Origin of the sequence: Phytopseudomonas dryadis (genome assembly GCF_004327355.1) — a bacterium.
GTDB classification, from domain to species: domain Bacteria; phylum Pseudomonadota; class Gammaproteobacteria; order Pseudomonadales; family Pseudomonadaceae; genus Aquipseudomonas; species Aquipseudomonas dryadis.
This window is the reverse complement of record NZ_QJUM01000005.1, coordinates 113,606-171,276: the sequence shown is the minus strand read 5'-3', so window position 1 is coordinate 171,276 and position 57,671 is coordinate 113,606. Positions and strand designations below refer to the sequence as shown.

Annotated in this window: 52 protein-coding genes (1 of these 52 cut by a window edge); 9 read left to right on the top strand and 43 right to left on the bottom strand. The window is 59.9% G+C overall.

The genetic code is table 11. The features are described from left to right. The 3 genes from DNK34_RS06130 to aroC all read right to left on the bottom strand — a co-directional run. Nucleotides 1-83: the beginning of an acireductone dioxygenase gene (locus DNK34_RS06130; RefSeq protein WP_131173470.1), read on the bottom strand. Its footprint begins 463 nt before the window's first position; the window shows 83 of its 546 coding nt (coding positions 1-83); it begins with the start codon at nucleotides 81-83; the stop codon falls past the left edge of the window. Nucleotides 84-154: 71 nt separating this feature from the next. After that, nucleotides 155-1,309: an MFS transporter gene (locus DNK34_RS06125; RefSeq protein WP_131173471.1), complete on the bottom strand. Its 1,155-nt coding sequence runs from the start codon at nucleotides 1,307-1,309 to the stop codon at nucleotides 155-157. Nucleotides 1,310-1,406: 97 nt separating this feature from the next. After that, on the bottom strand, nucleotides 1,407-2,498 hold the full coding sequence (aroC, locus tag DNK34_RS06120) for a chorismate synthase (protein ID WP_131173472.1): 1,092 nt from the start codon (nucleotides 2,496-2,498) through the stop codon (nucleotides 1,407-1,409). 179 nt (nucleotides 2,499-2,677) lie between these two features. On the opposite strand from aroC, the gene DNK34_RS06115 reads away from it, so the two are divergent. Then, nucleotides 2,678-3,658 carry an alpha/beta hydrolase gene (locus tag DNK34_RS06115; protein WP_131173473.1) on the top strand — a complete coding sequence of 327 codons (981 nt, stop codon included), beginning with the start codon at nucleotides 2,678-2,680 and terminating at the stop codon, nucleotides 3,656-3,658. Between the two features lie 47 nt (nucleotides 3,659-3,705). Further along, nucleotides 3,706-4,488 carry a hypothetical protein gene (locus tag DNK34_RS06110; RefSeq protein WP_131173474.1) on the top strand — a complete coding sequence of 261 codons (783 nt, stop codon included), beginning with the start codon at nucleotides 3,706-3,708 and terminating at the stop codon, nucleotides 4,486-4,488. A 259-nt stretch (nucleotides 4,489-4,747) separates the two neighbouring features. On the opposite strand, the gene prmB is transcribed toward DNK34_RS06110, so the two are convergent. Then, nucleotides 4,748-5,674 carry a 50S ribosomal protein L3 N(5)-glutamine methyltransferase gene (prmB, locus tag DNK34_RS06105; RefSeq protein WP_131173475.1) on the bottom strand — a complete coding sequence of 309 codons (927 nt, stop codon included), beginning with the start codon at nucleotides 5,672-5,674 and terminating at the stop codon, nucleotides 4,748-4,750. 173 nt (nucleotides 5,675-5,847) lie between these two features. Between prmB and DNK34_RS06100 the strand changes: the two genes are divergently transcribed. The 4 genes from DNK34_RS06100 (at nucleotide 5,848) to folE (ending at nucleotide 8,087) form a co-directional block, all read left to right on the top strand. Beyond that, nucleotides 5,848-6,444, top strand: coding sequence for a cysteine hydrolase family protein (locus tag DNK34_RS06100; RefSeq protein ID WP_131173476.1), 597 nt, complete (start codon nucleotides 5,848-5,850; stop codon nucleotides 6,442-6,444). 79 nt (nucleotides 6,445-6,523) lie between these two features. Then, a complete protein-coding gene (locus DNK34_RS06095; protein ID WP_131173477.1) occupies nucleotides 6,524-6,844 on the top strand; it encodes a hypothetical protein in 321 nt (106 codons plus the stop codon). Nucleotides 6,845-6,901: 57 nt separating this feature from the next. Beyond that, nucleotides 6,902-7,459: a Smr/MutS family protein gene (locus DNK34_RS06090; protein WP_131173478.1), complete on the top strand. Its 558-nt coding sequence runs from the start codon at nucleotides 6,902-6,904 to the stop codon at nucleotides 7,457-7,459. A gap of 79 nt (nucleotides 7,460-7,538) precedes the next feature. Continuing rightward, entirely contained in the window at nucleotides 7,539-8,087 is a 549-nt protein-coding gene (folE, locus tag DNK34_RS06085; RefSeq protein WP_131173479.1) for a GTP cyclohydrolase I FolE, read from the top strand. 42 nt (nucleotides 8,088-8,129) lie between these two features. Here the strand turns inward: folE and DNK34_RS06080 are convergent, their stop codons facing one another. After that, complete coding sequence (locus tag DNK34_RS06080; protein ID WP_131173480.1) at nucleotides 8,130-9,896, bottom strand: ABC transporter transmembrane domain-containing protein; 1,767 nt, start codon at nucleotides 9,894-9,896, stop codon at nucleotides 8,130-8,132. Between the two features lie 244 nt (nucleotides 9,897-10,140). Here DNK34_RS06080 and DNK34_RS06075 point away from each other — a divergent pair, with 244 nt between their 5' ends. Further along, a complete protein-coding gene (locus tag DNK34_RS06075) occupies nucleotides 10,141-11,862 on the top strand; it encodes an FAD-dependent oxidoreductase (RefSeq protein WP_131173481.1) in 1,722 nt (573 codons plus the stop codon). A 40-nt stretch (nucleotides 11,863-11,902) separates the two neighbouring features. Then, nucleotides 11,903-12,736: an aldo/keto reductase gene (locus DNK34_RS06070; protein WP_131173482.1), complete on the top strand. Its 834-nt coding sequence runs from the start codon at nucleotides 11,903-11,905 to the stop codon at nucleotides 12,734-12,736. Between the two features lie 510 nt (nucleotides 12,737-13,246). On the opposite strand, the gene pcaC is transcribed toward DNK34_RS06070, so the two are convergent. From pcaC to DNK34_RS06010, 11 genes are all read right to left on the bottom strand, one after another. Then, the gene (gene pcaC, locus DNK34_RS06065; protein WP_131173483.1) at nucleotides 13,247-13,645 is read right to left on the bottom strand and encodes a 4-carboxymuconolactone decarboxylase; all 399 of its coding nucleotides are present in this window, start codon (nucleotides 13,643-13,645) and stop codon (nucleotides 13,247-13,249) included. A gap of 93 nt (nucleotides 13,646-13,738) precedes the next feature. Beyond that, complete coding sequence (pcaD, locus tag DNK34_RS06060) at nucleotides 13,739-14,527, bottom strand: 3-oxoadipate enol-lactonase (protein ID WP_131173484.1); 789 nt, start codon at nucleotides 14,525-14,527, stop codon at nucleotides 13,739-13,741. Between the two features lie 9 nt (nucleotides 14,528-14,536). Continuing rightward, on the bottom strand, nucleotides 14,537-15,916 hold the full coding sequence (locus tag DNK34_RS06055) for a 3-carboxy-cis,cis-muconate cycloisomerase (protein WP_131173485.1): 1,380 nt from the start codon (nucleotides 15,914-15,916) through the stop codon (nucleotides 14,537-14,539). Nucleotides 15,917-15,934: 18 nt separating this feature from the next. Further along, nucleotides 15,935-17,248 (bottom strand): MFS family transporter, encoded by a 1,314-nt coding sequence (locus DNK34_RS06050; RefSeq protein ID WP_131173630.1) that lies wholly within the window; start codon nucleotides 17,246-17,248, stop codon nucleotides 15,935-15,937. A gap of 433 nt (nucleotides 17,249-17,681) precedes the next feature. After that, a complete protein-coding gene (gene pcaF, locus DNK34_RS06045; protein ID WP_131173486.1) occupies nucleotides 17,682-18,887 on the bottom strand; it encodes a 3-oxoadipyl-CoA thiolase in 1,206 nt (401 codons plus the stop codon). After that, the gene (locus tag DNK34_RS06040; RefSeq protein ID WP_084303172.1) at nucleotides 18,884-19,666 is read right to left on the bottom strand and encodes a CoA-transferase subunit beta; all 783 of its coding nucleotides are present in this window, start codon (nucleotides 19,664-19,666) and stop codon (nucleotides 18,884-18,886) included. Before DNK34_RS06040 ends, pcaF begins: the two co-directional genes overlap by 4 nt. Next, a complete protein-coding gene (locus tag DNK34_RS06035) occupies nucleotides 19,666-20,517 on the bottom strand; it encodes a CoA transferase subunit A (protein ID WP_131173487.1) in 852 nt (283 codons plus the stop codon). Before DNK34_RS06035 ends, DNK34_RS06040 begins: the two co-directional genes overlap by 1 nt. Before the next feature lie 487 nt (nucleotides 20,518-21,004). Further along, nucleotides 21,005-23,419 carry a membrane-bound PQQ-dependent dehydrogenase, glucose/quinate/shikimate family gene (locus DNK34_RS06025; protein ID WP_131173489.1) on the bottom strand — a complete coding sequence of 805 codons (2,415 nt, stop codon included), beginning with the start codon at nucleotides 23,417-23,419 and terminating at the stop codon, nucleotides 21,005-21,007. A 132-nt stretch (nucleotides 23,420-23,551) separates the two neighbouring features. Then, a complete protein-coding gene (gene catA / locus DNK34_RS06020; protein ID WP_131173490.1) occupies nucleotides 23,552-24,481 on the bottom strand; it encodes a catechol 1,2-dioxygenase in 930 nt (309 codons plus the stop codon). Nucleotides 24,482-24,529: 48 nt separating this feature from the next. Beyond that, nucleotides 24,530-24,820 carry a muconolactone Delta-isomerase gene (catC, locus tag DNK34_RS06015; protein ID WP_131173491.1) on the bottom strand — a complete coding sequence of 97 codons (291 nt, stop codon included), beginning with the start codon at nucleotides 24,818-24,820 and terminating at the stop codon, nucleotides 24,530-24,532. Between the two features lie 24 nt (nucleotides 24,821-24,844). Then, nucleotides 24,845-25,966 (bottom strand): muconate cycloisomerase family protein, encoded by a 1,122-nt coding sequence (locus DNK34_RS06010; RefSeq protein WP_131173492.1) that lies wholly within the window; start codon nucleotides 25,964-25,966, stop codon nucleotides 24,845-24,847. Nucleotides 25,967-26,195: 229 nt separating this feature from the next. Between DNK34_RS06010 and DNK34_RS06005 the strand changes: the two genes are divergently transcribed. Beyond that, nucleotides 26,196-27,074, top strand: a complete 879-nt coding sequence (locus tag DNK34_RS06005) for a LysR family transcriptional regulator (protein ID WP_131173493.1) — start codon at nucleotides 26,196-26,198, stop codon at nucleotides 27,072-27,074. A 419-nt stretch (nucleotides 27,075-27,493) separates the two neighbouring features. Here DNK34_RS06005 and DNK34_RS06000 read toward each other — a convergent pair whose 3' ends face one another. From DNK34_RS06000 to hisC, 27 genes are all read right to left on the bottom strand, one after another. Continuing rightward, the gene (locus DNK34_RS06000; RefSeq protein WP_131173494.1) at nucleotides 27,494-29,506 is read right to left on the bottom strand and encodes a polysaccharide biosynthesis protein; all 2,013 of its coding nucleotides are present in this window, start codon (nucleotides 29,504-29,506) and stop codon (nucleotides 27,494-27,496) included. 47 nt (nucleotides 29,507-29,553) lie between these two features. Next, nucleotides 29,554-30,015: a hypothetical protein gene (locus tag DNK34_RS05995; RefSeq protein ID WP_131173495.1), complete on the bottom strand. Its 462-nt coding sequence runs from the start codon at nucleotides 30,013-30,015 to the stop codon at nucleotides 29,554-29,556. Between the two features lie 112 nt (nucleotides 30,016-30,127). After that, nucleotides 30,128-30,679, bottom strand: coding sequence for a sugar transferase (locus tag DNK34_RS05990; protein WP_131173496.1), 552 nt, complete (start codon nucleotides 30,677-30,679; stop codon nucleotides 30,128-30,130). Between the two features lie 3 nt (nucleotides 30,680-30,682). Continuing rightward, nucleotides 30,683-31,660, bottom strand: a complete 978-nt coding sequence (locus DNK34_RS05985; protein ID WP_131173497.1) for a UDP-glucose 4-epimerase family protein — start codon at nucleotides 31,658-31,660, stop codon at nucleotides 30,683-30,685. Beyond that, nucleotides 31,629-32,765: a glycosyltransferase family 4 protein gene (locus DNK34_RS05980; RefSeq protein ID WP_207401573.1), complete on the bottom strand. Its 1,137-nt coding sequence runs from the start codon at nucleotides 32,763-32,765 to the stop codon at nucleotides 31,629-31,631. The genes DNK34_RS05985 and DNK34_RS05980 overlap by 32 nt, the downstream gene beginning before the upstream one ends. Before the next feature lie 45 nt (nucleotides 32,766-32,810). Beyond that, nucleotides 32,811-33,842 carry an NAD-dependent epimerase/dehydratase family protein gene (locus DNK34_RS05975; RefSeq protein WP_131173498.1) on the bottom strand — a complete coding sequence of 344 codons (1,032 nt, stop codon included), beginning with the start codon at nucleotides 33,840-33,842 and terminating at the stop codon, nucleotides 32,811-32,813. A gap of 2 nt (nucleotides 33,843-33,844) precedes the next feature. Then, entirely contained in the window at nucleotides 33,845-35,110 is a 1,266-nt protein-coding gene (tviB, locus tag DNK34_RS05970) for a Vi polysaccharide biosynthesis UDP-N-acetylglucosamine C-6 dehydrogenase TviB (protein ID WP_131173499.1), read from the bottom strand. 29 nt (nucleotides 35,111-35,139) lie between these two features. Next, nucleotides 35,140-36,222 (bottom strand): glycosyltransferase, encoded by a 1,083-nt coding sequence (locus tag DNK34_RS05965; RefSeq protein WP_131173500.1) that lies wholly within the window; start codon nucleotides 36,220-36,222, stop codon nucleotides 35,140-35,142. 10 nt (nucleotides 36,223-36,232) lie between these two features. Next, on the bottom strand, nucleotides 36,233-37,180 hold the full coding sequence (locus DNK34_RS05960; RefSeq protein WP_131173501.1) for a hypothetical protein: 948 nt from the start codon (nucleotides 37,178-37,180) through the stop codon (nucleotides 36,233-36,235). Nucleotides 37,181-37,344: 164 nt separating this feature from the next. Next, on the bottom strand, nucleotides 37,345-38,235 hold the full coding sequence (locus DNK34_RS05955; protein WP_165497282.1) for a glycosyltransferase family 2 protein: 891 nt from the start codon (nucleotides 38,233-38,235) through the stop codon (nucleotides 37,345-37,347). A 96-nt stretch (nucleotides 38,236-38,331) separates the two neighbouring features. Further along, nucleotides 38,332-38,946, bottom strand: a complete 615-nt coding sequence (locus DNK34_RS05950) for an acyltransferase (protein WP_242675297.1) — start codon at nucleotides 38,944-38,946, stop codon at nucleotides 38,332-38,334. A 1-nt stretch (nucleotide 38,947) separates the two neighbouring features. After that, on the bottom strand, nucleotides 38,948-40,195 hold the full coding sequence (locus tag DNK34_RS05945) for an O-antigen translocase (protein WP_131173503.1): 1,248 nt from the start codon (nucleotides 40,193-40,195) through the stop codon (nucleotides 38,948-38,950). A 3-nt stretch (nucleotides 40,196-40,198) separates the two neighbouring features. Next, nucleotides 40,199-41,320, bottom strand: a complete 1,122-nt coding sequence (locus DNK34_RS05940) for a DegT/DnrJ/EryC1/StrS family aminotransferase (RefSeq protein WP_131173504.1) — start codon at nucleotides 41,318-41,320, stop codon at nucleotides 40,199-40,201. Then, on the bottom strand, nucleotides 41,317-41,778 hold the full coding sequence (locus tag DNK34_RS05935) for an acyltransferase (protein ID WP_131173505.1): 462 nt from the start codon (nucleotides 41,776-41,778) through the stop codon (nucleotides 41,317-41,319). The genes DNK34_RS05940 and DNK34_RS05935 overlap by 4 nt, the downstream gene beginning before the upstream one ends. Continuing rightward, nucleotides 41,778-42,176, bottom strand: coding sequence for a sugar 3,4-ketoisomerase (locus DNK34_RS05930; RefSeq protein WP_131173506.1), 399 nt, complete (start codon nucleotides 42,174-42,176; stop codon nucleotides 41,778-41,780). Before DNK34_RS05930 ends, DNK34_RS05935 begins: the two co-directional genes overlap by 1 nt. Then, nucleotides 42,173-43,054 carry a glucose-1-phosphate thymidylyltransferase RfbA gene (gene rfbA / locus DNK34_RS05925; protein WP_131173507.1) on the bottom strand — a complete coding sequence of 294 codons (882 nt, stop codon included), beginning with the start codon at nucleotides 43,052-43,054 and terminating at the stop codon, nucleotides 42,173-42,175. Before rfbA ends, DNK34_RS05930 begins: the two co-directional genes overlap by 4 nt. Before the next feature lie 57 nt (nucleotides 43,055-43,111). Beyond that, nucleotides 43,112-44,170, bottom strand: a complete 1,059-nt coding sequence (gene rfbB / locus DNK34_RS05920; protein WP_131173508.1) for a dTDP-glucose 4,6-dehydratase — start codon at nucleotides 44,168-44,170, stop codon at nucleotides 43,112-43,114. Between the two features lie 69 nt (nucleotides 44,171-44,239). Next, on the bottom strand, nucleotides 44,240-44,668 hold the full coding sequence (locus DNK34_RS05915; RefSeq protein WP_131173509.1) for a hypothetical protein: 429 nt from the start codon (nucleotides 44,666-44,668) through the stop codon (nucleotides 44,240-44,242). A 50-nt stretch (nucleotides 44,669-44,718) separates the two neighbouring features. After that, nucleotides 44,719-45,993, bottom strand: a complete 1,275-nt coding sequence (locus tag DNK34_RS05910; RefSeq protein ID WP_131173510.1) for a Wzz/FepE/Etk N-terminal domain-containing protein — start codon at nucleotides 45,991-45,993, stop codon at nucleotides 44,719-44,721. Nucleotides 45,994-46,733: 740 nt separating this feature from the next. Beyond that, entirely contained in the window at nucleotides 46,734-47,867 is a 1,134-nt protein-coding gene (locus DNK34_RS05905) for a hypothetical protein (RefSeq protein ID WP_131173511.1), read from the bottom strand. A gap of 109 nt (nucleotides 47,868-47,976) precedes the next feature. Beyond that, entirely contained in the window at nucleotides 47,977-49,491 is a 1,515-nt protein-coding gene (locus DNK34_RS05900; protein ID WP_131173512.1) for an MBL fold metallo-hydrolase RNA specificity domain-containing protein, read from the bottom strand. A gap of 130 nt (nucleotides 49,492-49,621) precedes the next feature. After that, nucleotides 49,622-49,906 (bottom strand): integration host factor subunit beta, encoded by a 285-nt coding sequence (ihfB, locus tag DNK34_RS05895; RefSeq protein ID WP_131173513.1) that lies wholly within the window; start codon nucleotides 49,904-49,906, stop codon nucleotides 49,622-49,624. 184 nt (nucleotides 49,907-50,090) lie between these two features. Then, on the bottom strand, nucleotides 50,091-50,987 hold the full coding sequence (locus DNK34_RS05890) for a DUF4351 domain-containing protein (protein WP_131173514.1): 897 nt from the start codon (nucleotides 50,985-50,987) through the stop codon (nucleotides 50,091-50,093). Between the two features lie 463 nt (nucleotides 50,988-51,450). Beyond that, nucleotides 51,451-53,130 (bottom strand): 30S ribosomal protein S1, encoded by a 1,680-nt coding sequence (gene rpsA, locus DNK34_RS05885; protein ID WP_131173515.1) that lies wholly within the window; start codon nucleotides 53,128-53,130, stop codon nucleotides 51,451-51,453. Between the two features lie 137 nt (nucleotides 53,131-53,267). Next, the gene (cmk, locus tag DNK34_RS05880) at nucleotides 53,268-53,957 is read right to left on the bottom strand and encodes a (d)CMP kinase (protein WP_131173516.1); all 690 of its coding nucleotides are present in this window, start codon (nucleotides 53,955-53,957) and stop codon (nucleotides 53,268-53,270) included. Then, nucleotides 53,954-56,161, bottom strand: a complete 2,208-nt coding sequence (locus tag DNK34_RS05875) for a bifunctional prephenate dehydrogenase/3-phosphoshikimate 1-carboxyvinyltransferase (protein ID WP_242675298.1) — start codon at nucleotides 56,159-56,161, stop codon at nucleotides 53,954-53,956. Before DNK34_RS05875 ends, cmk begins: the two co-directional genes overlap by 4 nt. A gap of 32 nt (nucleotides 56,162-56,193) precedes the next feature. Further along, entirely contained in the window at nucleotides 56,194-57,303 is a 1,110-nt protein-coding gene (hisC, locus tag DNK34_RS05870; protein ID WP_131173517.1) for a histidinol-phosphate transaminase, read from the bottom strand. Between the last annotated feature and the right edge of the window lie 368 nt (nucleotides 57,304-57,671).

Genomic DNA, 57,671 nt, shown 5'->3' with positions numbered 1-57,671 from the left:
GTACTGGCGATGTCCTCGGCGTGCCCCAGTACCTTGTTGGGGATATCGGGACTGGACTGATGATGGACGCTCAGGCGGCTCATGGAAGAAATCCCTTATGTAAGTACTCGCCGCCCCGCGGGCAGCTTGATTTGACCCGTAACTCAGGCAGCGCTCATGGTCGCGCCGGATCGGCCGTGCGTCTGGCCATGATAACCGCTGCGCCCAGGGCGGCCAGACCGGCCAGGGCGAAGGTCCACTGCGGGCCCAGGCTGTTCCAGCTGTAGCCGGCATACAGCGCGCCCAGGGCACCGCCGATACCGGCCAGGGAGGCGTACAACGCCTGGCCCTGGCCCTGCTGGCGGGCACCGAAGCTGCGCTGCACGAAGCTGATCGAGGCGGCATGGAAACTGCCGAAGGTGGCGGCGTGCAGAACCTGGGCGAACAGCAGCAGCGCCAGGTGCTCGGCCTCGAAGCCCATCAGCAGCCAGCGCACGGCGGCGACCAGAAAGCTGGCGACCAGCACCTGGCGCAGGCTGAAATGCCTGAGCAGGCGCGCCATGCCCATGAACATCAGCACCTCGGCCACCACCCCCAGCGCCCAGAGCATGCCGATCAGCCCGCGACTGTAGCCGAGCTGTTCCAGGTGGATGCTGAGGAAGGTGTAGTACGGCCCGTGGGACAGCTGCATCAGCGCCACGCATAGGTAAAAGGCCAGCACGCCGGGTTGTTTCAGTTGCTGCACGAAGCCGCCGCGGTTTACCGATTGCGAAGACGCCAGCGGCTGGGCGTCCGGCACCCAGAAGCTGCTCAGGGCGATGCCGGTGATAATCAGCAGCAGGGCCCAGGGATAGATATCCAGGCTGAACCAGTCGAAGGCCTTGCCCAGGCCGACCACACTGAGAATGAAGCCGATGGAGCCCCACAGGCGGATCTGCGCATAACGGGTCGACTGCTCGCGCAGATGCGCCAGGGTGATGACCTCGAACTGCGGCAGCACCGCGTGCCAGAAGAAGGCGTGCAAGGCCATCACCATGGCCAGCCAGGCGTAACTCTGGCTGACGAAGATCAGGCTCAGGCTGAGCAGCGTGCACAAGGCACCAAGGCGCACGATCAACAAGCGCCTGCCGCTGTAATCGCCCAGCCAGCCCCACAGATTCGGCGCGATGCAACGCATCAGCATCGGGATGGCCACCAGCTCGCCGATACGCGCCGGCGAGAACCCCAGATGCGCGAAATACAAACCCAGGAACGGCGCGGTGGCACCGAGCAGCGCGAAGTAGAACAGGTAGAAGCCGGACAGGCGCCAGTAAGGCAAGGCCGAACTCATGACGTAGCCTGGGTTGAGCGCAGCGATACCCGGGAGGTTCCGCGTTGGGTATCGCTTCGCTCAGCACGAAGCGCTCCGCCCAACCCCACAGGAGCGATCACAGTTGCGGCAGCACCGGCGTACTCACGCGCACATCGGCGTTCTGCGCGCGATGGCGCAGCAGGTGGTCCATCAGCACGATGGCCATCATCGCCTCGGCGATGGGCGTCGCCCGGATGCCCACGCAGGGATCGTGGCGGCCCTTGGTGATCACCTGCGCCGGTGCGCCATGGATATCGATGGAGCGTCCGGGCGTGGTGATGCTCGAGGTCGGCTTGAGGGCCAGGTGGGCGACGATCGGCTGACCGCTGGAAATGCCGCCGAGAATGCCGCCGGCATGGTTGCCAACGAAGCCCTCGGGCGTCAGCTCGTCGCGGTGTTCGCTGCCGCGCTGGGCGACCGAGGCGAAACCGGCGCCGATTTCCACGCCCTTGACCGCGTTGATGCTCATCAGCGCGTGGGCCAGTTCGGCGTCCAGGCGGTCGAAGATCGGCTCGCCCAGGCCCGGCATCACGCCTTCGGCGACCACGCTGATCTTCGCCCCGACCGAATCCTGATCGCGGCGCAGCTGATCCATGTAGGCCTCCAGCTCCGGCACCTTGTCCGGGTCGGGGCTGAAGAAGGCGTTCTGCTCCACCGCGTCCCAGCTCTTGAACGGAATTTCGATGGGCCCGAGCTGGCTCATGTAGCCACGGATGACGATACCCTGGCTGGCCAGGTACTTCTTGGCGATGGCGCCGGCGGCCACGCGCATGGCGGTTTCCCGCGCCGAACTGCGACCGCCGCCACGGTAGTCGCGGATGCCGTACTTGTGGTGGTAGGTGTAATCGGCGTGGGCCGGGCGGAACAGATCCTTGATCGCCGAGTAGTCCTTGGACTTCTGGTCGGTGTTGCGGATCAGCAGGCCGATGGAACAGCCCGTGGTCTTGCCTTCGAACACCCCGGAGAGGATTTCCACCTCGTCGGCTTCCTGGCGCTGGGTGGTGTGCCGGCTGGTGCCGGGCTTGCGCCGATCGAGATCACGCTGCAGATCGTCCAGGGAAATATCCAGCCCCGGCGGGCAGCCGTCGACAATGGCGACCAGCGCCGGGCCATGGCTCTCGCCTGCCGTGGTGACGGTGAACAGCTTGCCGAAGGTATTGCCGGACATAGCACGGGCTCCGAGACGATTCGATCAACGGCCCGCGACGCAACGACAGGCCCATCAGATAAGCCGGTTAGTATACCCTCAGGCGTACACCGGGATCACCCTTTGCGGCCAATGGCGAACGGGCGAACCTTAACCCGCGCTCAGCGTCCAACTGACTCCGCCATCACCGTGCAATCACCATGCTGCGAGCCCTGCTGTTGACCCTTTCCCTGTTCACCGGCCTGACCCAGGCCGCACCGATTCTGCGCAACCCGATCAGCCTGGATACCGGCCAGGGTGTCCTGCAGGGTTCACTGATGCTGCCGCAGCGTTCCCATGCGCTCCCCGTGGCGCTGCTGATCGCCGGTTCCGGCCCCACCGACCGCAACGGCAACAACCCCGGCGGCGGTCATAACGACAGCCTGCGTCGCCTGGCCCAGGTGCTGGCCCAGCACGGCATCGCCAGCGTGCGCTACGACAAGCGCGGTATCGCCGCCAGCCACGCGGCCACCCCCCATGAGCGCGACCTCAGCGTCGAGCGCTATGTCGCCGACGCGGTGGCCTGGGGCAGGAAGCTGCAGCAGGACAAACGGTTCAACCGGCTGATCCTGATCGGCCACAGCGAAGGCGCCCTGATCGCCAGCCTGGCCGCCCCCGAGGCCGGTGCCGATGCGCTGATCGCCATCGCTGGCAGCGCCCGCCCCATCGACCAGTTGCTGCAAGCGCAACTGCGCGACCGCCTGCCACCCAGGCTGCGCGGCGAGAGCGACGCCCTGCTCGCGGCGTTGCGCGAAGGCCGCCAGGTGCCCGAGGTAACGGACGAACTGACCGTGCTGTTCCGCCCCAGCGTGCAGCCCTACCTGATCTCCCTGTTCCGCCAGGACCCTGCCGCCGCCTTCGCCCGGGTGCGGGTGCCGGCGCTGATCCTCCAGGGCGATCACGACATCCAGGTCAGCGTGCAGGACGCCAAGGCCCTGCAGGCGGCCAAGCCCGACGCGCAGTTGCAGATCGTCGGCGGCATGAACCATGTGATGCGCATCGTGCCACTGGAGCTGAAGGCGCAACTGGCCTCCTACGACAACCCCGATCTGCCCTTGGCGCGCGCCCTGACCGAGGGTATCGTCCGTTTCATCGAAACACTGCCCCCTGCAGAAAACGGCATCGCTGCCGATAGCTACTGAGCCAACGCACCGAACGCGGTGGCCCCCTGTGCACAGGATCGCCGCCCATGACCGATAGCCAAACGCCCGCCACCGCCGACGAAGCCGAGAAGGTCGAGCCGGCTCACCCGTGGGCACAGCTGGCGCCCGAGCACTTTCGTCTGCTGCGCCTGGCGCCCTTGCCCATCGACCGCCATACCGGTGCCCGCCCGCTGCGTTTCGTGCAACTGGGCCGGGTCGAGCGTCACAGCAAGGAGCACAGCCTGCTGCGCCTGAGCATTCAACTGCCGGGACAGAAGGTGCGCAAGGAACAGAACGTGCTGGAGCTCTGGCTCGACCACCGCAACAAGGAAGCGCGTTTCGGGCCGGACAGCGGCCTCAACCTGGAACCGCAGAACCGTGGCCTCGGGCGTTTTCTCCTGGCCCAGGCCGCGGCCTGGGCCAAGCAGCATTGCGCCCATTACACTGTCGAGAGCGGCGCCCTGCCCGCCCGCGATGCCCTGGCCGAGGACGCCCGGGCGCGCCGGGATCACTGTCTCAAGGCGCAAGGCTTCGCCGTGGAATACCAGGATGCGCTGCAACTCAAGGCGCACTACTCGGCCTCGCGCATCAGCGCGTTGCACAGCGACTGGCAGGCGGAAAAAGTGCAGTTCGTCGAGCAGCTCGACGCCGCGCAGATGCTGCAACAGGCGGATCAGAACCTGCGTGAACAGGATGTGCAGATCCGCAAACAGAATGAGCAGATCGAGCAACTCAAACGCGAAGATGGCGGGCTGCGCTTCACCATCACCTGCCTGGTCGCTTTCTGCCTGTTCCAGGCCGGATTGCTGATCTGGATCGCCACCCGCTGAGCCAGCGCCGCAGGCTGGAAGATACCATCCCGCTCAACGCTCTCCTGCGCATGATCACCAGACGAATCCCGCCGCACCAACGGGTGTAGGAGCCCCGACCTCGGGGCGATGCGACCTCGGCGGCCCCGCACAATCCGCATCACGGCCAGCATTCGCGGCGAGGTCGCCGCTCCTACAACGAATTCCGGCACGCGTAGGGTGGAAGACGCTGTTTTCTTCCACCACCCCAACGCCTTCTCTCAGCGCTGGAAAAGAGCGCCTAGCAGCGCTGGCGGAACAGCTCCCGATGCGCACGGCACTGCTCGGCGGACAGCATGAACACGCCATGGCCGCCCTGGGCGAAGGTCAGCCAGGTGAAGTCCACTTCCGGGTACAACGCCTCGACATGCACCTGGCTGTTGCCCACCTCGACGATCAGCAGCCCCCTGTCGTTCAGGTGGTCGGCCGCCTCGGCCAGCATGCGCCGCACCAGATCCAGGCCGTCGTCGCCACAGGCCAGGCCCATGGCCGGCTCGTGCTGGTACTCGGCGGGCATGTCGGCGAAATCCTCGGCATCGACATAGGGCGGGTTGGACACGATCAGATCGAAGCGTTGCCCGGGCAGACCGGCGAAGCCATCGCCCTGCACCGTGTACACGCGCTCCTCGAGGCCATGCCGTTCGATATTGCGGTTGGCCACCTCCAGCGCCTCGAAGGACAGGTCGCCCAGCACCACTTCGGCCTCGAGGAACTCGTAGGCACAGGCGATGCCGATGCAACCGGAGCCAGTGCACAAGTCGAGGATCCGCGCCGGCTCGCCCGGCAGCCAGGGGCTGAAGCGCTGCTCGATCAGTTCGCCAATGGGCGAGCGCGGCACCAGCACACGCTCATCGACGATAAAGGGCAAGCCACAGAACCAGGCCTCGCCGAGCAGATAGGCGGTCGGCACGCGTTCCTCGATACGCCGCCGCAGCAAGGCATGCAGGTGGCGCTGCTCGTCTTCCTCCAGACGGCAGTCGAGGTAGCTGTCGGCGATTTCCCAGGGCAGGTGCAAGGCGCCGAGCACCAGTTGCCGGGCCTCGTCCCAGGCATTGTCGGTACCGTGCCCGAAGAACAGTTCCTCGCCCTGGAACCGGCTCACGGCCCAACGGATGTAATCGCGTAGCGTACGCAGGCGGGTGTTCAGGGCTGGGCTGGTATCGGTCACGAAACGGCTCCGGGCAAAAGCCGGAAGTTTAGCAGGCGTGTCCGGCTTTGCATGCCCGGCCCGCTGAAACGATTCATCCGGCCGCCGGGGCAATACCACCAACAGAGAGGTTCACAGCAGCCTCGGACAGGCGGACAATGCGCATTGTCATCCGCGCCAGCAAGGAGTCGTTCATGTCCCACCCGCAAACGTTCTATCAGCTCACCGGCCGCGGTCATGCGCCTGCCAGCCTGAGCAATGCGACTCTACTGGTCATCGACGCACAGGAAGAATACCGCAGCGGCGTCGTGCAGTTGCCGGGGCTGGACGCCGCTCTCGCGGAAATCGCCAAGTTGCTGGACGCGGCGCGGCGCCTGGGCGGCTCCATCGTTCACGTCAAGCACCTGGGCATCCCCGGCGGCCTGCTCGATCCCCGCGGCCCGCGCGGCGCGCACCTGCCCGAGGTCGCCCCGCTGCCCGGCGAGATCGTCGTCGAGAAGCGCATGCCCAATGCCTTTTCCGGTACCGACCTGCACGAGAAGCTGCAATCCCTCGGCCATCTGGATCTGGTGGTGTGCGGGTTCATGACCCACTCCAGCATCAGCACCACCATCCGCGCCACCAAGGATTACGGCTACCGCTGCACCGTGGTCGACGCCGCCTGCGCCACCCGCGACCTGCCGACACCCGACGGCCAGGTCATCAGCGCCGCCGAGATGCACCGTTTCGAGATGATCGCCCTGGCCGACAATTTCGCCGCCTGGGTGCCCGAGGCCAGCGCCCTGATCTGAACCGCTGAAACCGCAGCGCGTGAACCCCGTTCGATCCTGCCGGTCATAGGCCGATAACCCAGCGAGGAAATGCGAACCCATGAAGCTATCCGACGGTTTCGACGCCCGCCGCCTTCGCCCGCGTGAGCCGGGCCACTGGCGTCTGCGCGTCGCCGCCGCGCTGGCCGTGCTGTTCGCCACCTTCGGCGTGTTGTTGGCGATGGCCGGCACCGCCACCCTGCTGGGCCGCCCGCCGGCCCTCGGCAGCCTCAACGACTCCCCAACCGATGCCACGGTGCTGCTGGTCGTCGGCCTGCTCCTGCTCTGGGGCGGCGTGGCCGGCTGGCGCCGATGTCGCCGGCGCATGCGCCGTACCTCCGACCTGGCCATGTCGCCGCACCTGATGAAAAAACGCGACTGACGCCTGCAGCGCTCCCCGATCAGGCTGGGTACACTAGCGGCCTCAGTGGAGGCCCCGATGCAAGACGACGATTTTTCCCTGTTCAAAGCCGAGCTGCGTGGCGTCAAGCCGATCAAGCACGATCGCGCCGACACCGGCAAGCCCAAGCGTGACCGGGCCCGCCTGGCCACCCTGCGCCAGGCCGCCACGGTGCGTACCGATACGCTCAAGGTCGATGGCCTGTCGGACCAGTTCGTCATCGACGTCGGCGCCGAAGATCCCCTCGACTGGGCGGGCAACGGCGTGCAGGAAGGCCAGATGCGCAAGCTCAAGCTCGGCCAGATCCCCTTCGACGGCAGCCTCGACCTGCACGGCATGACCGTCGAGAAGGCCCGCGACACGCTCTGGGAATTCCTCGCCGAGGCCAGCAAGCTGGAGGTGCGCTGCGTGCGCGTGACCCACGGCAAGGCCGTACGCATGGACGGCCGCAAGCCGATGATCAAGAGCCACGTCAACACCTGGCTGCGTCAGCACCCGCAGGTGCTGGGCTTCACTTCCTGCCTGGCCAGGCACGGCGGCACGGGCGCGGTCTACGTGATGCTGCGCCGCACCATGCTGGATGGCCGCGACGACTAGCTTCGGCTTGCCGACCGCAGCCAGTTCCCCTACCCTGCGCGCCAGCTTTTACCTCACCGAATACCCCACAGGTGGATCCATGTCTCTGGAACAGCACTACACCGCGATTCTCGGCCAGCTCGGCGAGGACGTTTCCCGCGAAGGCCTGCTCGATACGCCCAAGCGCGCGGCCAAGGCCATGCAGTACCTCTGCCGCGGCTACCAGCAGACCCTCGAAGAGGTCACCAACGGCGCGCTGTTCAGTTCCGACGCCAGCGAAATGGTGCTGGTCAAGAACATCGAGCTATATTCGCTGTGCGAGCACCACCTGCTGCCCTTCATCGGCAAGGCCCATGTGGCCTACATCCCCAGCGGCAAGGTACTGGGGCTGTCGAAGGTGGCGCGCATCGTCGACATGTACGCCCGCCGCCTGCAGATCCAGGAGAACCTCAGCCGGCAGATCGCCGAGGCCGTGCAACGGGTCACCGGCGCCATGGGCGTGGCCGTGGTCATCGAAGCGCAGCACATGTGCATGATGATGCGCGGGGTGGAGAAGCAGAACTCCTCCATGGTCACCTCGGTGATGCTCGGCGAGTTCCGCGAGAACGCCGCCACCCGCAGCGAATTCCTCAGCCTGATCAATCCGTAGGATGGGTGCCAACCCATCGCAATTGATGGGTTGGCACCCATCCTACGACCGCTCGCCGAACTGCAACTGCGCCAGACGCGCATACAGCGGGTTGCTGCCGACCAGCTCGGCATGCCGGCCCACGGCGACCAGGCGACCGTGATCGAGGACGGCGATGCGGTCGGCGCTCTTCACCGTGGCCAGGCGGTGGGCGATCACCAAAGTCGTGCGCCCGCGCATCAGGCCCGGCAGAGCCTGTTGGATCAGGTGTTCGCTTTCCGCATCCAGCGCGCTGGTGGCTTCATCCAGCAGCAGGATCGGCGCATCCACCAATAGCGCCCGGGCAATCGCCAGGCGCTGGCGCTGACCGCCGGAAAGCCCCAGGCCGGCATCGCCCAGATGGGTCTGATAGCCCTCGGGCAGCTTCATGATGAAGTCATGGGCATGGGCGGCCCGTGCGGCGGCCTCGACCTCGGCCGCGCTGGCGTCGAGCCGTCCGTAGCGGATGTTGTCCTCCACGCTGCCGAAGAACAGCGCCGGATTCTGCGACACCAGGGCGAAGCTGCGGCGCAACTCATGGGGATCGAGGCGCTCGATGGGCTGCCCGTCGATGAGGATGCGCCCCTGCTGCGGGTCGAAGAAGCGCAGCAGCAGGTCGAACAGGGTGGACTTGCCTGCCCCCGACGGGCCGACGATGGCCAGGGTCTCGCCCGGCGCGATGCTCAGATCGATGGCGTCGATGGCCCGGCTATCCGGGCGCGACGGGTAGGCGAAGACCACTTGCTGCAGCGCTATGCGCCCCTGCACCGGCTGCGCCAGCGGCAGTGCCGATTCGGCCGGGGCGACTATCTCGTTGCGCGCCTGCAACAGCTCGGCGATGCGCTCGGCGGCCCCGGCGGCGCGCTGCAACTCGCCGATGACCTCGCTGAGGGTGCCGAACGAGGAGCCGACGATCAGGCTGTAGAACACGAACGCCGCCAGTTCGCCGCCGCTGATGCGCCCGGCGATCACATCCATGCCGCCGACCCAGAGCATCACCCCGACCGCACCGAGCACCAGCACGATCACCACGGTGATCAGCCAGGCACGCTGGGCGATGCGTTTGCGCGCGGTGTCGAACGCCGCCTCGGCGGACAGGCCGAAACGACGCTGATCCTCGGCCTGGTGGTTGTAGGCCTGCACCGTCTTGATCTGCCCCAGCACCTCGCCGACATAGCTGCCGACATCGGCCACGCGATCCTGGCTGAGCCGCGACAGCTCGCGCACCCGACGGCCGAAAATGAGTATCGGCGCCACCACCAGCGGCAGTGCCAGCAGCACGATGCCGCTGAGCTTGGGATTGGTGACGATGAGCAGCGCCATGCCGCCGACGAGCATGATCAGGTTGCGCAGCGCCATCGACAGCGAGGAGCCGATCACCGATTGCAGCAGGGTGGTGTCCGCGGTCAGGCGCGACTGGATTTCCGAGCTGCGGTTGCGCTCGTAGAAGCCTGGGTGCAGGCCGATCAGGTGGTTGAACACGCGCTTGCGGATGTCGGCGACGAAACGTTCACCGACCCACGACACCAGGTAGAAACGGGTATAGGTACCGATCGCCAGGGCGATGACCAGCACGAAGAACAACAGGATGGAATGGCGCAGCGCCTCCGGCGACTGGGTGGCCAGGCCCTGGTCGACCAGCAGTTTGATGCCCTGGCCCATGGACAGGGTGATGGCCGCGGTGAACAGCAGCGCCAGCAGCGCACCGGCCACTCGCCAGCGATAGGGTGCGATAAACGCCCACGCCATGCGCAGGGCGCCGCGCTGGCGGGAAGACAGAATGGCTGGCATGGATGGGCTCGAGGGCTGATGGCAGAAGGGGTCTGGGCCACTAGATGGGGGCGCTGGCGGGTAACATCAAGCGCCCCGGCCACGATAAGGCTCGACGCAGGCGAACCTTGGCGACGGCCCAGTCGCGCATCTAGAATATGGAACAAGATTCCAAAAACAATTCCATCACCCAGAGCCTTTCACGACTTCGCGAGCCAAGGCTGGTGCTCGACAGATCGTGAACCGCTTGCCAGGAGCCATCTCGATGCCTGCCGCCATTGCCGATCATCCTCCACTCGAATGCGACCTGCTGGTCGTCGGCTCCGGCGCCGCCGGCCTGGCCGCTGCCGTGACCGCCGCCTGGCATGGGCAGAAGGTCATCCTGGTGGAGAAGGACAGCGTACTCGGCGGGGCGACGGCCTGGTCGGGCGGCTGGGCCTGGGTGCCGCGCAATCCCCTGGCGCGCCGCGCCGGCATCGTCGAAGACATCGAACAGCCACGCACCTACCTGCGTCACGAGTTGGGCGAGCACTACGACAGCGAACGCGTCGACGCCTTTCTCGAAGCCTGCCCACACATGGTCGCCTTCTTCGAGCAACACACCGCCCTGCAATTCGCCGATGGCAACGCCATTCCCGACATGCACGGCGATACGCCCGGTGCTGCGACGGGCGGCCATCAGCTCATCGCCGCGCCCTACGATGCCCGCCAGGTGCTGGATCTGTTGCCACGGCTGCGCAAGACCCTGCGCGAGACCTCGTTCATGGGCATGCCGATCATGGCCGGCGCGGACCTGGCCGCCTTTCTCAACATGACCCGCTCGCCCAAGGCGCTGGGGCATGTGATCCGCCGCTTCGCGACCCATCTCTACCACCTGGCGCGCTATGGCCGGGCCATGCACCTGGTCAATGGCGTGGCGCTGGTGGCCCGCCTGGCGCGCTCCGCCGCCGACCTGGGCGTGCAACTGATCGAGTCGGCGCCGGTGGTGCGCCTGCTGCAAGAGGATGGTCGCGTGACCGGTGCGGTGGTGAAACGCGCGGAGGGCGAACGGCCTATCCAGGCCCGCGCGGTGATTCTCGCCGCCGGCGGCTTTCCCAACGATAACCTTCGCCGCCAGCAACTGTTCCCCGGCGAGACCAGCGGCCACGACAACCTGGCGCTGCCACCGCTGTCCTGCTCGGGCGACGGCCTGCGTCTGGGCGAAGCGGTCGGCGGCCGGGTGGCCACCGACCTGAAGTCGCCGGTGGCCTGGGCGCCGGTGTCCAGGGTGCCCTATCGCGACGGCAGCGTCGGCCACTTCCCGCACATCATCGAACGCGGCAAACCGGGTATCATCGGCGTACTGGCCAATGGCAAGCGCTTCGTCAACGAGGCCCACGGTTACTATGACTACGTGGCGGCGATGGTCGCCGCCACCGAGGAGGGTCAGCCACCCTGTTCCTGGCTGATCTGCGATCACCGCTTCCAGCGCCGCTACGGCCTGGGCTTCGCCCGCCCCGCCCCGGTGCCGCTGTGGCCGCTGCTGCGCAGCGGCTACCTGAAACGCGCCGCCACGCTGGAGCAACTGGCATCGCAGTGCGGCATCGATCCGGTCGCGCTCGCCACCACCGTGGCCCGCTTCAACCAGCATGCGCGCCAGGGCGAGGACCCCGAGTTCGGCCGTGGCAGCACGGCCTTCAACCGCAAACAGGGCGATCCCCTGTATCCGGGGCCCAACCCCTGCGTCGCGCCGATCGAACACGGCCCCTTCTACGCAGTCAAAGTACAGCCAGGCTGCTTCGGCACCTTCGCCGGTCTGAAAACCGACGCCTCGGCACGGGTACTCGATATCCAGGATCAGCCGATTGCCGGCCTCTACGCCGCCGGCAGCGATATGGCCAGCGTGTTCGGTGGTCACTACCCGTCCGGAGGCATCAACCTCGGGCCGGCCCTGACCTTCGGCTATATCGCGGCCCGCCATGCCGCCGGTGTCAGCCGCTACGAATAGCCAATAGCCGGCACACCGTCCCTCGACAGGAGAGAGTTCCATGCAGGCCATCCGCAACCGCTACCAACTGAACATGCCGAAACTGGGCCTGGGCACCTGGCCCATGAAGGACGAGGAATGCACCCGCGCCGTACGCCAGGCGCTGGAACTGGGCTACCGGCATATCGACACGGCCGCGGCCTACGAAAACGAAGCGGCAGTGGGCAAGGCGCTGGCCGAGACCCAGGTCGAACGCGAGAAGATTCACGTCACCACCAAGGTCTGGTGGGACAAGCTGCAGCCGGCCGACATGCGCGCCTCGCTCAGCGACAGCCTGCAGGCATTGCGCAGCGACTATGTCGACCTGTTCCTGATCCACTGGCCGGGCAATGCCGGCAGCCTGGCCGGCGACGACTTGCGCCGCAGCCTGGAAACCCTGGCGGCCCTGCGCGACGAAGGCAAGGCGCTGAATATCGGGGTGGCCAACTTCCCCTTGCCGCTGCTGCGCCAGAGCATCGAGGAATTCGCCGCGCCCATCGCCGCGATCCAGGTGGAGTACCACGTGCTGCTCGACCAGCAACCGCTGCTCGACTACGCCCGCGAACACAACCTCGCCTTCACCGCCTACAGCCCGCTGGCCCGTGGCGAGGCCGCGAAATTGCCGGAAATCCGTCAGATCGCCGCCAAGCACGGCGTGTTTCCCAGCCAGGTGGTGCTGCAGTGGTTGCTGGCCCAGGACCACGTCGCGGCCATCCCCAAGGCCAGCGGCATAGACAACCAGCGCGCCAACCTGGCCGCCCTGGATATCCGCCTGGACGACGAGGATCGCGCCCTGATCGCCAGCCTGCCGAAGGATCGCCGCCTGGTGAACCCGGATTTCGCGCCGAAGTGGTAAGCGCCTGAGGTAAAAGCCCCGCCCCGCGCGGGCGTGCAGCGCCTACAGAAAACCACGGCGCCCTGTAGGAGCACCGCCCCCGGCGCGAAACGATTGCGGCCACCCCGCAGAATCCGTGGCGTGGCCACCATTCGCTGCGAGGGCGCAGCTCCTACAGTATTGCGACAAACCACCGACCGTGTAGGAGCGCCGCCCCCGGCGCGAAACGATGGCGGCCATCCCGCAGAATCCGTGGCGTGGCCACCATTCGCTGCGAGGTCGCAGTGCCTACAGTCAATCGCGGCAAACCACCGATCGTGTAGGAGCGTCGCCCCGGCGCGAAACGATGGCGGCCATCCCGCAGAATCTGGAGCGTGACCGCCATTCGCTGCGAGGGCGCAGCGCCTACACGAACGCGGCGAACAACAAAACCGTAGCCCGGGTGGAGCGAAGCGATACCCGGGAATGCATCGATGAATATGCATCGGTGCAGCGGTGGAAGAAAACAGCGTCTTCCACCCTACTGTGCGATCACGCCTTGTCGAGGGATTCCACGCCGACTTCGTCCCACAGCTCTTCGGCGAGGTGGAAGGTGGCGTTGGCGGCGGGAATACCGCAATAGATCGCGCTCTGCATCAGCACTTCCTTGATCTCGTCGCGGGTCACGCCGTTGTTCTTCGCGGCACGCAGGTGCAGCTTCAGCTCACCCTCGCGGTTCATGCCGATCAGCATGGCGATGGTGATCAGGCTGCGGGTATGCCGCGGCAATCCCGGACGCGTCCAGATATCGCCCCAGGCATGACGGGTGATCATTTCCTGGAACTCTTCATTGAACGGTGTCAGTTTCTCCAGGCTGCGGTCGACGTGAGCGTCGCCCAACACGGCGCGGCGCACCTGCATGCCGGCTTCATAGCGTTGTTTTTCGTCCATCCGATGCTCCACTTCTATTCAGGAAATAATGAGGCTGTGGGAAGGGCTTTGGCCGCGACGGACCCGGCTCGCGGCTCGCCCGTCTTGAGCTGGTCAGGCTTGCAGGAAGCTCAGCACGCGCCGGGTGAACAGCTCGCCAGCCTGGACGTTGGACAGGTGCGCGGCGTCGAACTCGACCAGCTGCGCACCGGCGATACGCGCCTGCATGAAGCGGCCGTGCTCGGGAGTGGTCACCGCGTCGCCAGTGCCGCAGACGATCAGGGTCGGCGCACCGATCGCGGCGATCTGCTCGCGGAAATCGGCATCGCGCACCGCGGCGCAGTTGGCCGCATAACCCTGGGGCGAGGTCTGCGCCAGCATGCTGACGATGGCCTCGACCTGCTGCGGATGCCCAGCGGCGAACGACGGGGTGAACCAGCGCTCGATCGAGGCATCGCGCAGGTCGCGCATGGCCTTCTCGCCGCCCTTGAGCACGGTGTCGATGCGCGTGTTCCACACCTCGTCCGTGCCGATCTTGGCGCCGGTGTTGCACAGCACCAGACGCTGCAGGCGCTCGGCCGCGTTGATACCGAACCACTGGCCGATCAGACCGCCCATGGACAGGCCGCAGAAATGCACCTTGTCGATATCCAGTGCATCGAGCAGTGCCAATACGTCGTGACCGTTCTGCTCGATGCTGTAAAAGCCCGGGCTGACCAGTGACTGGCCATGGCCACGCGTGTCGTAACGCAACACGCGAAAATGCTCGGTGAACGCCGGAATCTGCGCGTCCCACATATGCAGGTTGGTGCCCAGGGAATTGGACAGCACCAGTACCGGCGCATCCGCCGGGCCTTCGAGTTGGTAGTTCAGGTCGCCATCGGCGAGGGATACCACAGGCATGACAATCTCCTAACGAGAAGCGTTTTTTTGTTCCAGTTGACGGCTCTGCGCCACGGCACGCTCGACCCAGCGGCGAGCCTGGCCCAGGTAATGGGCGGGATCGAGCAGGCGATCCAGCTCTTCTGCGGATAGCTGGGCAGCGACCTCGGCATTGCCGCTCAGCACCTCACGCAGATGAGCGCCCTCCTTCACCGCCTGCTTGCAGCACTGTTCGACGAGGTGGTGGGCGGCATCGCGGCCGATGCGCTGCGCCAGGGCGATGCTCACCGCCTCGGCCAGCACCAGGCCACGGGTCAGGTCGAGGTTGCGGCCCATGCGCCCGGCATCCACTTCCAGCCCCGGCACCACCAGCAGCGCCTGCTGCAGCGCACCGGACACCAGGCAGCAGAGTTCCGGCAGGGTCTCCCACTCGGCGTGCCACAAGCCGAGGCTGCGCTCGTGCTCCTGGGGCATGGCCGCCAGCATGGTCGCCACCAGGCCGGGGGCGCGGGTGGCGGCGCCGATCAGCACCGCGGCGCTGACCGGATTGCGTTTGTGCGGCATGGTAGAGGAGCCGCCCTTGCCCGGCGCGGATGGCTCGAACAGCTCGCCGGCCTCGGTCTGCATCAGCAGGCTGAGGTCGCGGCCGAGTTTGCCCAGGCTGCCGGCGATCAGGCCGAGCAGGCTGGCGAACTCGACCAGGCGATCACGCTGGGTGTGCCAGGGTTGCTCCGGCAGTTGCAGCGCCAGCTCAGCGGCCAGGGCCTCGGCCACCGGCCAGGCCTTGTCGCCCAGCGCCGCCAGGCTGCCAGAGGCGCCGCCGAACTGCAGGCACAGCAAACGCGGCTTGAGTTCGTCGAGGCGCTGGCGATGACGGTCGACCGCGCCCAGCCAACCGGCGATCTTCATGCCCAGGGTCACCGGTGTGGCGTGCTGCAGCCAGGTGCGCCCGGCCATGGGGGTTTCGGCATGGCGCTCGGCCTGTTCGGCCAACGCTTCGCTCAGCGCGGCCAGATCCCTCTCCAGCAGCGCGATGGCGGCGCGCAGTTGCAGCACCAGGCCGGTGTCCATGGCGTCCTGGCTGGTGGCGCCCAGGTGCACGTAGCGCTCGGCCTCTTCGCTCTGCGCGGCGATGCGCTTGCCCAGGGCCTTGACCAGCGGAATCGCCGAGTTGCCGGCACTGCCGATGGCCACCGCCAGGGCGTCGAAATCATAGAGTTCGGCCCGGCAGGCGGCTTCGATATCCGCCACCACCGTCGATGGAATCACCCCCACCGAGGCCTCGGCCCTGGCCAGCGCCGCTTCGAAGTCGAGCATGCCCTGCACGCGGCCATGGTCGCTGAACACCTGGCGCATCGGCGCGCTGGTGAAATAGGCATCGAACAACTGGCTGCTGGGCCTCGAACTCATACTGCGCTAACTCCGTGGTCAATGATCATGGTGTAGATAACTGGCCTGACGCGGCAGACGCAAGCTGACCAGGAAGGCCAGCACCATCATGCCCGAGACGTACCAGTAGAAGGTCTGTTCCAGGCCGATGGACTTCAGCCCCAGGGCCACGTACTCGGCGGAACCGCCGAACAGCGCGTTGGCCACCGCATAGGCCAGGCCGACACCGAGCGCGCGCACCTCGGGCGGGAACATCTCGGCCTTCACCAGGCCGCTGATGGAGGTATACAGACTGACGATGGCCAGGGCCACAATGATCAGCAGGAAGGCCAGCACCGGGCTCTGTACCGTGTGCAGCAGCGCCAGGATCGGCCAGGTGAAGATCGCCCCCAGGGCGCCGAACCAGAGCATCGAGGTACGCCGGCCGATACGGTCGGACAAGGCGCCGAACAGCGGCTGCATGATCATGAACAGGAACAGCGCGCCGGTCATGATGCCGCTGGCGGTCTTGGCGCTCATGCCCGCCGAGTTGACCAGGTACTTCTGCATGTAGGTGGTGAAGGTGTAGAAGATCAGCGAGCCGCCGGCGGTGTAGCCGAGCACGGTGAAGAAGGCCGCCTTGTGGTGCTTGAACAGGTGCACGATGCTGCCCGACTCCTGGCTGCCGAGCTGATCGTCCTTGGCGGTCTCGTCCAGCGAGCGACGCAGGTAGAAGGCCACTACCGCGGCCAGGGCACCGATGACGAAGGGGATGCGCCAGCCCCAGGCACGCAGCTCGTCCTCGCTGAGCAGTTGCTGCAGGATCACCACCACCAATACCGCCAGCAGTTGCCCGCCGATCAGGGTGACGTACTGGAACGAGGCGAAGAAGCCGCGCTGGCCCTTGAGCGCCACCTCGCTCATGTAGGTGGCCGTGGTGCCGTACTCGCCGCCCACCGACAGGCCCTGGAACAGACGGGCCAGCAACAGCAGCAGCGGCGCCAGGGTGCCGATGCTGTCGTAGGTCGGCATGAAGGCGATGGCCAGCGAGCCCAGGCACATCATCAGCACCGAGATCATCATCGACACCTTGCGCCCGTACTTGTCGGCGATGCGACCGAACACCCAGCCACCGATCGGCCGCATCAGAAAGCCGGCGGCGAACACACCGGCAGTGTTGAGCAGTTGCACGGTGGGGTCGTCGGAGGGAAAGAAGGCCGGGGCGAAATAGATCGCGCAGAAGGCGTAGACGTAGAAGTCGAACCACTCGACCAGGTTGCCGGACGAAGCGCCGACGATGGCGAAGATACGCTTGCGCCGTTCTTCGGCGCTGTAGTGGGGTGCTTGATACACCGTGCTGGCATCAGAACTCATCATGGATACTCACTGGTAAGGGACGGAACCTTCCCCTACTCCGACTTACATGTAACCAAATGATTCGAGCATTATCGCCCTGGGCGATCGCGTGCAAGGGTACCGGACATGGCTGCGTGGAACCCTGCCCGATACCGAAGCAAGCAAATGCTTGGTACCTGTCAACGATCTCGCCGGCCAGGCAATTGGCCAGGACAAGGCGCAAGCGGACGTAGGATGGGTGCAACCCATCGGTATATTGATGGGTTGCACCCATCCTACGAGCTCAAGCTTCAAGTTAAAGGCAAGAGCAGCCATTGAGCTGCAAGCCGCAAGCTTCAAGCTGCAAGACAGAAGCAAGAGCGATAGAGCGCTCCGGGCCGCTTTTAACTTGCCGCTTGAAGCTTGCAGCTTGTGGCTGCTATCGCCTTTTTGCGGCCGTATATACAGGCTTCTAGACGCGCTCGATGGCCAGCGCCAGGCCCTGGCCGACGCCCACGCACATGGTCGCCAACCCGAGCTTGCCGCCGGTCTTTTCCAGGTGATGGACGGCGGTCAGCACCAGGCGGTTGCCGCTCATGCCCAGCGGATGGCCGAGGGCGATGGCGCCACCATTGGGGTTGACCCTGGGGCTGTCATCGGCCAGGCCGAGGTCGCGGGTAACCGCCAGGCCCTGGGCGGCGAACGCCTCGTTCAACTCGATCACATCGAAGGCCTCGATATCCAGGTTCAGGCGCGCCAGCAGCTTGCGCACCGCCGGCACCGGGCCGACGCCCATGATCCGCGGCGCCACCCCGCCGCTGGCCATGCCGAGCACCTTGGCGCGAGCCTTGAGGCCGTATTTGCGCACCGCGTCGGCAGACGCCAGGATCATCGCCGAGGCGCCGTCATTGAGGCCCGAGGCGTTGCCCGCAGTGACCGTCTTGTCCGCGCCATTGACCGGCTTGAGCTTGGCCAGGCCCTCGGCGCTGGTATCGGCACGCGGGTGCTCGTCGCTGTCGACGACGGTCTCGCCCTTCCTGGTCTTGATCACCACCGGCACGATCTCCTCGGCGTAGTAGCCGCTTTCCCGGGCCGCCGCGGCACGCTGCTGGCTGCGCAGGGCGAAGGTATCCTGGTCGGCGCGGCTGACGCCGTAGTCCTCGGCGACGTTGTCGCCGGTGACCGGCATCGGATCGACGCCGTAGCGCTCCTTCATCGCCGGGTTGACGAAGCGCCAGCCCAGGGTGGTGTCTTCCAGCTTCTGGCCACGACCGAAGGCGCTGTCGGCCTTGCCCATCACGTAGGGCGCGCGGGTCATCGACTCGACGCCGGCAGCGATGGCCAGTTCCATTTCGCCGGAAGCGATGGCTCGGAAGGCAGCGCCCACCGCTTCCATGCCCGAGGCGCAGAGGCGGTTGAGGGTCACGCCCGGCACCGTCTCCGGCAGGCCAGCGAGCAGCAGCGCCATGCGGGCGACGTTGCGGTTGTCCTCGCCGGACTGATTGGCGCAGCCCATGAACACTTCATCGACCGCCGACCAGTCGACCTGCGGGTTACGTTCGATCAACGCTTTCAGCGGAATCGCCGCCAGGTCGTCGGCGCGTACCGCGGACAGGCCGCCATTGAGCCGACCGATCGGCGTACGCACCGCATCGCAAATGAATACGTCGCGAGTCATTCGTCACTCCCCTTCTGCCCATGGGCAGCGGCGGTGCGTGCTTCCAGATCACGCAGCGCAGCCAGTTCTTCGGCCTTCGGCGCTTCGGTGGTGGTCACCTTGTCGGCGAAACGGATCTGCCAGCCGGTGTTCTCGACCACCTGTTCGCGGGTCACGCCCGGATGCAGGGAGGTGACGATGAATTCGTTGCTGCCGGCTTCCGGCTCCATGATGCACAGGTCGGTGATGATCGCTACCGGGCCATCACCTGGCAGGCCGAGACGCTTGCGGTGATCGCCACCTTCGCCATGGCCCACCGAGGTGATGAACGCCAGCTTGTCGACGAAGGTGCGATGCCCCTGCTTGAGGATGATCAGCACCTTCTTGGCGCTGCCAGCGATCTCCGGCGCGCCACCGGCACCCGGCAGACGCACTTTCGGCGCATGGTAATCACCGATCACCGTGGTGTTGATGTTGCCGAACTTGTCGACCTGGGCGGCACCGAGGAAGCCGACATCGATACGCCCGCCCTGCAACCAGTAGCGAAAGATCTCGCCGGTCGGCACCACGGTATCGGCAGTCTCGGCCAGCTCGCCGTCACCGATGGACAGCGGCAGCACGGTGGGCTTGGCGCCGATCGGGCCGGATTCGTAGATCAGTACCACTTCCGGGGCATGGGTCAGGCGCGCCAGGTTGGCCGCCTTGGAGGGCAAACCGATGCCGACGAAGCACACGCTGCCATTACCGAGGCGGCGAGCGGCGGCCACGGTCATCATTTCATTGGTGTTGAAGTCGCTCATCACTTGGCCTCCCCGTTAATTTTCGCCTGGTACTGCGCAAAATCCTCGGTGCCGCGGATGTATTCGTCGATCCAGGCGGTGAAGGTTTCGCGGTCGCGGGCGATGGGGTCCCAGGCCTGGTAGAAACGGTTGTCGCGCTCGTAATAGCCATGGGCATAGGATGGATGAGCACCGCCCGGCACCACGCAGACCGCGGTCAGTGCCCAGCTCGGCAGTACGCAGGCGTTCATCGGCGCCTGCAGGTCGTCGACGATTTCCTCGACGGTGACGATGCAGCGCTTGGCAGCCAGGGCGGCCTCCTTCTGCACACCGAGAATGCCCTGGATCAGCACGTTGCCCTTGCGGTCGGCCTTCTGCGCGTGGATGACGGTGACGTCAGGACGCACGCTCGGCACGGTAGCCAGGCTCTCGCCGGTGTACGGGCAGTCGATGAATTTGATTTCCGGGTTGACCTTGACCAGGTCCGAGCCCTGATAACCGCGCAGCACGGCGAACGGCAGGTTGGATGCGCCAGCGACATAGGCGTTGGCCATGGCGGCATGGCTGTGTTCGCTGATTTCCAGCTTGTGCGGCCAGTGTTTCTCCACCGCGTCGCGCAGACGGTGCAGCGAGCCGACCCCGGGGTTGCCACCCCAGGAGAAGATCAGCCGTTTGGCACAGCCGGCACCGATCAGCAGGTCATAGACCAGGTCCGGCGTCATGCGTACCAGGGTCAGGTCTTTCTTGCCCTGACGAATCAGCTCGTGGGACGCCGCCGTGGGAATCAGGTGGGTGAAGCCTTCGAGGGCGATGGTGTCGCCATCGTGGACGAAGCGTTCGACCGCTTCGCGCAGGGAGAGGATTTCAGCCATGGTCGATCTCGTTTCTTGTCAGGACGCGGGGGTGGCGCCGGGTGAATCAACAGTAGAGGGCGAGCGCCTGGCAAACAATCCGATAATCGCCATAGAGTTCGATAATCGAACAATTCTCTAGCCGGATATGAGGGTGCCTCTTCCAGAAACGTCGGCCTCGGCGCGGAAACGCGACTACATGAGTGTGCCCACCACCGCCCCTGTAGGAGCCCGCTTGCGGGCGATGCGCAAAACCGCATCACGCCCCCATCGCCGCGGGGTCGCGACTCCTACAGAACCAGCGCAAACCACCGTTTCGCAGGCTCGGGCGGTTCTGTTTCGTCACAGCAACGGTTCAGGCGCTTCTCGTCGATACCGCTGCGGCAGCCGGAGCGCGCCTCGACGTTGCGCAAGCGCACGCCGAGCCCCGGAAGCGCCCCGCTCGGCAGCACAGGATCCCTGCCTTCATAGTCCAGCCCGGGCCTCACCGAGGCCCGGGGCATGGACCTCAGTCCGGCAGGGCGTAGGCGATGATGTAGTCGCCGCGATCGGGCGCCGTGCGGCCGCCACCGGCCGTCACGACCACATACTGCTTGCCGCTTTCCGGCGACTTGAACACCAGCGGGGTCGATTGCGCCCCCACGGGCAGCGGCGACTTCCAGACTTCCTGGCCGGTCTTGACGTCGATCGCACGCAGATAGTAGTCCGCCGTGCCGGTGAAGAAGATCAGGCCGGATGCCGTTGCGACCGGGCCGCCCAGCGTCGGCATGCCAATGGGAATCGGCAAGCCGGTCTTGATGCCCAGCGGCCCCAGTTGTTCGGCCGTGCCCATCGAACGCTGCCAGGCGATCTGGCGGGTCTTCAGGTCAATGGCCGTCATCATGCCGAACGGCGGATCAGTACAGGGCACGCCCAGCGGCGACGTCACCATGGCGCGGCTCAGGCCATAGGGCGTGCCTTCCATGGGCACGATGCCGCCCACGCCCGGTCCCGCCTTGCCACTCTGCGCCGTGGCCTTGCTGACCTCATCACGCGGAATCAGCCGCGCCTTCATCATGATGCGCATGTCGTTGACGATCAGATAGTCATGCGCCTTGTCGATCGAAATGCCGCCCCAGTTCATGGTGCCAAAAGGTGACGGATGCGGGAGGTACCAGCGGGTGCTGGGCGGCGTGAAGTCGCCCTTGTATTCGAGCTGCCTGAAAGCGATGCGGCACGCCAGCTGATCCATCGGCGTGATGCCCCACATGCCCGCTTCGGTCAGCCGGCCCTGACGGATCTGCGGCATGCCCACCGAATAGGGCTGCGTGGGCGAGAGCCTTTCGCCGGGCACGCCATCCGTGGGCACGTCCTTTTCAACCACCTCGGCGATGGGCTTGCCGCTGCGCCGGTCAAGCAGGAAGATCTCGCCCCGCTTGGTGGTCTGGATGAGCGCCGGTATGCGTTCGCCATTGCCGCCCGGCACGTCGTAGAGGACGGGTTTGGACGGCAGGTCGTAGTCCCACACGTCGTGGCGGGTCGTCTGGAACACCCAGCGTTCGGCACCGGTCCTGGCATCCAGCGCCACGATGGACGAGCTGACACGGTCGGTCTCGGGCGTTCGATGTCCGCCGTACATGTCGGGCGTGCCATTGCCGGTCGGCAGGTAGACCAGCCCCAGCTCCGCATCGTAAGTCGGCACGGCCCAGGTGTTGGGCGTGCCCCGCGTGTAATGCTCCCCCGGGCCGGGCGCGGTGGTCACGCCAGGGCGTCCCACGTCCCATGCCCAGGCCAGTTGCCCCGTGACCGCGTCGAACGCGCGCACGGCGCCCGAAGGCTCGTCCACCGACTGGTTGTCCATGACCCAGCCCCCCACGATCAGGCGGTCGCCAGCCAGTACCGGCCCGGCCGTGGGATTGTAGAAACCCGGAATGATCTCGCCCATGTCCTCGGCCAGGGACACGAATCCGCCGTCGCCAAAGCCTTCGCAAGGCTGACCATTGGCCGCATCCAGTGCAATCAGCCGCAAATGGGCGGTGGTCAGGTAGATGCGCCGCTGGCAGGCCGCAGTCGCCGGCGAGTCGCTGGCGGCCGTGCTCTGCGTGGCCTTGGATTGGGGGACTTCGTAGTACGCCAGCGAACGGCAGCGCTGCCAGCTCGGGCTGTAGCCCGCGTTGGCCTTGGGATCGAAGGTCCAGATCTGTTTGCCGGAATCGGCATCGAGCGCGAACACCTGATTGGTCGGCGTGCATGCATACACGACATTGCCGATCTGCAGCGGCGTGTTCTGGTTTTCCGCACCGCCGTAGGCAAAATCCCCCGTGCGAAAGGTCCAGGCCACTTGCAGCTTGGACACGTTGTCAGGCGTGATCTGGTCCAGGGGCGCAAACTGCGTGCCATCGGGCGTGCGGCCGTAGTTGGTCCAGTCGGCACCGTCGTCGCCGGGCTGGTAGCCCTGGGCCAACTCGGGCGCGGCACCGGGCTTGACCGTCCAGATGGGCTGGAAAGCCGCCAGCAGCGCGCCCAACAGGCCCAGCGCCAGCACGCCAGCCACGCCGCGCGAAGCCTGCCTGACATGGCGGTACGAGGCCGCGCCGCGCAAGCCGGGCGTGAGCAAGGCCACGAACAAGCCAATGAACGCCAGCAGGCCCAGCCGCGCCGCAAGCGGCCAGAACGCCAGGCCCGCCTCGAACAGTGCCCAGATGACGGTGATGACGAAACTCAGGCCATATAGCCAGGCGCCGCGTACATGGCCCAGAGCCAGCAGCACGCCCGAGACGGCGATCAAAATCCCCACGGGCAGGTAATACCAGGAACCGCCCAGTTGCAGCAGTTGGACGCCGCCGTAGGCCAGATACAGGCCGATGACGGCTGTGATGGCCCCCAGGACGGCGGCGCACACTCGAGTCGCGCGCGAAGCCACTGAGGCTCGATGGTCTGACATGTAAAAATCTCCGTTCTTGCTGATTCCGTTGCGCTGGGCACGTCCATGGGTCGGCCGGCATGTCCAGCGCGTCGATCCCGCTCGGCGCCAGGGCCGAACGGGATCAATCAGTTGCGCTGCACGGCAGCAGGGTCAGGCTTCCAGGGCGCGTACCCGCTGATGCCGCTGCTGCGCCTTGGGCTCGGCGGTGGACTGCAGGGTGAAATCGAACTCGATCTCGGCGAAACGCCCTGCCACGCCATGGGCCTTGGCCCGCTCGGCGTCGTCGTAGAAGTCGATGCGCGCGATCAGCTCATCGCGGGTGGCGTAGGCGAAATCGTCGTGCAGGTACTGGTCGCCATCCAGGTTGATCTGGGTGGTCAGGTGGCGATGACCCGGCGCGGAGATGAAGAAGTGGATATGCGCCGGCCGCTGGCCATGGCGACCGAGCTGATCGAGCAGTTGCTGGGTCGGGCCATCCGGTGGGCAGCCGTAGCCGGACGGCACGATGCTGCGGAAACGATAGCGGCCTTCGGCATCGGTCTCGATGCGCCGGCGCAGGTTGAACTGCGACTGCGCCGGGTCGAAATAGGAGTAGGTGCCGCCGGTGTTGGCGTGCCACACGTCGACGATGGCACCGGCCAGCGGCTTGCCGTCGGTGTCGAACACGCGGCCCTGCATGAACAGCGGGATACCCGCATCCTGGCCATCGTCCAGGCGCGCCTCGACCTTGCTCAGCGGCGCGCCAGCGACGTATAGCGGGCCTTCGATGGTGCGCGGGGTGCCACCGGTGAGACCAGCCTGCTCGTCTTCGGCGTCCATCAGCATGTCGAGGTAGTGCTCGATCCCCAGCCCGGCAACCACCAGACCGGCTTCCTGGCGGCTGCCGAGTTGGTTGAGGTAGTTCACCGCTTTCCAGAACTCTTCCGGGGTGATCTGCAGCTCTTCGATGATCTTCGCCGTGTCGTTGAGCACACGGTGAATCACCGTCTTCATCCGGCTGCTGCCCCGGTCGTTGTTGAAACCACTGGCCTCTTCGAAGAACTTCTGTACTTCCACGGTCTGCGCGATACGTACGGTCATGGCTGTTTCCTCATCTTGTTTTTGTCTTGAGCGAATGATGCGGGCTGATCAGCGATCGTCCTCATGGATCGAGGACGGATGACGGCACAGCGCCATGACCTCGATCTCCATGTAGGGATACAGCGGCAACTGCATCAGGGTGTCATGCAGGGCCTGGGCGTCGGGCACATCGAAGATACTGACATTGGCGTACAGCCCGGCGATGCGCCACAGGTGGCGCCAGGTGCCGTCGCGCTGCAGGCGCTGGGCCAGCGCCTTCTCGTCGGCCTTGAGGCGGGTGGCCTGCTCGGCGGGCATGTCGGTCGGCAGCTTTACGGTCATGCGCACATGGAACAACATGGCAACGTCCTCTCTGATTCAGGGTTAGCGACGGCGGAAGTGCTGCAGGCGCTCTTCGTCGAGCACCACGCCCAGGCCCGGGTCGGTCGGAATCATCAGCTGGAAATCGCGGTACAGCGGCACCTCGACGAGGATGTCCTCGGTCAGCAGCAGCGGCCCGAACAGCTCGGTGTGCCATTCCAGCCTGGCCAGGGTGGCGAAGGCATGGGCCGCAGCCAGGGTGCCGACGCTGCCCTCGAGCATGGTGCCGCCGTACAGGCCGATCCCCGCCGCCTCGGCGATATAGGCGCTGCGCAATACCGCGCGCGGACCGCCGTTCTTGGCGATCTTCAGGGCGAACACCGGCGCCGAGCCGGCCCGCGCCAGGGCGAAACTGTCTTCCACGCTCTCGATGGCTTCATCGGCCATCACCGGCACCGGGCTGCGCGCACTGACGCGGGCCTGGGCCTGGCGATCATGACGTGGCGTGGGCTGCTCGATCAGGTCGACACCGGCGTCGCCCAGCAACTGGCAGCCGCGCAGGGCCACCGCCTCGCTCCAGGCCTGGTTGACGTCGACCCGCACGCTGGCGCGGTCGCCCAGGGCCTTTTTGATCGCCGCCACGTGGGCGATGTCGCGGGCCGGCTCCTGGGCGCCGATCTTCAGTTTGAAGATGCGGTGGCGGCGCAGGTCGAGCATGCGCTCGGCTTCGTCGATGTCCTTGCCGGTATCGCCGCTGGCCAGCGTCCAGGCAACCTCCAGGCCATCGCGCACACGGCCGCCGAGCAGTTCGGCGACGGGCAGGCCGAGGCGCTTGCCCTGGGCATCGAGCAAGGCGGTTTCCACCGCCGACTTGGCGAAGGTATTGCCCCGCACCACGCGGTCGATACGCAGCATGGCGGCGTTGATATTGCCGGCGGGCTGGCCGACCAGCAGCGGCGCGAAGTAGTTGTCGAGGTTGGTCTTGATACTTTCCGGGCTTTCCCCGGCATAGGACAGGCCGCCGATGGTGGTGGCCTCACCGACACCCTCGATGCCGTCGCTGCAGCGCAGACGCACGATCACCAGGGTCTGGTTCTGCATGGTATGCATCGCCAGCTTGTGCGGGCGGATGGTCGGCAGGTCGACGATCAGGGCTTCGAGGCTTTCAATCAGAGGAGAGGTCATGGGCATATCCGTGCGCAGGTCAGAGCGGCTGGACAGCCAGCGACGAACCGGCACGGCTGGGCGCCTCGTTCGCAAGGCCGGCCAGACGCGGGAAAGCGGGGCATGAAGAAAGGATGCAGGGCTTCACGGGCATATCCTTCAGGTTTTATTTTTGTCTGCGCACAGATTGACCGCAGCAAATACAGCAGTCCAATATTGAATCGGTCTCGCTGTATACCCTGGAGGTATCATGGAGCTGCGCCATCTGCGCTATTTCCGCGCCCTTGCGGAAACCCTGAATTTCACCCGTGCCGCCGAACGCCTGCATATCGCCCAACCACCCCTGAGCCGGCAGATCCAGCAACTGGAAGATGAACTGGGCGTGGCGCTGATCGAACGCGGGCGGCCCTTACGCCTGACCGAGGCGGGGCGTTTCTTCCATGAACACGCGGTACAGATGCTGGAGCAGCTCGGCCGCGTCTGCGAAGACACCCGCCGCATCGCCGAGGGGCAGCGGCGCTGGCTGGGCATCGGCTTTGCGCCGTCCACCCTGTATGGCGCCCTGCCGGAACTGATCCGCCAGCTACGCAGCGAGGGCGCCATCGAACTGGGACTGTCGGAGCTGATCACCCTGCAGCAGGTCGAGGCGCTCAAACGCGGACGTATCGATATCGGCTTCGGCCGCATCCATATCGACGACCCGGCCATCGTCCAGGAAGTGATCCGCGAAGATCCGCTGGTGGCCGCCCTGCCCGCCGGCCACCGGCTGCTGGCCGAACCGGCGTCGCTGGAGGATCTGGCCCGCGAACCCTTCGTGCTCTACCCCGGCACGCCGCGGCCAAGCTACGCCGACCACGTCCTGGGCCTGTTCGCCAGTCACGGCCTGAAGATCCGCGTGGCGCAGATGACCAACGAAATGCAGACCGCCATCGGCCTGGTCGCCGCCGGCATCGGCATCACCCTGGTACCGGCCTCGGTGCAACGCCTGCACCGCGACGACATCGGCTACACCCCGCTGCTCGACGCCCGCGCCACCTCGCCGATCGTGATCAGCTACCGCCAGGGCGACGACTCGCCCCTGCTCAGGCGCTGCCTGGGCTTGGTACGGGAAATCGACAGCGAAGGATAAGTCCGAGAGTAGCGTCCTCGATTTGCCAACGGCCATGGCCGCGCCGAATGAGGTGTCACACCAATCGCTACGGGTCCGTGGCTACAGAATCACGGCAATCATCGTTCGGGTAGGAGCCCCGCCCTCGGGGCGAAGCGATTGCCGCCATCCAGCAAAATCCGCCGCTATTCGCCGCGGGGGCGCGGCTCCCACGCAAGTGCAGCGGGTCACCAACCTGGCCCTCCGGGCGATACGATAAGAGCCATTGCGTCGAGGTTTAACCGAAGGATACAGAATGCTCATCGTCTTCAGCGGCCTGCCAGGCACCGGCCAGCCACAATACAGCGGCCACCGCCAACCAGTCCCCCTCGCCCTCCGGGAGAGGGGCTAGGGGTGAGGGGCTTCTGCTGAGGCCCACCACACCCGCAACGCACATGACCTCAAGGCTGCTGCGTCAGCGCGCGCTTCTGATGCATCCAGTCCACGATCTCGCCCTCTGGCGCATAACCGCTGACCGTGTCACGCAACACCTGGCGAACGCGGTCGTAGTCATCCTGCTCGACTGCCTCGAGCAGTTCGGCCAGCACGCCCTTGAAGGTCTCCCAGGGCAAATGCTCCTCGCTGGCGCGCATGATCATCGGGTGATCGGTGGGGCTGACGTTGTCACCGATCAACAACTCCTCATACAGCTTCTCGCCGGGGCGCAGGCCGGTGAATTCGATGGCGATATCGCCATGGGGATTCTTCTCCGAGCACACGCCGAGGCCGCTGAGGTGGATCATCTTCTCGGCCAGCTCGACGATCTTCACCGGCTGGCCCATGTCCAGCACGAATACATCGCCGCCCTGCCCCATGGCACCCGCCTGGATCACCAGTTGTGCGGCCTCCGGGATGGTCATGAAGTAGCGGGTGATGTTCGGGTGGGTCACCGTCAGCGGCCCGCCCTTGCGGATCTGCTCGTAGAAGCGGGGGATCACCGAGCCCGAAGAACCCAGCACATTACCGAAACGCACCATGGTGAAACGGGTCTTGTTGACCCGATGCACACGCTTCTCGTCCTGGAACAGCACCGGCGCGCTTTCCCGGCTCAGTGCCTGCAGCACCATCTCCGCCAGGCGCTTGGTGCTGCCCATCACGTTGGTGGGGCGCACCGCCTTGTCCGTGGAGATCAGCACGAAGTGTTCGACCCCGGCACGTATCGCCGCCTGGGCGGTATACAGCGAGCCCAGCACGTTGTTCAGCACGCCCTCGGCGATATTGTGCTCAACCATCGGCACATGCTTGTAGGCGGCGGCGTGATAAACGGTATTCACCGCCCAGGTGCGCATCAGCTCGAACAGGCGCGCCTGATTACGCACCGAGCCGAGAATCGGCACCAGGCGCACGCCCAGGGATTCGCGGCGTATGCGCTGCTCCAGTTCGGTATGAATGCTGTAGAGATTGAACTCGCCGTGCTCGAGCAGCAGCAACACCTTCGGGCCAGTGGCGACGATCTGCCGGCACAGCTCCGAACCGATCGAGCCGCCCGCGCCGGTGACCATCACCACCTGGCCACGGATGCAGCGTTCGAACAGAGCCTGCTGCGGCGGCACCGCATCGCGTCCGAGCAGGTCGGCGATATCGACTTCCTGGACGTCCTCCACCTTCACCCGGCCGCTGGCCAGATCCATGAAGCCGGGTACGGTGCGCACGTGCAGCGGGTACTGTTCCAGCGTTTCCAACACTTCACGGCGACGCGTGCGGGTCGCCGACGGCAGCGCCAGAAGGATCTCGCCGGCTCCAGTCTCATCGATCATCTGCTGGATGTGCTTGGGCGAGTACACGCGCAAACCGGCAATCACCCGGTTGGCGATATTGGGGTCATCGTCGATAAACGCCACAGGCCGCATGGCCCGCCCCATACGCAAGGCCGCAGCCAACTGGTTGCCCGCCGAACCAGCACCGTAGATGGCTACACGGGACAGGTGGGCATCGCGCCCACGCAGCTTGTAGGGTTGCTCGGCCGAGAACCAGTCGCCCATGAAGTATTGCCGCATGGCCAGGCGCAAGCCACCGATCAGCATGATGCTCAGCCACCAGTAGTTGAACACCATGGACCGTGGAATCAGTGCCGGCGCGTCACGGTACCAGTACACCGCCAACGCCAATAGCAATGCCGACAGGGTCACGGCCTTGGTGATGGCGATCAACGCATCATTGCCGAAATAGCGCATCACCGCCCGGTACATGCCAAAGCGGATGAACAGTGGAATGGAAATGATCGGAGCCAGCGCAAACAGCCACAAATGCCCCTCGAGCGGGTGGATATGATCCAGTTCCCCCAACCTGACCACAAAGGCCAGCCACAAGGCGACCCACACCAGCAGCACATCCGTTGCAACCTGAATCAGTCGCTTCTGGCGGCGCGGCAACCGCACCAGACGCGCCCGAAGCTTTTCAGCCAACCTCAACACAGCAATACCTCATATCCCTTGAACGGTCAGAACCCATATGACAGGTTTCAACCCGAAATCTTCCAGCTAAATACGGCTTTCGACTGCGCCTTGTCATCGGCAGGGTTGCTCGAAAAATCCGAATACTGCCCCGAAATAGTGACATCGCCCGACTTCACATAGTCGACTTCGAATACGCCAGCGCCCTCTTTCTTGATCTGACGGCCATAGCCCTTCTTCACCAGCACACCGAACATATCAGCCTCGATCAGCATCATGCTGCTCTGCGAATGCACGGTGTAACGCTGAAACGAGTCCTTGCCATTCTGGACGATTTTCCCCTCCACCACCCGACCGTTCAGCGGTGCTTCACCCACACGCTCCGGCGCCAACTGCTGCTGCACGAGCGTAACCCCAGCACTCACCAAGGGGGGCGCACGCCAAACGATAGGCTTCTTCGCCTCTTTGGCCTGCTCGCAGCCGGCAAGCAACATCACACCAACCAACACCGCAACCATCCACCCTTTCATACCGTTATCCACGCAAAAACCATTCTCACCCCGTAGGAGCCGCGACCTCGCGGCGAATAGTGGCCGTACTGCGATACACGCCTGGAGCAAGCCACCAGTGTGTCAAGGGGCTTCAACTACGCACTCGATCTCCACGACCGCTACCACTGACCGTCATCAGGATGTACTTGAAGTAACTGGAAAGCGTCAGGCTCTGGATCATCTTCTGATCGGTTTTCGCCAGCAACGCAGGCGTCGACATATCGATATCGCTTACCTGCGCCAAACCCGTGATCCCTGGCCGCACGTCGAACACGCCCCGAATGCTGCGCTCGTGGGTGAGCTCCTGTTGATTGAACAACCCTGGGCGCGGCCCGACCAGGCTCATCTCGCCCTTGAGTACGTTCCACAGCTGCGGCAACTCATCCAGCTTGGTCTTACGTAGGAAGCTGCCCAGCCGGGTAATGGAGGCTGAGGACGCCAAATGGCTGGCGACCGAAGCGGTATTGACTCCCATGGTGCGGAACTTGACCAAAGTGAACGGTTTTTTATTTCGTCCTACCCGCTCTTGTAGAAACAAAGGAGAACCCGTGTCAAACAGACCGATGACAAAGATAATCAAAAATATCGGAAAGCCAAAAAACAATCCGAGTATAGAGAAGGAAATATCAAATAAACGGATCACAAATCAGTCCTTTCCAGTTGTAAAACAGCGCCGCAACCCCTCTTGCACTGTATAGGGCGGCTTCCAATCCAGCAGCTCGCAGGTCTTGCTGATATCCACCTGCAACGAGCCTAGCAGCCGCTGAGCCATAGCCTTTTTACCCAGCAACCTAGCCCCGAACTGCAACAGACCAGTCGGCAGCGGAATCAACCGCGCAGGCTTACCCATAGCCTTGCCCACGCCACCTAGCAACTCGGTGGTGGACAAGTCTTCACCATCGCCGGCCAGGAACACCTGATTCGCAGCGGCGGGATGGTCAATGCAACAGATGATCAGATCAACCAGATTGTCGATACCGACCAGAGAGCGCTTGTTGTGGATGGCGCCGAGAGGCAACGGCAACCCCTTTTCGACCAGCTTGATCATGCTGGCAAAATTACCCTTAACTCCCGGGCCGTAAACCAGCGGAGGACGAATAATCACCACTTCCATACCGGTTTCGCTAGCCAGTTGCACCAAGCCCTGCTCGGCTTCCTGCTTGGACTGTCCGTAAGCATCCTCTGGGGCAGGTGCATCGCTAGCATTATAGGGCTTCCCTAAAGGTGTACCCTCGCCATTGACCTTGATCGAGCTGATAAAGATAAAGCGCTTAATGCCAGCAGTTGCAGCCTGGCGGGCCAAGTTTAAGGTGCAGTCAACATTGACCTTGCGAAACTCGGCCAGAGGATCGATCGACTGGTCATTCATGACATGGGTGCGGGCAGCGGAATGGATGATCACACCACAACCCTGCAAAACATCTGACCAGTCTGTTACCACATCAAAGTCGGGCACAACAATCATGCGTACCGTCCCCGGAAGCGACGCCAACGGATCCCGTACAACAGCCGTGATATATTGACCCTCGGCAGCAAGACGACTGAGCACAGCGCCACCGACAAAACCGGTGCCACCTGTAACAAGAACAGATCTATTTTCCAATATTGCTCTCCAGCTCTCCATAAATCCCCAAGTGCTGCTGAGCAATTTTATGAATACCGAACTCGCGCTCGGCAAGCACCCTACCCGCTGCTCCCATCCTTTGCCGCAGCTCCGCATCCTCAATCAGCCGTTGCATCGCATCTGCCAACGCATCCACACTCCTTACAGGCACTAACAAACCGCTTTCTCCGGGCTCAATGGCGTCCCTGCATCCGGCTACGTCTGTGGTAACAACAGCTCGGCCGCAGGCAGCAGCCTCCACCAATACCTTCGGCAGACCCTCACGATATGAAGGAAGAACAACTAAGTGAGAATCAGCAAAAAGCCTGGCTATATCCTTACGGTAGCCCAGCACCTCCACCGCTCCTTCTTCCCGCCACTGCTCAAGCTCTTCACTTATAATCGACGTGGGATTGCCCGGATCAGGATCACCCACCAGTCTGAAAGCGGCCTGCACACCACGCTGCTGCAGAACCCGCACTGCCTCAACATATTCATACACCCCTTTGTCACGCAGCAACCTTGCTGCAAAGCAAACTACCGGCACACCTTCAGGCTCTGGCAGTGCCTGATACAGTGTAAGATCGACACCGGATCCGCGAATCATCCTCACCTTAGAATCGGCAAGCACCCCGGCCCTCAACAAAACATCTCGGTCATCGGTATTTTGAAAAATAACCCGCAGATTTTTCTTGCTGAATGCCAACCGGTACATCAGCGATACCGCTTTACGCACTAATGCAGCCTTTCTGCCGGTAGACATGAACACGAAGCCCAGCCCCGAAACAGCACTGACTACCCCACCCACCGGTGCCAATCTTGCAGCAAGGCCGCCGTAAAGCACGGGTTTGATAGTCACAAGGTGAAGAATGGTCGGCCTGACCCTCCACAATAGCCTTAGGATCGAATAAACAGCCCGCAATTCGGCGCCAAGGTGCTTTCCACTACGCGAAAGAGGTAACACATAATGCTCAAAGCCTTTCGAACGAATATCTGCGACATTTGCACCGTCCATGGTAGCAATCAGGACGGTGTAGCCTTCATTCCGTGCAGCTTCTGCTACAGGCAGCCTATGTGAGATAAAAAATGCCGGGTCGTTAACGACCATGAGTAATTTTTTTTTCACACCGACCCCATTGTAAAGCTGCCTGATAAATACTTGCAGGCCATATCAACCCGGCTCGCTCGCATTAGCGATATACCAAGGCATAGCCAGCGCGATGCCCTCGGTGATCCGAAAAACAGGCTCGTAACCCAGCAACTTCTCGGCCTTGCTTACATCCGCCTGGGAATGCCGCACATCCCCTGCCCTGAAATCACGGTAGCTCGGTGCTGTAGTAGGGATGATGCCATTGGCTTGCAGTGCACTACGAATGGCTTCAAACAGCTGATTAAGGGTGGTGCGATCGCCAACCGCAACGTTATAAACCTGGTTCCTAGCCTCTTCGCTTGCAGTGGCAGCCAGCAAGTTGGCCTGCACGGTATTGTCGATATAACAGAAGTCACGACTGGTCTCGCCATCACCATTGACGAAAACCTCTCCCCCCTGAATCATCGCAGCCGTCCATTTCGGGATAACCGCAGCGTAAGCGCCCTCAGGGTCCTGACGCCTGCCGAACACATTGAAATAGCGCAAGCCAATGCACTTGAAGCCATAGGTCTTAGCAAATACATCGGCGTACAGCTCATTCACATACTTGGTCACTGCATAGGGCGACAGCGGCTTGCCGATGTTTTCCTCAACTTTGGGCAGCGCAGGATGGTCACCATAGGTTGAGCTGCTGGCCGCGTAGGTAAAGCTGCTGACACCTGCATCGCGGGCGGCAACCAGCATATTCACAAAACCATCTATATTGGTCGCATTGGTGGTGATGGGGTCATTGATGGAGCGCGGCACCGAGCCCAGCGCCGCTTGATGCAGCACATAATCCACACCTGCACAGGCACGCTGGCAATCATCCAGATTGCGGATATCGCCTTGCATAAAAGTGAATCGCGCCCACTGCTCTGGCGCCACCTGCCCTTGAACTTCATCCAAATTGTGCTGGTGGCCAGTGGCAAAGTTATCCAGCCCCACGACTTGCTGATCCAGCTTGAGCAGGGTTTCCAGCAGGTTGGAGCCGATAAAACCGGCCACACCGGTGACCAACCACGTTTTAGGTTGCTGTGGCAACGCCGCCAACAGGTTCTGGTATGCAGTCATGGTTACAACCTCAAGTCACTTTCATCGGCATTGAGCAGGTACTTCAGGTCATACAGCACATGCTTGTCTTTACCCAGGGCACGAACACCAGCTGCGCCCAGCTCACGGAACTGCTCATGACTGACCGCAAGAATAATGGCGTCGTAAGCGCCTGCCTCTGGCTCGCTGACGGGAGTAATACCGTACTCATGCTGGGCTTCGCCCACACTCACCCATGGGTCATAGACAACTGGCTCGACACCGTAATCTTCCAGCTCAGCGACGATATCCACTACACGGGTATTGCGCAGATCCGGGCAGTTTTCCTTGAAGGTCAGCCCCATCACCAGCACTCTGGCACCAGCCACACCAATCGACGCTTTGACCATAGCCTTGACCAACTGGCTGACTACATACCCCCCCATGCCATCATTGATTCGGCGCCCAGCCAGAATAATCTCGGGGTGGTAACCTATGGCTTGCGCTTTGTGCGTCAGGTAGTAGGGATCAACACCGATGCAGTGCCCACCTACCAAACCGGGGCGGAACGGCAAAAAATTCCACTTGGTGCCGGCTGCTTCGAGCACCGCCTGGGTATCAATACCCATCTTGTTGAAAATCAGCGCCAACTCATTGACCAAGGCAATATTCACATCCCGCTGGGTATTCTCAATCACCTTGGCCGCCTCGGCCACCTTGATCGAGGAAGCCTTATGCGTGCCCACCACAATAATTTCCTGGTATAGCTGATCCACCACCTCGGCAATCTCCGGCGTGGAGCCGGAGGTCACCTTCATGATGTTGTGTACCCGGTGCTCTTTGTCCCCCGGGTTGATGCGCTCCGGGCTATAGCCAGCAAAGAAGTCTTGGTTGAACTTGAGACCAGATACCCTTTCCAGCACTGGTACGCAGTCTTCCTCAGTTGCACCGGGATAGACAGTGGATTCGTAAATGACGATATCGCCCTTTTTCAGTACCTGCCCAATGGTCTCACTGGCCTTGATCAGCGGTGTCAGATCCGGGCGCTTATAGGCATCAATCGGCGTCGGCACTGTGACGATAAAGCAGTTGCAGTCACGCAGATCATCCAGATTGGCCGTGTAGCTCAAGCCACTGGCTTCTTGCAACTCCGACTCGCTTACCTCAAGGGTGGCGTCACGACCGAATTTCAGCTCTGTAATGCGCTTTGCATTAATATCAAAACCCACTACGGAGCGTTTTTTACCGAACTCTACGGCGAGAGGTAGGCCGACGTAGCCGAGGCCGATAACAGCGAGTTGTAGTTGCATAATTTTTTCCAAAAAAATAAATATAATGATTATTTATAAATTGCCAACCAACGCTCTACCACACGATCCAGGCTAAACTTTTCGAGAATATACTGCCTGGATTTCTTCCCATATTCGCTGGCCGCGCCCTCAGACAAATCAACCGCTTTACGCATACTTTCAGCCAGTACCGCGCTATTTCGAGGAGCAACAAGAAATCCATTATCCCCCAGTACCTCTGCCACTCCACCACTGTCCGTAGCTATGACAACACGCTCTGCAGCCATTGCCTCAGCGACCACCAAGCCAAAACCTTCCCAGGCCGAAGACAGCACAAAAACATCCGCAGCAGAAAGTAGCTCAGGCACGTCTTTGCGAATACCCAACAGGCTAACCCTGGCTTGCAAATCAAGCGACTTGATTTGCTGCTCAATTTTGGGCCGCAGCTCGCCGTCACCCACAATCAGCAGGTGGCTGTCTGGTTGGTTATTGCTAAGGATGGAAAAGGCATTCAATAAATTAGGGTAATCCTTTGCCTCATGAAAGCGACCGATAGCGATAAGAACCTTACTATTCTGAATACCCAACTCAGCACGCAGCTGTTGCCGTGCGACTGGATTAAAACTAAACCTTTGCGTATCAATGCCATTATGTGTCACAAGCATACGCCCTACGGGGGCTGCTTTCACTCGTTCAAAATAATCGACCGCGCCCTGACTGACATTGGTGAACTCGTCAGCAAGACCGTCCGTCAATCGATATGCCAGCATGCGCAATTTCCCACCCTCATTATTACTATGCGCGGTACACATCAGACGAGGAGTTTTGCTGACCAAGCACGCGAGCCGTGACAAAATATTGGCGTGAAACATGTGACTATGTACTACATCTGGCGTGGACTGCCTTAGTAACTTTGCGAGATTAATATACGCCTTAGTCATGCCAAGAACGGACTTGGTTCCACCTAGCCAGATCACCTTAACCTGTTCAGAGCGCGGGAGAACTAGAGCGGGCTTTAGTATATAGGCCAAGGTTACTTCATGGCCTTTTGTCACGAGCGCACTAGCAAGATTAGTCACTTGACTTTCAGCACCGCCCATGCCGAGGCCAGTGATAACTAGAAGAATTTTCATCTTAAGAATCCTACAATGCTAATTTATTTCTATTGTGACGATCACTAACAAAAGCAGCTCCCAACAGAACAGCCAGGAAGTACGCAGAAAAGAAAGAAGGAATAAACTGAAATCCCAACAAGCAAACTAACAAGGCCCCTACCAACCTTTTATCCGAAAACCTCAAATTAATTATAACCAAAGAAAACCAAAGTATAAAAATTGAAAAAGCAGTTACCCCCCCCATATACAACATATATACAAATGCGTTATGTGGAATAATTGAAACGCTATCATTATATGCAACCTTGTCGAAGTAAAATCCAAACAAGATATTTTCCTTTAGATAAGACAAGCCAAGAACAAAGTCATCAATACGCCCAGAAGATGAACCTGTAACCTGCCTACCCGTAAGATGCTCCATAGCAATGATTAAAAAAACAGGTAAAATTAACATTAGAACAAAAACAACAAGTATTATTTTTTTTATTTTCCATGTCAGCAATGCTTTAAACATTTCAACACCAACATAAATAATAACAAATAAAACAAAAGCAACGACCCCAGTTCTGGCGGAGGTTATTACCGATGACAAAAGCAGGAAACAGGCAAAAAATAAAAATTTAGAACCAATCACCCTTTCGAAAAACAACGGAACTCCGCTAACGATGAAGAGGGCAATAAAGCTATAGTCCTCCCATATGAAACTGTAAGCGTTTCTTCCACCGCCTAATAATTGGTATCTAAATAGCTCGACCCCAAGCAACCTATGTACTAAAAATTGCACAAGCACGCCAAAAGCTGTAAATAACACGGCATACTTATAAAACCAAACAATCTCATCTAGAGATTCAGGGCTAACCTGAGCAGTTATAAAGATCAATAGAAAAAAAACAGTTAAAGCTAACAACTCATTAAAATATCCAACGTACAATGAATACAATAAACTCACACACCACAAAGCAATCAACGCAGCCATTGAGGAATTAAAATAAAAGGTGACCCTTGATTGTTTGAGAAACTTAAATACCAAGAACAAAAACCCTAATAATATCTGAAAAAACAAGACCCTGACACCAAAGACCTCAGTATAAGAAAAAGGTATTAATATGAAAAATAATAAAACCAATAGATGCATAGTGGCTACCTGAACATCTTAACAAGAAGCCAAGCAAATGATTTACTAAAAACAACAGGCGGATATTTTACTAGCGCCTTAACAACCCAATCAATACAATTTAATTTATTTACAGCCTGAACATCATGCGCATGAATTAGCATACTTCGTGCTAACGCATGATTAAAAAGAGAGTGGCGTTCGTACTTGCTAAGTATCTTATAAATAGCTGGCCACATCACATCAAGCTTTGAGGACAAATTATCATCGTGTCTTCTATATTGGACAAGAGGTTGCTTTATGGAATAAAAACGCCCACCAACACTTGAAAGCTTCAAAAAAACATCTAAATCCTCTATTTTTTTATCTGGATCATAGCCATCGACAGCGGCTATGGAGCTTCTATTTAGCATTACGGCTTGACCAGGCATGAAAGCCGTTCTCAAAAAAACCTCTTTAAATCCAAAGGCCTGCTCTTTGCCACGTGTCTTAAGCGACTTATTATTACTGTCGATAAGCTCAATCCCAACAAATACTCCAATAATGTTTTTTTCTTTTTTAGACAACATCACGGCTAACTGAGCTGAGATTTTATCTTTCTTTAATATATCGTCTGAAGCTGTAGGCGAAAAATACTCGCCTTCGCACCATTCCAGCGCTTCATTAAGCGTCGCGCACAAGCCTTTATTTTGTCTATACCTAAACTCAAACCGAGCAAACCGCTCTTCACACGCAGGCAGCATCTTTTTAATAACCTCAACAGAGTTATCTTTTGAGCCATCGTCAATAATAATCAGCTCTATATTTTCATAATCTTGATCAATCACACTCCGAATGGTTTCCTGTACAAATTGAGCGTGGTTATAGCAAGGAATAACGACGCTAACTAAAGGTTTTTCTTTTTCTAAAATGACCACCACTTTTCTCCAAAAATAAATATAAAATCACAAAGCTACTAGTTCATTAAGCGCAAATTCAATAACCTTCCCATACCAAGGCCGTAATAAAGCCAGTCACAAGGATCGTATTTTTTTGGCAGGGATGCCTGCAACAATACTAAATGGCTCAACATTTTTTACCACAACCGATCCGCTTGCAATAACAGAGCCCTCACCAACATTAACACCTTTTAATATTGTGACATTTGCACCAATAAAAACATTATCTCCTATACTCACAGGCGAGCACTCATAAACCCCATTGTTTCTGTTCTCTAATTCCAAACCATGAAAATCAGAATCAAATATATTAACACACTGCCCAATAAGACAATTATTGCCAATAAATATAGTTGTTTTATCAGCAATAATACTTGCAGAGTTATTGATAGACGTTCCTTCACCAATCATAATCTTTGAGTCCTTCCCTCTTGCCTCTAGGTATGCATACCCAGACAAGAGTTGTGGCGATGGCCAAACACCAATCGTTGAGTTTTGGCCAATGCTAATCCTTCCCTTTCCAATAAATTGTGCCGGCTGAAGCATATCCTTCAAATAAAAGTCAGGCTTATTATCAGAGAGAAGGTAAAAATATATAATTTTTTTAACATTCAAATATATACGAATAAAAATTAAAACAAGCATTTTCTTTACACCATAGCTTTTAATTTTTTCAATAGTTGCAAGCATATTAGATTAATCTTTTAATTGATAAATATAAAAACATTCCAACGAAATGAAATAGATAAGTAAGTGCATGTGCCATTGCTACTCCTTCCACCCCATAGATTGCAGTGAGAGCACTTACAATCATATAAAATAATGCTGCAAAAAAAATCTCAGTAATTATAACAAATTTAAATGCAGCTTTTGCTATGAGTACATAACCTAGTAACCAGCTAGCAATTTTCAGCGTATCTCCTACCATTTGCCAAGCAAACAGTTCACGCATAGGGTTAAAATCCTGGGTGAATAATACGCCAATAATAAAGTCGCGCAGTAGATAAATTACCACGCCACAGGCAGCAGCTAGTGGCAGTATTATTTTGTAACCTTGGATAATTTCGTTCTTTATTTCAGACGGCTCTTTTAGTTCGGAAAGCCTGGGTAAGTAGTACAGGCTTAATGTCGTGGTTACCAACATTAAGTAAGCTGTACTTAAGCGCCACATAGCCTCCCAGTAACCAGCGGCTTGCAGACCAAAAGTGTCACCAAGGTGGGTACGGATGAGAATATGGCTGGCGGGAACACAAGCGGCACTGGTGAGTGCCATTGCAGTGTATTTGCTGAGGTTTAACAATACATTTTTATCTAAGCCGCCGAAGAGGTAACTGAATTTAAACCAGTCGGCCTTGCAGCAGAGGTATAAGGTGACTACAAAAGCAAAAGAAGGAAAGATAGCGAGCGCCGTCAGCGCACCGATCAAACCGAATTGAATGGCTAAAACACTGGTCACTACTAAAGAAAATAAACTTCCCGCTATGTTGGCAATGACATAGCGGTGAATTTCTTTTTTTCCGTTCAATATGGCCAATAACAGCGTATTGAATATATAAAAAACCAACGTGATGGAAAACCAGATGAACACAGCACTGTATTGTTCATCGTGTAAAAACCACTGGGCTATTGGTTTACTAAATACTAAAATGCAAATACCAGTAACTACCGAACCTAAAACAGCAATCGTGCCTGCGGTACGCCAAACTTGGCGTTGCTTTTCCTCCTCATCGTAATATTCAGCGGTGTACTTCACTACACCAGTATTTATGGCGCCACTGGCAAAGGCACTGATCATTTGCACAGCGTTTTGAAAGTTACCAATGGCAGCATAGCCAGCCGGCCCGACATAGATAGCCAGTATCTTATTCAGGCCCAGTAAGGTCAGCATTTTGATGACGACTGCAATGCCATTTAGCAGACTGGTTTTGATCAGGGTCATTGCTCAGTCTGCGCCAAACGCGTTGCAGGCGTGGATTACTGCTGAAACATCCTTATCTGTCATCACCGGGCTGATCGGCAGGCTCAGCACTTCCCGATGGATCGTCTCCGTGAGTAGGTAGCTCTGCCCGTTCCACTCTTGATAGGCAGGCTGCTGGTGCGGTGGAGTGGGATAGTGAATCAACGTCTGAATGCCGGCAGCACTCAGATGCTCTTGCAGTTTTTGCCGCTGCTGGGTGCGGATCACATAAAGATGGAATACATGAGACTCCAACGAAGCCATAGTACTGGCTGCAGAAATCGGCTGGCTGATAGCTGGATTTTTGATGCCTTGTGCATAAGCTATGGCAATTTCTTTACGGCGAACAGTGTCCGCATCAAGGTGTTTTAGCTTTACGCTGAGCATCGCTGCCTGGATCTCATCCAAGCGGCTGTTCACGCCTTGATAAAGGTTTTCGTACTTTTTATGGCTGCCGTAGTTGCCAAGCGCACGGATAGCTTTGCCCAGTTCGGCATCGTTGGTAGTAACCGCCCCAGCATCACCGAGAGCACCAAGGTTCTTGCCAGGATAAAAGCTAAAGGCTGCCGCGTGCCCCCAGTTACCTGCCTTGCGGCCAGCAATACTGGCACCATGCGCCTGTGCTGCATCTTCCAATACCAGGAGATTGTGCTGTTCTGCCAAAACCATGATTTCCGGCATAGGCGCCAGCTGACCATATAGATGCACGGCGAGAATAGCTTTGGTATTAGGTGTGATAGCAGCAGTAATCTTAAGCGGGCAAAGATTGTAGCTTTCTTGGTTCGGCTCCAGCAAAACGGGCTTCAACTGATTTTCTGTAATGGCGAGAATGCTGGCGATATAGGTGTTGGCCGGGACAATGACCTCATCGCCTTCTTTAAGTTTTCCCAGTTCTTTCCAAGCCCGCAACGTTAGGATAAGCGCATCCAGCCCATTAGCAACGCCAACCGCGTAGCTGGTCCCGCAGTAGTTGGCGAAGCCTCGTTCAAATTGTGCAAGTTCGTTGCCGGCAATGTACCAGCCGGAATCAATCACGCGCGCACATGCGGCGATCAGCTCATCGCGGTATTGGGTGTTAATAGCTTTGAGGTCAAGAAATGGGATCATTTTATATACCTGATAATTGTCGCTGGATTGCCGATAACAACGGCATAATCCGGCACATCTTTAGTTACAACTGAGCCAGCCCCCACCATTGCTTTTACACCGACGGTAATGCCAGGAAGAATCGTGGCATTAGCACCAATGCTTGCACCTTCTTTCAAAGTAATGCCAGAGAAGCTTTCGGGGTATTCTTTAGAACGTGGCATTAGGTCATTGGTGAGTGTGGCATTGGGACCGAGAAAGACGTTATCCTCGATCCGTGTGCCATCCCAAATGTAAACCCCCGACTTAACCGTCACATTGTCGCCAATGACAACATCTGACTCGACCAATGTATGCGCACAGAGATTGCAATTCTTACCAATCTTCGCGTGTGCAAAAATGACGCAAAATTGCCAGACACGCGTGCCTTCACCAATGTCTTGGCTCTTAACGTCAGCTAACGGATGGATGCTGGACATCACGCCACTACTCTCAAGAAGTCTTCGTAATTACGGATGTAATCCGCCTCGTCGTAATAATCACTCGCGAGCACTAGCAAAACACAATTCGGACTGAAGTCATGCATTTCATGCCAGATCATTTTATCGATTCGAATGGCTTTATTTGGGGTATCTAACCAAACTTCTTCCTTGCTGATACCGTCATCCATAACCATCCGGCATTGACCCGAGACACAAACGGCTATCTGCTCAAGCTCTTTGTGGGCGTGAAAACCACGCGCTACGCCATCCTTTGTGCCAAAAATGTAATAAACTCTCTTTATTCCGAAGGAGATACTCTTATCCCCCTCCATTACAATGAGAGAACCTCGGTCATCACCAAGAATAGGGAACTCAACAAGCTGGATAAGGCTCATGCTCGCTCTCCAGCCAGTGCCAGCAGGTATTGTCCGTAGCTATTTTTACTCATGGTGCACCCTATATCTCGAACCTGCTCAGCGGTGAGCCAGCCATTGTTGTATGCAATTTCTTCCAAGCAGGCGACCTTATAGCCTTGGCGCTGCTCTAGGGTCTCAACGAAATGAGCAGCTTCCAGCAGGCTTTGGTGTGTGCCCGTATCCAGCCAGGCGAACCCCCTTCCCAACAACTCCACACTCAGCTCTCCGAGCCCCAAGTAGGCATTGTTCACACAGGTGATTTCCAACTCGCCGCGGCTGGAAGGTTTTACGTTTCGTGCAATATCGATCACCCGGTTGTCATAGAAATACAAACCGGTTACAGCGTAATTTGACCTAGGCTTTGTAGGCTTTTCTTCAATGGAAATGGCACGATTATTTTCATCAAATTCAACAATCCCAAAGCGCTCTGGATCGCGTACTTTATAACCAAATACCGTCGATCCTCGGCCTTTCTCTGCACGCTGTACAGCCTCATTCAGCTTCGGTGTGAATCCCTGACCGTAATAAATATTGTCTCCCAGTACCAAACAAACGCTGTCATCGCCAATAAAGCTCTCACCAATCAAAAATGCTTGAGCAAGACCATCAGGACTTGGCTGAGTGGCATAGCTCAAGTTGATACCAAAATGGCTACCATCCTTGAGCAGGCGCTGAAAAGCTGACTGGTCTTCCGGAGTTGTGATGATCAGAATATCCCGAATACCCGCCAGCATAAGTACTGAAAGTGGATAGTAGATCATTGGTTTGTCATAAACAGGCAGCAATTGCTTCGATACCCCTTGCGTGATGGGGTAAAGCCTGGTGCCAGAGCCGCCGGCGAGAATGATACCTTTCACTGATACTGCCCTTTTGTTCGTCTTTGGGACTTGATGTGGCTTAGCGCGCTCAAGATCTTACTCATATTGCTTTGCAAGCCACTGACGGTAGCCACCGCTGGTCACATTCTCAACCCAGGGCTGATTGTCCAAATACCAACGGACGGTCTTGCGGATGCCGCTTTCGAAGGTTTCCACAGGCCGCCACCCCAACTCGCGCTCGAGCTTTCCTGCATCGATAGCATAACGACGATCATGCCCAGGGCGGTCTTTAACGAAGGTAATCTGCTCGCGATAGCTCACACCGTCCGAGCGAGGTTGCTCGTCATCAAGAATCGAGCACAGTGTTTTGACCACCTCCAGGTTGGACTTTTCATTCCAGCCGCCTACGTTATAGGTTTCACCAATGCGGCCCGCTTCGAGCACTCGACGGATGGCGCTGCAATGATCCTTAACGTAAAGCCAGTCTCGAATCTGCAGCCCGTCACCGTAGATCGGTAAAGACTTACCCGCCAGAGCGTTGTGAATGACCAGAGGAATGAGTTTTTCCGGGAAGTGGTAAGGTCCATAGTTATTCGAGCAATTGGTAGTGAGTACTGGCAAACCATAGGTATGCAGATAGGCACGAACCAAGTGATCCGAGGCTGCCTTTGTAGCCGAGTAGGGACTATTAGGTTCATAGCGATTGGTTTCACTAAAAGCAGGATCGCTGGCTTCCAGGCTACCGTAAACTTCATCGGTCGATACATGCAGGAAGCGGAAGTCGGCCGCTAATTCCCCATCAAGCTTTTGATAATAGCTACGTGTAGCCTCAAGCAGGCGGAAGGTGCCAACCACGTTCGTTTGCACGAAGTCTTCAGGCCCAAGAATCGAGCGATCCACATGAGACTCGGCGGCGAAATTGATGACAGCACGAGGGCGATGCTCAGTCAGTAGGCGAGTGACTAGGTCTGAGTTGCCGATATCCCCTTTAATGAAAACGTGCCTTGGGTCGCCTTCAAGAGAGGCTAGATTTTGTAGATTGCCAGCATAAGTCAGCTTGTCGAGACTGATTACGGGTTCATCGCTTTGCGCTAGCCAATCGTGGACGAAGTTAGTCCCGATAAAACCGGCGCTGCCAGTGACCAGAATACTCACGTAAGTGCTACCTTTTTCCGCGAACGACTTGGCTTTTGGATTGTACAGCAGGCCCCAAAAATTCGTTAGTCACTTATACCACCAGAAGCTCACTACAGACCTCCGCTTAAGTCCAGGCTCAATTATCTGCCTATAGGTAACTTCCACAGGATTATAATTTTCCTTTTTGTAAAGCACACTAAATTTATTAACTTGCGACGACTTAGGCGTTCGCACATACCCATCTAGATCGAGGATTTTATTAACCTCTTGATCAATTGACTCAGAAGCAGCATCTATATCAAAATAAAAATCAGCATAAGGAAAAACTTTTCCATTCTTTCTTACTTCACCAGAATTATCCAGGTAGGGCTTCTTACCAAAATCCAGACCTACCCCTCCCGGCAGGTAAATCGCAGTCTTGCTCTGACTTGCATCTTCCACCTTTTTTTCAACAACAGGCTCGCAGGCACTTAAAGGCAACAAGCAAAACAACAAAAATGACAATTTTAATTTCATAAAATCCGCTCCCTGAACATCAACACCTTACAAAGAGAAAGAACAGCAGATCAATCTACCCGCCCGCCTCTAGACATTGAGAATGAAATTAGTGCTGCAAATACTCCTAACATGCACCCGAGCAGCAAACCTCCTACCAAGATCAAAACCTTCTTTGGCCTTATTGCCGCGCGCGGATATACAGCTTGCTGGTCGACACTAACAAGCTGCAATTCTGCAAGGTTTAAATTCAGCGATTTTAATGCAGTAGCTTCTTTGTTCCACTTTGCGTAATCCCCGATAAACAAATCCTCATCACCCCGCTGCTTTAGCAGTTCGATCTGACGGTTCTGTTCCAACATACGCAATTCAGACTGGATCTTGGCTATACGTGGCTCGGTAAAATCATCGGAACGGCGCTTCTGCAATGCATTACGTTCGGCCTCCAGCGCCTCACTGCCCATAAAGTAGAGGGGAATCTGCTGATTGTTCACTTCGGTACGGATTACATTACCCGAGCTCTGAAGCTGAGCGGTTTGTCCTAAGGCGGAAGGCGTACTGGGCTTTTCAATGCCCAGGGACTTGGCGATCAGAATGGCTTCGTTCAGTTCCGCAATACGGTTATCTCGGCGAGTGCGCAGTTGTTTGCGCAAGGCACCGAGTTCGTCGTTCAGTTCGGCGCGCTTGAGTTCATCCGCCTCATTGAGCTCGGCAATCCGGGCTTTCTTCTCAGCCTGGTAGGCGGCACGCTCGGCCGCCATGCGCTGCTCCAACTTGTCCTGGCGATTTTGGATGATCACTTCCACATCCTTGGCGATAGCGATGCGCTCCTGCTGAATCACGTAGTCGATCAGGCCGTTGACTACATCGGCACCCTGCACACCCCAAGGATAGGTATAGGCCAGCCCTACGTAAGGAAAACCACCATCAGTCCTCTTCGGATCCGGCCGCAGGATGTCGAAGCTGTCGTTGATCTGGTTCAGGCCCTGCTCGGCGGTCTGGCCTTCGTTGATTGCATCCGGGCCGAACAGATCCTGATGGCTACGGTAGTAAGCCAGACGGTATTCGTAGGAGCTGATACCCGAGCCGACACGCTGCAGCGCTTCTTCGGGCGTCAGTTCGTAAAGGCCGGAGGCATTCAGCTCGTCCAGCACGTTCATTGCCACCGGGCGCAGTACACTCTGGGTCTTGTAATACTTGGTAGCCAGCAAGGCATAAGCGATGGCGATCAGGGTGACAACCGCGGTCACTCCCACAATGAGCCATTTGCGCGCCCACAATGCACGGATCAGTTCGCCGAGATCGATTTCATCGTTCTGCTGGCGGATATTGGGGGATTGCGACATCGGCTCGGTCATCCTGTTTCAAAGCGGCTGAGGAAATATTTGCACAGGGTCACCGCAGGGTAAGCGCGGAACCATGGATGCTGTGTCGCGGCCAAGGATCGCTGGCGATCACAAGCATCAAAAGGAAAGCAGGGCTGGTGCAATACGGGCACAGGTCAGGGCACAGCCAGATTCGCGCCGCGGTGATCGTAAAATCACAGGGATGCTGGCCAGGGGCCAACGGGTGAAGCAACAGGCATGGCGCAACGCTTACGCGGGTAAGCGAGCGGTAGCTCTCTGGGGAAATAGCTGGGTTGGGCATCGTTATCGCGGGATCCGGCACTACCATCGCCGTCACTTCAGTCCTATTGAGCCCGCGCTCTGGCGAAGCTGTGCTATCTCCCGGAGGATCACAGCCACTCCCTGAAGGAAGAGTTGAGATCACATCGGCACGCTTGGTTAACTAATTCGGGCGTAGCCCGTAGGGGTCTCGTTCGACCATGCCCCTATTTAAAAGTTGGTCATTTTAACCATTCTTGAGCAGTAAGGGGCCAGATATGTGAGGGAAATCTCACAGGGTTTGCCGCACTGCCCTTCCTGATGGCTCAACCTGGGTCTTTTCCGACCTTAACGGATCTCGGCCGTCGACTGCAGTTGCTCGCCAATACCCGTGCCTGGCTTGCCTTGGCGCTCGCCTCACCATGCAGCAGGCGTATTTCTTGCTGCTATTCCTGCATGGGGAGCCCGGCATCGATGGCAATTCACGCTGGCTCGGATCGCTTGGGCAGAAGTCGTGCCAGGGTCGTGTTCGTCAGCAGGCACCGCTCGGAGTGTTTCGGCCAATCCTTGAGTCCGGTTTTCACCAGTTCTGCCGGACAAAGCAACAGTACGCTGCCAAAGCCAAACAGCTTGAAGGCTTCGATCCTGGCGACGCCTTCCTGCCTGGCCTGGATCGACCATTCGCTCGTATCCAGCTCACCGAGCATATCCTTGTCGGTGAGCAGGTAGGCCCGTACTTGGTTGTCACGCATGCCCATGGAGTTGGCGGCAGCATAGGTGATGATGCCCAGCGTGGCCGGCGACAGCATGAGATACAGAAGCAGCGCTCCGGCCATGCTGGCCAGGCTGACCTGCCAGCGTCGCACCAGATCGCCACGTGCCTTGTAGAACGCCCACACGGGCAGCAGCACCAGGATCATAGAACACACCGCGGTCAGCATCAGTTGTCCCACTGCATCGGGGGTATCCTCTCCTCGATACGCCATGAGCACCATTTGTGCGGGAAAGACCCCAGCCACCACTGTGCCCATCAAGGCCAGGAACAGAAAGAGGAGCAGCAACCAAGGAGATGTCCCCTTGCCTTTTTTCGGCTTGCGGGCGGAACGCCCAACCGGCATGTGCAGGTTGGGGCTCATAAGGTAGAGCAGCAATGTGGCCAGGGCAGTGACCAGGCCGACCGTGCCGGCTACCCTCTCGACGCCCCAATCGGATCTCCACAGAATCAGGCCGCCAAAACAAGCGTACCCGGCCGAGACGATGAACAGGAGCGGGTTGATCGCCCGGCGCTGCCAGCTGTGATGACCGTTGAGCATCGAAACCGCCAGGGCGAATAGCACCGCAGCGCTCGCCATGATGAGAATGAAGACAATGGTCATCAGCCCTACGGAGCCCAGCCACACGAGCAGCATGGACTGATGCGCCGCGGCGGCCTGGAAGAGATCCGTGCGACCAATGGCATGGGTGTAGCAGAACAGGCTCGCGAACCCCGCCAGTAATCCAAGCAGACCGAGCAGCCAAGCCAGCGCTCCCCAGTGATTCAGAACGCGCTCGAGTCGCGATTTCGAATGAGACACGTCCATTGGTGTGGTTAACGCAGTTCGAGAGATGGCGGTCATCGGAGCTCCTATCCGGTTCGAGAGCGAAAAGACGCATGTTATTAGAAACATACGACAGGATAGGTCGCGTCCCAAATGGCTCCCGGATTACGCCTACGGCTAATCCGGGCTACATGTGTTCCGCATCGATAGTGAGCGGCAACCCCTTCTTTGCGTATTCCGCGCGCAACGCTTGCCGCAGGGCGGCTTTTGCCTGGGCCTCGCCATGCACTAGCAGGATCTCGCCAGGCCATTGCTCCATATCTGTCACGAAGCTGAGCAAACCCACCTGATCGGCATGCGCCGAGTAGCCGCCGATACTGGCCACGCCCGCGCGAATGTCGTAGCGCTGGCCGTCGAGCTCCACATATCCGTTTTGAGGCCCGAAGCGTTGGATGGCATGACCCGGTGTACCCCGGGCCTGATAGCCGACGAACAACACGTCGTGTCGGGGATCGCCCAGCATGGCCTTGAGGTAGTTGACGATACGCCCACTGGAGCACATGCCGTTGCCGGCGATGACGATGGCCGGGCGCGCGCTGCGCGCCAGATAGGAGAGGATCTTCTGGTGATCGGCGTGACTGTCGACCGTTATCAGTTGCTCGAAGGCCAGCGGCCGCCTGCCGGACTGCACGCGGGCTTGTGCTTCTTCGTTCCAGAAGTCCTTTAGCTCGCGGTAGGCCCTGGTGAAGCGGCTGGCCAGCGGGGAGTCGAGAATGACCGGGAGCTGGGGCCAGTTGATTTCCGGGGCTGGCGCCTGAGGGCTCTCTGTATCGCTGCCCTCTCCCCTGGCCCCTCTCCCGGAGGGCGAGGGGAATTGGTCGGCGGCGCCTGGAGCGCGGCCATCGAGCTTTTTGCTGTGGATGATGTCTTCCAGTTCGTAGAGCAGTTCCTGGGTGCGGCCGACGCTGAAGGCCGGGATCAATACGGTGCCACTATCCGCCAAGGCGTGTTCGATGACCTGCTCCAGACGCTGACGGCGGGTGCTGCGATCCTCGTGCAGGCGATCACCGTAGGTACTTTCCAATACCAGGATGTCGGCGCGCGGCGGCGGCACGCAGGGCCTGAGGATCGGAGCATGGGGCGCCCCCAGGTCGCCGGAGAAGACGATGCGCCTGTTCTTGCCACTCGCCCGGTAGTCCAGGTCCACTTCTACGTAGGCGGACCCGAGCATGTGCGCGGCACGCTGTAGTCGCACGCGGCACAGCAGGCTCTCGGAATCGCACAAGGTGAACCAGGTGCCGTAGGGTAAGGCGATGAGGCGCTGCTGTACCTGGCTGATATAGCGTTCGACCTGTTGCTGGTCACGGCTGAATGTCAGCTTGAAGGCATCTTCCAGCACGATGGGCAGTAGTTTGGCCGAGGGCTCGCTGCACAGGATCGGCCCCTTGAAGCCCGCGGCGAGCAGGTAGGGAATACGACCCACGTGATCGGCATGCACATGGGTAACGATCAGCGCGATGATGCCATCCAGGGGAAATTCGATGGCCTGGTGATCGGAACCCGCTCCCAGGCTCGATGTATCAGCGCCTTGGAACAGGCCGCAATCGATCAGCAGGCTGTTGCCGGCCTCCATGAATAATTGATGACAAGAACCGGTTACGCCGTCTTTGGCGCCGTGATGGGATATATGGGGAAAGTCCATCAGTTAATCCATTAACTTTTGGGGGAAGCCGAGCCAGGAGCGCCTGGATTGGTCTTGTAACGGAATGGCTACCGCAGGATCGTGACGATGGATCCAGAATACAACTGCTTATCGGGAGCGAAACAGAGCCCTATTCGTCTTCGTTGACCCGGTCACGCAGTTCCTTTCCAGGCTTGAAGTGCGGTACGAACTTACCATCCAAACGCACGGACTGCCCGGTTTTCGGATTGCGGCCGACGCGTGGCGCGCGATAATGCAGGGAAAAGCTGCCGAAGCCACGGATCTCGATCCGATCACCCGTAGCCAGCGCCTGGGACATCTGCTCGAGCATGGTTTTTATCGCCAGCTCGACATCTTTGTTTGAAAGCTGCCCTTGGTGGGTGACGATTCTTTCGATCAACTCCGACTTGGTCATACTTTTCCCTTCGTTTTCAAGCGGCTATGTCACTCGATAGAAGGGTTTTAGCATGCTGATCAGCTTTTGAACAGCCTAAAAAACAAGGTGTTAGCAAAACCTAGGCGCCTATAGCGCATACAGGCCACCGTTCAAGCAACCCACTCCCCCACCAATCTGTACCACACGGGCGAGCACACTCTACTCAATGGCGGGTGAACACTTCCTCCAACGTCTTGGCATCGAGAACGTTTTCCGCCCAGCGCTCCAGATCTTCGGTACCCGCTTGCTGCAGACGCTGCTCGATGGTGGTATCCAGAGGGCCGAAGCGACGGCTCAACAGCCTCATGAGCACGGTCAGTTCACCTTGCTGAATGCCCTGCTGCATACCTTGCTCCAGCAGGCGATCGGTCAGACGGGTCATGGTGCGGTTCTCCTGCGGGTAACGGTCTCGATATTGGTGCATTTCATTATCATCCAGGGCTGTATAGATGTCGATGAAGTCCAGGTACTTGAGTTGCTTCTCAGGATCGGGTTCCAGTTCGAGCAGGCCGCGGATGGCCTGGGCGTAGATATCCACCTTGTGCCGCGGATTCCACTGCATGTTCGGCAAGTTGAGCCGAGCCACCAGGTTGGCGCTTTGCAAATGGGCATCAACCGGCGTTTCGGCCAGGATACAACGCAAGTAGGTGAACGACAGGTAGGTATAGCGCTCGCTACCCAGGTGCAGATGCAAGGGGATACCCGTATTGCCACGTAAAAAGATCACCACCGGCACCACCCGGCCGGTCTTCAGCAGATCCGCCAGATCCAGGCAGTAGTGGGCCAGGCGGTGAATGGAAAAGCGCGCGGGATTGGTTTCTTCTTCCAATACGAACAAGAGTGCTTCACGGCGGCCATCGGGCCATTCCACCAATAGCGGCACATCCAGCTCATGGAAGCGATCACCCAGGCGTGACTGCAGCTGTTCCTGACGAACCGGGGTAATGATCGCCGTTTGCAGATCGAGGGCTTCGTCGGCCGCGAAAAACTCCAGGGCCTGGCGAGGATAATCGAGAATCAGATTCTTGAAGTTCTGGTCGTGACTGTTTTTCCTTGTCATGGGTCTCCTCCTTTAAACTGTACTTATATACAGTGACGCAATAAATCAATAGAGGAGCAACAGGCGGTAACCGATAGACGGCAGTGAATCGGTGGAAGAGAAGAGCGTCTTCCACCCTACGACTCACCTTCGCAGTCATGGTGTAGAGCACCGGCCGCGTAGGAGCGTCGACCTCGGCGCGATGCGATTGCAGCCATTCATGCAAATCGCGGTGCGGCCCACCATTCGCTGCGGGGGCGCAGCTCCTACAGAAGAGTGGCAGGCTCATCCTCCGTGTAGGAGCGTCGACCTCGGCGCGATGCGATTGCGGCCATTGGGGGATCGCGTTGCGGCCAGCAATCGCTGCGGGGGTGGCAGCCCCTACAGACGAGCAGCAGGCTCACCGTCCGCGTAGCCGGGCAGCTTTTCTGCAGACACAAAAAAGGGCGACCGAAGTCGCCCTTTTTCGCTGGATTACCCGAACTCAGTTCTGGTTTTCCATTTGCGCACGGATCAGATCACCGATGGTGGTCGGACCGGAAGTTTCAACTTCCTGCTTGCGCATCTCCTTGATGGCTTCCTTCTCGTCTTCAACGTCTTTCGACTTGATCGACAAGCTGATCACGCGGCTCTTGCGATCCACGCTGATGATCTTGGCTTCCACTTCTTCGCCTTCTTTCAGGACGTTACGCGCGTCTTCAACGCGGTCACGGCTGATTTCGGAGGCTTTCAGGGTCGCTTCGATGCCTTCGGCCAGGGTGATCACAGCGCCCTTGGCGTCAACTTCCTTCACAGTACCGCGAACGATAGTGCCTTTGTCGTTGACAGCAACGTAGTCGGAGAACGGATCTTCTTCCAGTTGCTTGATGCCCAGGGAAATGCGCTCACGCTCCGGATCGACGGAGAGGATGACGGTTTCCAGCTCATCGCCTTTCTTGAAGCGACGTACGGCTTCTTCGCCGACTTCGTTCCAGGAGATGTCGGACAGGTGAACCAGGCCGTCGATGCCGCCATCCAGACCAATGAAGATACCGAAATCGGTGATCGACTTGATGGTGCCGGAGATCTTGTCGCCCTTGTTGAACTGGCCGGAGAAGTCTTCCCACGGGTTGGTCTTGCACTGCTTGATACCCAGGGAGATACGACGACGCTCTTCGTCGATGTCCAGAACCATGACTTCCACTTCGTCGCCAACCTGAACGACTTTCGACGGGTGGATGTTCTTGTTGGTCCAGTCCATTTCGGAAACGTGTACCAGGCCTTCCACGCCTTCTTCCAGCTCCGCGAAGCAGCCGTAGTCGGTCAGGTTGGTCACGCGCGCCATGACGCGGGTGCTTTCCGGGTAACGGGCCTTGATGGCAACCCATGGGTCTTCGCCCAGTTGCTTCAGGCCGAGGGATACGCGGTTACGCTCGCGATCGTACTTGAGAACCTTGACGTCGATCTCGTCGCCAACGTTGACGATCTCGGACGGGTGCTTGATGCGCTTCCAGGCCATGTCGGTGATGTGCAGCAGGCCGTCGACGCCACCCAGATCCACGAACGCGCCGTAGTCGGTGAGGTTCTTGACGATACCCTTGACCTGCTGGCCTTCCTGCAGCGATTCCAGCAGGGCTTCGCGCTCTGCGGAGTTTTCGGCTTCCAGGACACTGCGACGGGAAACGACAACGTTGTTGCGCTTCTGGTCGAGCTTGATGACCTTGAATTCGAGCTCTTTGCCTTCCAGGTGAGTGGTATCACGCACCGGACGGACATCGACCAAGGAACCTGGCAGGAACGCACGGATGCCGTTAACGTCGACCGTGAAGCCGCCTTTAACCTTACCGTTGATAACGCCCTTGACCACTTCCTCGGCGGCGAAAGCTGCTTCCAGAACGATCCAGCACTCGGCGCGCTTGGCTTTTTCGCGGGACAGCTTGGTTTCACCGAAGCCATCTTCAACCGCGTCCAGCGCTACGTGGACTTCGTCACCAACCTTGATGGTCAGCTCGCCTTGTTCGTTGAAGAACTGCTCCAGAGGGATGACGCCCTCGGATTTCAGGCCAGCGTGAACGGTAACCCAGTCACCGTCGATGTCGACCACGATGCCAGTGATGATGGCACCCGGCTGCATGTCCAGGGATTTCAGGCTTTCTTCAAAAAGTTCTGCAAAGCTTTCGCTCATGTTGATTCCTGTTGATCGGGCGGGGATTCGCCCTGCTCCGCACTCCAGACAATGCGGGTTCGTTCATATAAAAAGAGGCCTACGGGACTGGGACTGGTCTCCCGTATGCCTCCCTTGCGAGCCAGGAGCGGCTCTTTTCAACCGGCGAGCTCGCGGTTGGCGACCTCGCTCAGAATGCGTTCAAGCACCTGCTCGATGGAAAGTTCGGTGGAATCCAGCTGGATCGCGTCGGCTGCCGGCTTGAGCGGAGCCACCGCACGCTGGGTATCGCGCTCGTCGCGCGCCCGTATCTCATCAAGAAGACTCGCGAGATTAACATCATCGCCCTTGGCCTTCAACTGCAGGTAACGCCGCTGGGCACGTTCCTCGGCGCTGGCGGTCAGAAAAACCTTCAGCGGCGCGTCGGGAAACACCACCGTGCCCATGTCACGGCCATCGGCCACCAGACCCGGCGCCTCCTTGAACGCGCGCTGGCGTTGCAGCAGCGCATCGCGTACCGCCGGCAGCGCGGCGACCTGCGAAGCGCCGGCACCGACCTGCTCGTTGCGGATCGCGTCGGTCACCTCCTCGCCTTCGAGAACGATACGCTGGGGCTTGCCCTCGCCCGCCGCGAAGAACTGCACGTCGAGGTGGGCGGCGAGCAGCTTCAGCGATTCCTCGTTGGTCAGATCGACGCCGTGGTTGCGTGCGGAGAACGCCAGCAGACGGTACAGCGCGCCGGAATCCAGCAGGTTCCAGCCCAGTTGCCTGGCCAGCAGGCCGGCGACCGTGCCCTTGCCCGAGCCACTCGGGCCGTCGATAGTGATGACCGGCGCCACGAAGGTCATGGCTGTCCCTCCTCGGCCACGCGGATACCGACCTGACCGGCCAGAGCGAGGAAGTTGGGGAACGAGGTGGCGACGTTGGCGCAGTCATGGATGCGGATCGGCGCAGTGGCGCGTAACGAAGCGACGCTGAAGGCCATGGCGATGCGGTGATCGCCATGGCTGTGCACCTCGCCACCGCCCAGCACGCCGCCGTCGATGATGATGCCATCCGGCGTCGGCTCGACCTTGGCGCCCAGGGCCAGCAGGCCATCGGCCATGACCTGGATGCGGTCGGACTCCTTGACCCGCAGCTCTTCGGCGCCACGCAGGACGGTGCGGCCTTCGGCACAGGTGGCGGCAACGAACAGCACTGGGAACTCGTCGATGGCCAGCGGCACCAGCTCCTCGGGGATGTCGATGCCCTTGAGCCTGGCCGAACGCACGCGAATGTCGGCAACCGGCTCGCCGCCTACTTCGCGCTGGTTTTCCAGGCTGATGTCGCCGCCCATCAGCCTGAGGATGTCGATCACCCCGGTGCGGGTCGGGTTGATGCCGACGTGCTCGAGCACCAGTTCGGAATTCTCGGCGATGCTGGCGGCGACCAGGAAGAACGCCGCCGAGGAGATGTCCGCCGGCACTTCGATGTGGCTGGCGCGCAGGCTATGGCCGGATTCGACCCGCGCCGTACTGCCCTCGACCGTTACCGGATAGCCGAAACCCTGCAGCATGCGTTCGGTGTGGTCACGGGTCGGGGCCGGCTCGGTGACCGAGGTTTCGCCCTCGGCATACAGGCCGGCCAGCAGCAGGCAGGATTTGACCTGGGCGCTGGCCATCGGCATGGCATAGCTCAGCCCACGCAGGCGCTGGCCACCGCGAATGGTCAGCGGCGGACGGCCGTCGGCAGCGGTCTCGATCACCGCGCCCATTTCCCGCAGCGGCTTGGCCACACGGTTCATCGGCCGCTTGGACAGCGAGGCATCGCCGGTCAGGGTCACGTCGAACGGCTGGCCGGCGAGCAGACCGGAGAGCAGGCGCATGGAGGTGCCGGAGTTGCCCAGGTAGATCGGCCCGGGTGGCGGCTTCAGGCCATGCAGGCCGACGCCGTGAATGGTCACCCGGCCATGGTGCGGGCCTTCGATGACCACGCCCATGTCGCGGAAGGCCTGCAGGGTCGCCAGGGCGTCCTCGCCCTCGAGGAAGCCTTCGACCTCGGTCGTGCCTTCGGCCAGCGAGCCGAGCATGATCGAGCGGTGGGAAATGGACTTGTCGCCCGGGACGCGGATACGCCCACGCACAGTGCCACCAGGATTAGCCAGGAAAACCAGATCGTTCGAGTGCATAGCGTCCACATAGGCCCGACGGGCCAGTATTTTGCTGAAATGTTCGCGGGCCACGCGGGCGCGGGTGAATACGCCCAGCAGATGATGCCCGTCCCCTGCGTCGACCGCGTCGCGCAAGGCGTCGAGGTCGTCGCGAAATACGTCCAGGGTGCGCAGCACGGCCTCGCGGTTGGCGAGGAAGATGTCGTGCCACATCACCGGGTCGCTGCCGGCGATTCGGGTGAAATCGCGGAAGCCGCCGGCGGCGTAGCGGAAGATTTCCAGATTCTCGTTGCGCTTGGCCAGCGAATCGACCAGCCCGAAGGCCAGCAGGTGCGGCAGGTGGCTGGTGGCGGCGAGCACCTGGTCGTGGTGTTCGACCTGCATGTGTTCGACATCCGCCCCCAGCTCGCGCCAGAGCCGGTCGACCCGCTGCAGCGCCTGGGCATCGGTCTGCGCCACGGGCGTGAGGATCACCTTGTGGCGCTTGAACAACTCGCCGTTGGCCGCCTCGACACCGCTCTGCTCGGAGCCGGCAATCGGATGCCCGGGCACGAAACGCGCCGGCATGGCGCCGAACGCCGCCTGCGCCGCCCTGACCACATTGCCCTTGGAGCTGCCGACATCGGTGAGCACGGCATCGCCCAGATCCAGCCTGGCCAGTTCGCCCAGCAAGCGCTCCATGGCCAGGATCGGCACCGCCAGCATGATCACGTCGGCACCCTGACAGGCAGCCGCCAGCGACTCCTCGCAGCGATCGACCACGCCCCGTTCCACGGCCAGGCGCCGCGACTGTGGATCGAGGTCGACGCCGACCACTTCGCGGCACACGCCACGGGCACGCAGGCCCTTGGCGAACGAGCCGCCGATCAGACCGAGGCCGACCACCACCAGGCGCCCGACCAGAAGCTCATCGGTCGTGCGCGACATCGACTCGCTCACGCCTCGAGCACCTTGCCCAGCACCTCGAGAAAGCGTGCGTTCTCGGCAGGCAGGCCGATGGAAACCCGCAGATGGTTGGGCATGCCGTAGCCGGCCACGGGGCGAACGATAACGCCCTCGCGTAACAGCGCCTGGTTGATGGCGGCGGTATCGCGACCGAAATCGATGGCGAGGAAGTTGGCCTTGGAAGGAATCCAGCTCAGGCCCAGCTTGCGGCAACCCTCTTGCAACTGCAGCATGCCGGCCGCGTTGATCTCGCGGCTGCGCGCCAGGTATTCGTTGTCATCGAAGGCCGCACAGGCCGCCGCCAGGGCGAAACTGTTGACGTTGAACGGCTGACGCACACGGTTGAGGATGTCCGCGACCTGCACCGAGCTGAGCCCATAGCCGACGCGCAGCGCCGCCAGGCCATAGGCCTTGGAGAAGGTGCGCGAGACCAGCAGATTGGCATGCCCGGCGAGGAAATCCAGGCCGTTGGGCAACTCGTCACCGTCCGCATATTCGATATAGGCTTCGTCCAGCACCACCAGCACGTTTTCCGGCACGGCGTCGAGGAAGTCGCCCAGCGCCCGGGTATCGAACCAGGTTCCGGTGGGGTTGTTGGGGTTGGCGATGAACACCACCCGGGTGTCGCCATCGATGGCGGCCAGCATGGCCGGCAGGTCATGGCCATAGTCCTTGGCCGGCACCACCTTGCTCTGCGCGCCGACGGCCTGGGTGGCGATCGGGTAGACCGCGAAAGCATGCTCGCTGAACACCGCATTCAGGCCCGGCGCCAGGTAGGCACGGGCCACCAGTTCGAGGATGTCGTTAGAGCCGTTGCCCAGGGTCACCTGGGCGGCGGATACGCCACAGCGTTCGGCCAGCAGGGTCTTCAGGGTGAAGCCGTTGCCGTCCGGATAGCGGGTCAGCTCATCCAGCTCGGCACGAATGGCCGCCAGCGCTTTCGGGCTGGGGCCGAGGGGATTCTCGTTACTGGCCAGTTTGACGATATGGGCCGGATCCATGTTCAGTTCGCGGGCCAGCTCATCCACCGGCTTGCCCGGTACGTAGGGCGACAGCTTTTGCACGCCCGGCTGGGCCAGGGCGATGAAATCACAGCTCATTTGCAAACCTCTCCGATCCAATTCACGTTGCCCGCCTTCCCTCACCCCCAGCCCCTCTCCCGGAGGGAGAAGGGAACCGTTCGGCGAAGGGCATTCATATGCGTTTCGCCAGATAGTTCGGGTAGCCATGATGCCGCCCCAACCTTTGCTGGAGTCAAAGCGCCAGCCACATACTCGCAATACGCGCGATCCGCCTTTTGCCTCCCTCTATTACGGGAAAGCTTCAGTTGGGCGCCATACATACCATCTGCGTCGCACCCTTCCCTCACCCCTGGCCCCTCTCCCAGAGGGAGAGGGGCACCGTTAGGCGGTGGGCACTCATATGCGTTTCGCCAGACAGTTCGTGTAGCCATCTCAACCTTTGCTGA

Coding starts and splice junctions, on each gene's coding strand:
- DNK34_RS06125 (WP_131173471.1), bottom strand. CDS start 1,309: ATGAGTTCGGCCTTGCCTTACTGGCGCCTGTCCGGCTTCTACCTGTTC.
- aroC (WP_131173472.1), bottom strand. CDS start 2,498: ATGTCCGGCAATACCTTCGGCAAGCTGTTCACCGTCACCACGGCAGGC.
- DNK34_RS06115 (WP_131173473.1), top strand. CDS start 2,678: ATGCTGCGAGCCCTGCTGTTGACCCTTTCCCTGTTCACCGGCCTGACC.
- DNK34_RS06110 (WP_131173474.1), top strand. CDS start 3,706: ATGACCGATAGCCAAACGCCCGCCACCGCCGACGAAGCCGAGAAGGTC.
- DNK34_RS06100 (WP_131173476.1), top strand. CDS start 5,848: ATGTCCCACCCGCAAACGTTCTATCAGCTCACCGGCCGCGGTCATGCG.
- DNK34_RS06095 (WP_131173477.1), top strand. CDS start 6,524: ATGAAGCTATCCGACGGTTTCGACGCCCGCCGCCTTCGCCCGCGTGAG.
- DNK34_RS06090 (WP_131173478.1), top strand. CDS start 6,902: ATGCAAGACGACGATTTTTCCCTGTTCAAAGCCGAGCTGCGTGGCGTC.
- folE (WP_131173479.1), top strand. CDS start 7,539: ATGTCTCTGGAACAGCACTACACCGCGATTCTCGGCCAGCTCGGCGAG.
- DNK34_RS06080 (WP_131173480.1), bottom strand. CDS start 9,896: ATGCCAGCCATTCTGTCTTCCCGCCAGCGCGGCGCCCTGCGCATGGCG.
- DNK34_RS06075 (WP_131173481.1), top strand. CDS start 10,141: ATGCCTGCCGCCATTGCCGATCATCCTCCACTCGAATGCGACCTGCTG.
- DNK34_RS06070 (WP_131173482.1), top strand. CDS start 11,903: ATGCAGGCCATCCGCAACCGCTACCAACTGAACATGCCGAAACTGGGC.
- pcaC (WP_131173483.1), bottom strand. CDS start 13,645: ATGGACGAAAAACAACGCTATGAAGCCGGCATGCAGGTGCGCCGCGCC.
- pcaD (WP_131173484.1), bottom strand. CDS start 14,527: ATGCCTGTGGTATCCCTCGCCGATGGCGACCTGAACTACCAACTCGAA.
- DNK34_RS06055 (WP_131173485.1), bottom strand. CDS start 15,916: ATGAGTTCGAGGCCCAGCAGCCAGTTGTTCGATGCCTATTTCACCAGC.
- DNK34_RS06050 (WP_131173630.1), bottom strand. CDS start 17,248: ATGAGTTCTGATGCCAGCACGGTGTATCAAGCACCCCACTACAGCGCC.
- pcaF (WP_131173486.1), bottom strand. CDS start 18,887: ATGACTCGCGACGTATTCATTTGCGATGCGGTGCGTACGCCGATCGGT.
- DNK34_RS06040 (WP_084303172.1), bottom strand. CDS start 19,666: ATGAGCGACTTCAACACCAATGAAATGATGACCGTGGCCGCCGCTCGC.
- DNK34_RS06035 (WP_131173487.1), bottom strand. CDS start 20,517: ATGGCTGAAATCCTCTCCCTGCGCGAAGCGGTCGAACGCTTCGTCCAC.
- DNK34_RS06025 (WP_131173489.1), bottom strand. CDS start 23,419: ATGTCAGACCATCGAGCCTCAGTGGCTTCGCGCGCGACTCGAGTGTGC.
- catA (WP_131173490.1), bottom strand. CDS start 24,481: ATGACCGTACGTATCGCGCAGACCGTGGAAGTACAGAAGTTCTTCGAA.
- catC (WP_131173491.1), bottom strand. CDS start 24,820: ATGTTGTTCCATGTGCGCATGACCGTAAAGCTGCCGACCGACATGCCC.
- DNK34_RS06010 (WP_131173492.1), bottom strand. CDS start 25,966: ATGACCTCTCCTCTGATTGAAAGCCTCGAAGCCCTGATCGTCGACCTG.
- DNK34_RS06005 (WP_131173493.1), top strand. CDS start 26,196: ATGGAGCTGCGCCATCTGCGCTATTTCCGCGCCCTTGCGGAAACCCTG.
- DNK34_RS05995 (WP_131173495.1), bottom strand. CDS start 30,015: ATGAAAGGGTGGATGGTTGCGGTGTTGGTTGGTGTGATGTTGCTTGCC.
- DNK34_RS05985 (WP_131173497.1), bottom strand. CDS start 31,660: ATGGAGAGCTGGAGAGCAATATTGGAAAATAGATCTGTTCTTGTTACA.
- DNK34_RS05975 (WP_131173498.1), bottom strand. CDS start 33,842: ATGACTGCATACCAGAACCTGTTGGCGGCGTTGCCACAGCAACCTAAA.
- tviB (WP_131173499.1), bottom strand. CDS start 35,110: ATGCAACTACAACTCGCTGTTATCGGCCTCGGCTACGTCGGCCTACCT.
- DNK34_RS05965 (WP_131173500.1), bottom strand. CDS start 36,222: ATGAAAATTCTTCTAGTTATCACTGGCCTCGGCATGGGCGGTGCTGAA.
- DNK34_RS05960 (WP_131173501.1), bottom strand. CDS start 37,180: ATGGCTGCGTTGATTGCTTTGTGGTGTGTGAGTTTATTGTATTCATTG.
- DNK34_RS05950 (WP_242675297.1), bottom strand. CDS start 38,946: ATGCTTGCAACTATTGAAAAAATTAAAAGCTATGGTGTAAAGAAAATG.
- DNK34_RS05945 (WP_131173503.1), bottom strand. CDS start 40,195: ATGACCCTGATCAAAACCAGTCTGCTAAATGGCATTGCAGTCGTCATC.
- DNK34_RS05940 (WP_131173504.1), bottom strand. CDS start 41,320: ATGATCCCATTTCTTGACCTCAAAGCTATTAACACCCAATACCGCGAT.
- DNK34_RS05935 (WP_131173505.1), bottom strand. CDS start 41,778: ATGTCCAGCATCCATCCGTTAGCTGACGTTAAGAGCCAAGACATTGGT.
- DNK34_RS05930 (WP_131173506.1), bottom strand. CDS start 42,176: ATGAGCCTTATCCAGCTTGTTGAGTTCCCTATTCTTGGTGATGACCGA.
- DNK34_RS05915 (WP_131173509.1), bottom strand. CDS start 44,668: ATGAAATTAAAATTGTCATTTTTGTTGTTTTGCTTGTTGCCTTTAAGT.
- DNK34_RS05910 (WP_131173510.1), bottom strand. CDS start 45,993: ATGTCGCAATCCCCCAATATCCGCCAGCAGAACGATGAAATCGATCTC.
- DNK34_RS05905 (WP_131173511.1), bottom strand. CDS start 47,867: ATGACCGCCATCTCTCGAACTGCGTTAACCACACCAATGGACGTGTCT.
- DNK34_RS05900 (WP_131173512.1), bottom strand. CDS start 49,491: ATGGACTTTCCCCATATATCCCATCACGGCGCCAAAGACGGCGTAACC.
- ihfB (WP_131173513.1), bottom strand. CDS start 49,906: ATGACCAAGTCGGAGTTGATCGAAAGAATCGTCACCCACCAAGGGCAG.
- DNK34_RS05890 (WP_131173514.1), bottom strand. CDS start 50,987: ATGACAAGGAAAAACAGTCACGACCAGAACTTCAAGAATCTGATTCTC.
- rpsA (WP_131173515.1), bottom strand. CDS start 53,130: ATGAGCGAAAGCTTTGCAGAACTTTTTGAAGAAAGCCTGAAATCCCTG.
- cmk (WP_131173516.1), bottom strand. CDS start 53,957: ATGACCTTCGTGGCGCCGGTCATCACTATCGACGGCCCGAGTGGCTCG.
- hisC (WP_131173517.1), bottom strand. CDS start 57,303: ATGAGCTGTGATTTCATCGCCCTGGCCCAGCCGGGCGTGCAAAAGCTG.